This window comes from Acinetobacter sp. YH12249 (assembly GCF_013417475.1).
Lineage (GTDB): Bacteria > Pseudomonadota > Gammaproteobacteria > Pseudomonadales > Moraxellaceae > Acinetobacter.
This window is the reverse complement of record NZ_VPDX01000021.1, coordinates 1-57671: the sequence shown is the minus strand read 5'-3', so window position 1 is coordinate 57671 and position 57671 is coordinate 1. Positions and strand designations below refer to the sequence as shown.

The window sequence follows — 57671 nt, the reverse complement described above, 5'->3', positions numbered from 1 at the left end:
ACGACTTTTCGCCCAGTAATATAATGCTTGCCAAATAAAGTGACTTCATCCGCTTGCCAGGCCAGATGAGCTAAAAAATGCTGTAAATATTGCTGGCTCTGCTGCTCATTTAAAATCTGGCCATAATCCTCTACCACCCCATCAAAGGGTAATAAATTCATTTGAGGTTCTGGCGCAAACAGGTCCAAAGTCATTTTAAAATCAGTCTAAAAATTTCAGTATCTTTCTGAAAAGATTGAGACTTATCCAGAGAAATTACAATCTAATTTCACAAATAAATACAACATTTACTCTTGTGAGTACCTCTATTCCTGCCTAGACTAAATTCAACTTTGACAATAAAAATAATTGCTTATGAATTTATGGCAGCTGTTTTTAAAACTTCGTCCCTTTGTCAGCCCTTATCGGCTCCTGGTGATTGCGACCCTCATTCTGACCCTGATCGGTTCCTTTACTGCTCAGGTCAATGCACTGACCCTGCAATATGCAGTCGATAGCATCAATGCACTGCTGGAACAAGGACAAGGGCTAGATGAAGGCTGGCATATCCTGATCACTATCTCTGCCATTTTACTCGGTAAGGAAGTGGTGAATGCGCTGGTACAGTTTGGGCAGAAGTTTTATGGAGAAAAGCTGCGGATTTTTATTTCCCAAGATCTGGCTCAAGGCATTATTGAAAAGTTTTTAAAATACCGGCTGGCATTTTTTAATCAGGATAATAATCAGGCTGGAAAATTACAGACCCGGATTGACCGCGGAATTGGCTCCCTCACCCGATTGGTCCAGATCTTTTTCATTGATATTTTTCCTCTATTTACCAGTGCAATTGTCGCGCTCGGATTGATGTACTACGCCAATTTTTATGTCGGGCTGGTCGCCACGGCGATTGTACCGATCTACTTCTGGCTCACCTATAAACAGGCACAAAAACTTGGTGGATGGCGCCGTAGTCTGAGAGATGGCCGGGAAAAAAAGAGCCAAGGGATTCTCAGTATCATCAATTCAATTACAGTCATCAAATCCTTTAACCGGGAATCAATTGAATCAGACAAGCAGCTGAGCTTGCAGCGTGAACTGACCGATAACCAGATGAAAACCCGGCAAACCAGCTTCCTGTTTGATGGCTTAAAAACCTTTATTGAACAGATCGGCATAGTGCTGATTATTATTCTGACTTCCTATTTTGTACTGGATGGACAGATGAGTATCGGCATGATCATGTACCATGTGCTGCTCTTTAATAACGTCTCTGCCCCGATTCGGTCGTTGCACCGGATTTATGATGAAGTGAATGATGCCATGATTTATTCAGAAAGCTTCTTTAATATTCTGGAAGCAGATGCTGAAATTGAGCAAAGCGGACAGCAAAAACCGCCAGTTGAAGGCCGATTTGAGCTAAGTGGCGTGAATTTTTATTATCCGAATGGGCATCATGCTTTAAAAGATATCAATATGGAAATCCGCCCCAATACCATTACCGCACTGGTGGGATTATCGGGAGCGGGAAAATCAACCTTGATCAGCCTACTGGATAAATTTTATGAACCACAGGAAGGCCAGATCAAGCTGGATGGGATCGACTTAAAAGATTATGACACTCAATATCTGCGTGATCATATCGGATTGGTACTACAGAAAAACCATATTTTCCAGGGCACGATTTTTGACAATATCCGTTATGGCAAAACCAATGCCAGTATGGATGAGGTGATTGCAGCTGCTCAAAAAGCCTCGATTCATGAACAGATTTTAAAGCTACCGGACAGCTATGATTCCGATGCCCTGCAACTGTCCGGCGGTCAGCAACAGCGGATTGCCATCGCACGGATGTTCCTTAAAAACCCGCCAATTATTTTTCTGGATGAACCAACGGCAAGTCTAGATGCCATTGCGACCGAACAGATTAAACAGAGTCTGGATCAAATCAAGCAAGGCCGTACCGTGATTATTATTTCACATAGCCTGTCTCAAATTATTGATGCAGACTATACCTATGTGATGAAAGAAGGTTGTATTGCCGAACACGGTGAACATGAGGCGCTTTATCATCAGGACGGCGTATATAAGGAAATTTTTGATGCAATGGCGAAGAGCCTGAATATTGAAAAAATTGCCAAGACTTTTGAAGATGATGCAGAGGAAGAAACGCATAGTTAGCTCTTCATCAAACTATCTCTAAAAAAGAAAAGCGGTCTTTAAAGACCGCTTAAAATCAAGATTCATCATCCAGTGCTAAAACCGCATAATCCATTCACCCCTGATATAACGATAATCGTAATTCGGACCATAGAAAGAAGCACTGCGGTTATATCCGGCATTCATCCGCAGAAATTGCGAGCCACGAACAGGACTTTGTACATTAAGCTCAAATAGCCGGGTAGACTGGCTCGGATCCTGATTGATTTTTTCTCGGCCAAAGCCTGCCGTTAAGCCTGCAGACCAGCCAGCAAAGCGCTGACGCCAACCAAGAGCGAACATCGATTCTTGATAATCTTCTGGGTTGAAGTACTCTCTACCCACATTAAAATACTAGGATGTTTAATGAATGCCTCAATCATGCCACGAGCCCAACGCTGACGCTGTTTAACAAACACTTTAAGCGTCGTCGGTGCATTGGTAAACAGGCAGGCATCCTCACAATGGCCAATCCGATAACCTGCATTTAACAAGGCCCAGGTCAGTACAATATCTTCACCTACACATTCAGGCCAGCCGCCGACTTCAATCAGGGCATTACGGTCATAAATAGAGAAAGCACCTTGCGCTACCAGAGTTCCCTGATAAAGAGATTGCAGGCGTTTGGTTGCCGAGATACCCAGAAAATAATCCCATTCCTGGGTTTTGGTCAGCAGATTGGTACGCGAATTACGTACCAGAATTTTACCTGCAACCGCACGTGTATTTGGAGGATCTGCCACATAGCGCTCAACAATATTAATCAGAGCAATACGATGGAGATAAGAATCCGCATCGACGGTAATCACCAGATCATGTTCGGCAAGTTTCAGGCCTTCATTTAAGGCATGCGCCTTCCCTGCATTTTGCTTTAAATCTAGTAAAGTCAGCCAGGGAAATCTTGATTCTGCTTTGCGGACAATCTCTGCGGTTTCATCCTGAGAACCATCATTAATCACAATAACCTGTAATTTTCCCGGATATTTTTGCTGGTTAATACTGACCAAAGTGTCTTCAATTGACGCGGCTTCATTGTAAGCAGCCACCAACATGGTAATCCCTGGATAAACTGCTAATGGCTGGCGTTTAGGGCGTCTGTCCATCATCAGGCTTAATGCCGCAAATGAGTTCATAAATCCTGGAATAATGGCAATACCATAGATCAGGAAAATAGCCCAAAAATAACCGATATAGCTGCTCAAATCATGCAACCAGTCCTGAGCAATCCAGATGGAAAATACGGTCCAAAAACACGCACCCATTAACGCGATCACAAACTTTAACTGCACAGAAAAATAAATTCGGGAAGCTTCTCTTTGACTTTCATCAATGATCATGAATTTTCTCTTAAATATATAATTTCACTGAGTAAATGAATGCAGGGTTAGGTTTAGACCAGAAGTATGTGACTGATAACAAAAGAGCTTCGTTTTTCTTTCTTATCTATAGGTTTGATGAGCACATGAAAAAATCTTTTCACTTTCTGAAAATGATTCCATTTTCATAAATCAACCCGCATTTTGCTAAGTTATATACAACTTTTGTATGTTTTTTGATAAATAGTTCACATTTCTTTTAATTAAATTTATAAAGCTTATTAGTAATTGTTATTTATGTGATTTTTCTCATAGCAATATTAGGGAACACCTATCCTGTCTAGCTTTCACAATATCAAGAACATATTTTTGAAATAAAAAAACCTACATAATGCAGGCTTTTTACTATTATTTAGTTTTAATTAACGTTGAAATTTTTGCTCAATTTCTTCGACACTGCTATGCCGTACATCCAGGCCCTTGACCATATAAATGACCTGTTCCGAAATATTACGTGCATGATCTCCAATGCGTTCCAGCGAACGTAGTACCCAAAGTACATTAATCACCCGACTAATATGCCGTGGATCTTCAATCATATAGGTCATTAAAGTACGGGTAGCGGACTGATATTCCCGGTCAATGTCGGCATCGGCCTGCATCACGCGCAGCGCTTGGTCTACATCCAGACGAGCAAAGGCATCCAATGCATCATGAATCATCACTCGAACTTGGTTACCAATATGTCGGGTTTCCATATAACCGCGTGGTGAACCACCCTCTTCACACAAAGTCTGGGCAATACGGGCAATTTTCGATGCTTCATCTCCAATCCGTTCCAGATCGGTATTGGCCTTGGACATGGCAAGCACCATGCGCAGATCAATAGCAGCAGGATGACGGCGAGCCAAAATCAGGGTGAGTGCCTCATCAATTTCACCTTCCAGGCGGTTCACAATATTGTCCTGAAACTGCACATCGACCGCCATGGCAGCATCTGTATCCAGCAGCGCATGAATGGCATTGGCTACCTGCTGTTCTACCATGCCACCCATGGTCATGAACTTGGTATTTACATCCTGCAATTCTTCATTGAATTGCGAAGAAATATGATGACTGAGCACAGGATTATTGGGACTCAAGGAAATCTACTCCAGAACAGGAAAAGGCAAGAACACATCATGAAATGTCATTAAAGCATGACCATCATGAAAGTTTGATGACAACTCATTAGTCGTCTTTAAGAACGGTCATATTCAATGAGCCAGGCATTCATCTCTGCCAGTTCCTTTTCTGTCAATTGTCCTACTGAAGCCTGTAATTGCAGTACATGCAGCAAATAATCATATTTGGCATTCAGATAGTCAGTCTTGGCAGAGAAGGCATTACGCTGCGCCAGCAATACATCCACCATGGTTTTTAAACCTTCCTGATATTGAGCTCTGGAAGCTTGAGAAACGATATCTGAAGACTGCATCGCTGCTTTACGTGCATTCAGCTTGGCCTCATCCGTTTCTACCTGCAGATAAGACTGTTTGACATCGGTGTTGGCTTTGCGAATGGCAGCATCCAGTTGGGCTTCACTTCGCTGCACATTTACGCCGGCCTGACGAATACTTTTTTGGGTTCGGCCCCCGGTAAACAGGTTCCAGTTGACCTCGACGCCAATCTGGTCAAAATCCCCATTGGTTGATAACACTGTTTCAGGAGTCTGCTTTAAATAGCCATAGGTTCCGACGGCTTCAACCTGAGGATAGAGAGCCGCCTGCTCTACCCGCTTGGCATCTTCCGAATAGCGTTTCTGCAAACGGGCCTGTAGAATTTCCAGATTCTGGTTTTGTGCCAGTTCGGTCCAGGAACCGATATTACTCGGAACAGGTTTCTGGAACTGGAAATCCTCACGCAGAACCGCCAGATTTTCCTGATAAGGTCCAATCAACTGAGCCAACTGTTCCTGAGCTAGAACCAACTGCACCTGTGTAGAAATCCGGTTAGCTTGCGCACTCTGATATTGGGCATTGGCTTCACTGACATCACTTCTCGCCACGAGCCCTTCTCGAAGTTTGGCATTCATCATCCTTAACTGTTCTGATAAAGCCTGCTCTTCCTGTAAATAAGCTGTGGTTAAAGACTGCTGACGTAAAACATTAAAATAGGCTTCTGCCACCTGCAAAATATGCTGCTGCTTTTGCAGACGTAAATTAACTTCACTAAGTTCTACCGAGGTTTTGACCTGCTTATAACCCTGCCAAGCATCCCAGCGAAACAATGGCTGACGTGCAGTAACTGCAATCTGACGCGTGGTCGTACTCGAACCCTGTAATTCCCCAAATTCGGCAGGCAAACCTTCTATCGATGAATTATCAGCAGACTGGTTTTTACGGGTCACATTTCCAGATAAAGTCACAGTCGGCAATAAATTTCCGCTGGCAATGCCCAGATTGAGCTGGTCCGACTGGTATTGCAACAGATTCGCCTGCCAGTTCGGATCATTCTGCTGGGCACGCTGATAAGCTTCAAGCAGATCCAGCGCAAACAGTGTCGGACTGACACCCAATAAACAGGCACTGACGATGAGTTTTAATTTCATTTTATAGTTTTCACCCCTACAGCCATTTCAATCATCAGATTAAGGCGCTTTAAACCCAGCAATACTAAAGATTTCTTTTGATTTTTTACGTATGACTTTTATTAATTTTCTCTTATAGATCCACGATTTTATTCAATATTCCTCCTATTTTCCCCTTCCTGCATCCTAGCTTAACAAAGCCATTCACAATACTACACATAGAACTTGAATTAGATCTATACAATATAGCTCCCAGTAAGGCAGTTATTTCTGATTTCATCTATATAGAGTCCTGAAGCATAGTGTTAACGCGAATTCATTCGATATTCAAAGTTTGTTTTGTTTTCAGCAGTTTGCTGTTCGTAGGCGGATGCCAGCAATCCTCAGAACCGCAAGTTGAAATGGAACAGGCCGAGGTTAAAACCGTTCAATCTCCCGCGAACGATTTCACCCTCATGTGTGAAAATATTGAAAAAAACATGTCCCAGATTAATGAACAGCGCACCACTTTTGCCCTGGAACAGATTAATCAGGACCTTAAAGTGTGTCTGCCGCTCATGGAACTGGCCGAGCAGAAACACCTGATGCAGCGTTCCACAGAAATGTATCAACGCTTCCTGCATGTGGAACGTACCGAATTCCAACAACGTGCTTTCGAGCAATATGCTCTGGATATGGCTCAGCATCCTACTATTCAGCAAAGCCACTTTGAACAGTTGACCACACGCGACCAGTATTTATTGAAGCATAAAGGTCAGGCCTATGTAGAACTCTTAGATCAGGGCAATGGCACGCTACAATATCGTCGTAGTCCGGAATATCTGGTACGTATCTTTGCGCCGTATTTACCAGCTGCCGAAAAGGTATTTATTGAAAATCTGGCTGAGCAGAATATGGAACCGGTCTTGGTCGAAAAACGCTTACAGCTTGAAGCTGCCAATATTGCCGCTCGCGCTTTATTCTGGGAAGATTATCTGCAAACTTATCCGAAAAGTAGCTATCAGCGCGATGCCGAATATCTGCTGAAACAATATACTTATTTCCTGTTCAGAGGCAGCGAGCAATCGCCAATCTCTGAGGATTATCGTGACCGTTATTCAGTAGAAACCAGCCATCTGGAAACTATTATTGGTCTAGCGCGTGGTCAGAAATCCAAGTTATCGACACAGGCGCAATTATTTTTAGAGTTTCTGGACATGAATCCTGAACAGCGTCAGCGTGCCTTAGCTGCGGAATATCGTGACCGTTCCAGCACTGAACAGATTTTATATTATGCTCAAGTCACCCCACCCTCACAGAACTATGGTAAAGACTGCTTTAAAGATGCCATCTGTCTTTAAAACAATCTTTTCTTAAAAATCGATGAGATAGCCGAAAATCAGCAACTCCTCCCAATTTAAAGCTACTTTTTAAATACCAACTAAGCTAAGATTTAGCCTCGCTTGACGGAGCGCGAGTAATAACTCGCTGAGATCACTTAAATCAGCCTTTTCGGCCATTTGATAGTGAGTACCGTTGAACCTGATCAGGTTAATACCTGCGTAGGAATCAAGCCATCTAAAAACGACTACCCTTGTTTTATCTACTCCCAGATAATTCTGTCCACGTTTTTGGTCGTGCTTGATTCGTTGATGTCATTCATAAGGATCATTGCAATGAGCCAGTTAACGAATCTTTCTTCTGAAACTCCCCTTACTCCACACGAACAGGAAGCGCGTGATCTGACCCGCATTCTGCCTGCTTCCCGTAAAGTCTATCTACAAGGCTCACGTCCTGATATTCAGGTGCCGATGCGGGAAATTTCTCTCAGCGAAACCCCGACTGGTCTGGGCGGTGAATATAATGCACCTTTGATGGTCTATGACACTTCAGGGGTTTATACCGATCCAAATGTTGAAATTGATCTGAATAAAGGCCTACCAAATCTGCGTGAAGGCTGGATTGAACAGCGTAATGACACAGAAATGCTGGATGATTTAAGTTCTGAGTTTGGTCGCCAACGTCTGCGCGATATCCGTACTGCCAATATCCGCTTTGCCCATATCCAGAAACCACGCCAGGCTAAACTTGGCCAGAATGTGACCCAGATGCACTATGCCAAACAGGGCATTATTACGCCGGAAATGGAATATATCGCGATTCGGGAAAACTTGTGTCAGCTGGAAGGGACCGATATGCGCCAGCATCCGGGACAGAATTTTGGTGCCAAAAATTTACAGGAAATCACCCCTGAATTTGTCCGTCAGGAAGTCGCTGCAGGCCGTGCCATTATTCCTGCCAATATCAATCACCCTGAACTGGAACCAATGATCATCGGGCGCAATTTCCTGGTGAAAATCAATGCCAATATCGGGAACTCCGCACTAGGTTCAAGTATTGAAGAAGAAGTGTCAAAAATGACCTGGGCGACCCGCTGGGGTGCCGATACGATTATGGATCTGTCGACTGGTCAAAACATCCATGAAACCCGTGAATGGATTATCCGTAACTCTCCAGTGCCAATCGGTACCGTACCAATTTATCAGGCACTAGAAAAAGTCAACGGTGTAGCTGAAGACCTAACCTGGGAAATCTTTAAAGATACCTTGATTGAACAGGCTGAACAGGGCGTGGATTACTTCACGATTCATGCCGGTGTGTTATTGCGTTATGTACCACTGACCGCGAATCGTCTGACTGGTATTGTGTCACGTGGTGGTTCGATCATGGCACAGTGGTGTCTGGCACATCATCAGGAAAACTTCCTCTATACTCATTTCGATGAAATTTGTGAAATCATGAAAGCCTATGATGTGTCTTTCAGTCTCGGGGATGGCTTACGTCCGGGCTGTATTCAGGATGCCAATGACGAAGCACAATTTGCTGAACTGCGCACTTTGGGTGAACTAACGCATCGTGCCTGGGAACATGATGTACAGGTAATGATCGAAGGTCCGGGGCATGTACCGATGCATATGATCAAGGAAAATATGGACCTACAACTGGAAGTCTGTAAGGAAGCCCCTTTCTATACCCTTGGGCCGTTAACCACAGATATCGCACCGGGTTATGACCATATTACCTCGGCCATTGGTGCCGCGATGATTGGCTGGTACGGTACGGCAATGCTTTGCTATGTGACACCGAAAGAACATTTAGGCTTGCCGAACAAGAAAGATGTGAAAGACGGCATCATTACCTACAAGATTGCCGCACATGCTGCCGACTTGGCCAAAGGTCATCCGGGAGCACAAGCGCGTGACAATGCCCTGTCCAAAGCCCGCTTTGAATTCCGTTGGGAAGATCAGTTTAACTTGAGTCTAGATCCGGACACAGCACGCAGCATGCATGATGAAACCATGCCCAAAGCGGCACATAAATCGGCTCACTTCTGCTCAATGTGCGGACCAAAGTTCTGTTCAATGAAAATCACCCAGAATGTGCGGGATTATGCCAGCCAGTTATCTGCTGATGGAACCCCGGCTGTAACGCAGGCAGAGATTGAAGCCGGCCTTAAGCAGATGAAAAACGATTTCCACAGCTCTGGTCAAAAATTGTACCACAAGGTGTAAAACCGTAAAAAAAACAGTTGTTTTCATAAAAATCTCAGATAGGATGAAAAAAATAAGTTATTTCATCCTTTTCTGAGTTATGAATATTATTAAACAAGCCTCTTATAATAAAAAAGATTTTAGGATAGAGGCCCGTGAGTTTTTATATCGGGGATTTATTCAGGTGGAAAAAGTCACGTTAAGTCATCGTGTCTTCCATCAGGAATCTTATACACCTGCATTGCAGCGTGAGCTCATCCATCGTCCTGAAGCCGCTGGGGTACTGCTGTATAACGATCAACAGCAAAAATTCGGCTTGATTGAACAGTTCCGTATTGGCGGACTGGATGATCAGGATACGCCATGGCAACTAGAAGTCATTGCCGGTGTACTGGATGGCGATGAAACGCCTGAGACCTGTATTCGCCGCGAAGCTTTCGAAGAGTCAGGCTGCACTGTTGATTCCTTACAGCATCTTTTCAGTTTCTACCCTTCTGCCGGTGCCTGCTCGGAACTGTTTCATCTTTATGTCGCCCAGACTGAACTGCCTGAAAAAGGCGGTATTTTTGGTATGCCGGATGAAGGGGAAAATATCCAGCTGCACATTCTGGATTATGCCGATATTCCGACCTTGCTGAGTAATGGTCGCCTTAGAAATGCACCTGTGATTATGGCCTTACAATGGCTACAACAGCATCAACAGGCTGTCCCGTCAGGTTTAAGGGGGCAGACATGACATCGGAAAAATTCAATCCTGCATCGACACAAGAATGGACCATTATCCAGATTTCTGACACCCATTTGATGGATCAGCCCAATCTGGAATTCGCGAATATGAATCCCGAGCAGAGCTTCCATGAAGTCATGCAGCATATTCAGCACAATTTTCCAGAAATGGATGCACTCGTACATACCGGTGATCTGGCACAGGTGGCGATCGCAGAAACCTATACACGTTATTTAAAATATATCCAGTCTTGCCAGGTGCCCTATTACCAGATTCCGGGCAATCATGATGACATCAAGGTCTTTCCTTTTTATCAGGATCGAGATCAGGCTCATGCGATTCATTTTGGCAACTGGACCCTGATTTTACTAAATAGTGCAGTCCAGGATCGGATAGATGGTTGGGTAGAGCAGGCTCAACTGGAACAGCTAGACCAATTATTGCTTGAATATCGTAATCAGCATGTGGTTGTGGCTTGCCATCATCATCCTTTTGCGATGAAGTCGCACTGGATTGACCAGCACCGGCTAAAGAATGCCGAAGATCTAAAAGATGTACTGGCCCGGCACCAGAATGTGAAGCTGGTTCTGTTTGGTCATGTGCATCAGGATTCCTGCAATGAATGGCACGGTATCCAGTTTTTATCGACGCCATCGACCAGCGTACAGTTCAAACCCAAGAGTGATGAATTCGCGCTAGACCAGGCGGCACCTGGCTATCGTGTATTACATTTGAAACAAAATGGGGAGTTCGATACACATATCGAACGTGTGACCTTAAGCCAGCAAAATATTAATACCGAAATTTCAGGTTATTAACTTTGCATTTTATTTTTTTTGAATTACTTTATTGCAACCAAAGGAAATGTGATATCTATAATCCAGACATCAAAGACTATCAAAAAGCATAAAAAGTCTATATGATGACGACCCCCGTAGGAGGATAATCTTTCTACAGGGTGGATAAAAATTGCATATCACCATATTTTTTGCGTATTAACATACGCATATGATGAGGAATGCCCTAAATGGCGAATGACAACCAAAATCAAGTCTTAGACGAACAAACTGATGTTGTAGAGGAAAAACCTACAAAACGTGTGCGCAAATCTAAGCCGAAAACGACTGAGGGTGGTTCTACTGCTAGCTTATTTGGTATTGAACCTTATCAACCTAAAAAAAATGAAGAATACATGTCTGAAGGGCAGCTTGAACACTTCCGCCAAATCTTGATGGCATGGAAAGCTGAACTGATGTCAGAAGTTGATCGTACTTTAAATACGATGCAAGACGAAAACACTGCACTCCCTGATGTAAACGACCGTGCGACTCAGGAAGAAGAATTTGCCATCGAACTTCGTACTCGTGACCGTGAACGTAAACTGATCCGCAAAATCGAGCAATCTATCGAAGCGATTAAAAACGATGACTACGGTTTCTGTGAAACTTGTGGTATCGAAATTGGTCTGCGCCGTCTAGAAGCACGTCCAACTGCAACTTTATGTATCGACTGCAAAACTTTGGCAGAGATCAAAGAGAAGCAAAATAACGGTTAAGCATGTCTTTAAGTAATCCCTCCCTGACCCTCCCTTTATCAAAGGGAGGGAAAGCTGAAGAGAATTACGTGGGCCGGTTCGCGCCATCGCCAACCGGCCCTTTGCATTTTGGTTCACTCATTACCGCAGTCGCTAGCTACTGTGATGCCAAAGCCCATCAGGGGCGCTGGCTAGTCCGCATTGAAGATACCGACATCCCGCGAATTTATCCCGGCAGCGAAGAACATATTTTGCGTGCCATGGATGCTTTTGAATTCGAGCCAGATGGAGAAATCATTTACCAGAAAGACCGTCTGGATATTTACGAAAATGTGATCCAACAACTGCGCCAGCAGGGTCTGGTCTATGCCTGTCAATGTACCCGTAAAATGCTGGGTTCCAATCATATTTATCAGGACACCTGTCGTGACTTAGGTTTGCCTTTTGAACATCAGGCAATTCGGGTCAAGGTTGAAGATGTTGAAATCTGTTTTGAAGACCGTCTGCAAGGCCGACACTGCTCACAACTGAAAAAGGACTTGGGCGATTTTGTCTTAAAACGCCGTGATGGCATCATGAATTATCAGTTGGCAGTTGTGGTCGATGACTATCTGCAAGGCATGACCCATGTAGTCCGTGGTGCAGACCTTTTGGACAACACGGAACGTCAGATTTATCTGGGTCAATTGTTGGGTTATCCGCGTTTAAGCTATATACATTTACCACTGGCAATGAATGATCAGGGCCAGAAACTGTCCAAGCAAAATCTGGCGCAAGCACTGGATCTTGATCAAGCTCCCCTGCTCTTGCAACAGGCACTTCAAGCCCTCTGTCAGGCGCCCGTAGAACTGGATCGCCCTGCTCGTATGCTCGAACAAGCCGTCGCACAATGGGATATCTCCCGAATCCCGCATACAACTGAGCTACAAGGTCACTATTTATAAAAACGGGTTTTCACTTAAGCTAAAAGCAATAACACAGGCGAGTGAGGGTCATAAAAATGTTTTTTATTTTTGGTGTAGGACCGAAAACCAAGGTCATTGAGAAAAGTCAGTTTCTTTGTCCAGTCTGCCGAACCCGTTCTGGGTATGAACTCAAACAGCAGCGTAATTATTTTTCTTTATTTTTTATTCCGCTAGTTCCACTTTCTAAGGCAAAAAGTACTTTTGTGCGTTGCCTGAACTGTGGAACTGTCATGCCGAGCACAGTGCTTAACCATGCTCAGCCCGATCCACAGCGTCCGTCTAATCTAGAAGCTTGATTCTTCCCGGCTTGGATTGACCTGCTGAGTCGTCGAATCAATTTTCAAAATCAAACTGATCATCACTGCACAAACAATAAGTGATGAACCGCCATAACTAATAAATGGCAGGGTCAACCCTTTGGTTGGCAATAGCCCCATATTCATCCCAGCGTTTACCAGAATCTGTAACAGGAAAATGATACTGATCCCATAAGCCAGATAACCTGCGCGCAAGTATTGATGCTGTAAGGCACGATGCCCAATCCGGATACAGCAGACCATCACGGTAAAAGACAGAATCAGAATGGTAGAAATACCCAAGAAACCAAATTCTTCCCCTAAGATCGCCAACATAAAGTCAGTATGTGCTTCAGGCAGATATGACATTTTCTGGATACTATGGCCTAGCCCTACTCCGGTCCATTCACCACGACCAAACGCCATCAAGGCATTAGAAAGCTGATAACCGGTACCGAGCGGATCTTCCCAAGGATTCGAGAAAGACAATAAACGTTGTAAACGATAAGGTTCCAGAGCAATCGCAGCAGCAAATGCACCCAATAAAGTAATAAAAGCGACACCGAACTGAATCCAGGGTGCACCAGCCAGGAAGAATACACCGAGCATGGTCAGGGTGATTACCACTGTTGCCCCTAAGTCAGGCTCAAGAATAATCAGGCCAACGGTTGCACCCATGATGGCACTTAATCGTACCAAGCCTTTGATATTATTACGAACCTCTTCAGCACGACGGACTACATAGTCAGCGGTAAAAATCGCCATCATGACCTTAGCGACTTCGGAAGCCTGCAAGGTAAAACCGGCTACCCGAATCCAGCGCTTGGAGCCGTTTACTTCAGTCCCGACAAAGAGTACGGCGACCAGCAAAACAATGGTAATAATCCATAAAAAGAAAGTGTTATTGAACCAGACTTTTAATGGAACTTTATAGGCTAAAAAGGCTGCACCCGCCGCAACCAGAATCGAGATCGCATGTCGGGTCACATAATGGAAAGCATTCTCATGCATCCGTTCCGCATAAGGCATCGAAGCCGATGCCACCATGATCGAACCGATGCACAGCAAAGCCAGCACACAAAAAATCAGCACATTACGCGGATTAACTTCAGCGGGTAACTTAGGTACCCACTGCTGATAAAATTGATTAATTTTATTGATCGCAGTCTGAGCAAACTCAGCCATATCACGAATCCTTGTTATTCTTAATTGAGTTCATTCACATAGGCCACAAACTTGCGACCACGTTCCGGATAACCGGAGAACATGTCAAAACTTGCACATGCAGGAGACAATAACACGACATCATGTGCCTGAGTGCGCTTCTGACAAATTTCTACTGCTTCCTGTAGGCTTTCCGCATGAATCAATTCAGTCGTACCAGCAATCGCTTCTTCAATAATTGGGTGGTCCACACCAATCAATACGGCTACTTTTGCATACTTAGATAATGAGTCACATAAGGCAGTAAAATCCTGACCTTTACCCTGACCGCCAAGAATAATGGCAACTTTACCACCTTGAGCTTCGATTGCCATGCCCAAGCCATCAAGTGCTGCCAGTGTTGCACCAATATTGGTTCCTTTGGAGTCATTATAATAACGTACCCCATTGACTTCTTTAACAAATTCGCAGCGATGTTCCAAACCTTTGAAGGTTTTTAACGTATCCAGCATAACCTCCATTGGCAGGCCAATTGCTTCACCTAAAGCTAAGCAAGCCAAGGCATTCGCCACATTATGGGTACCTTGAATGTACATGTCGGAACTTTTGAGCAGACGTTCACGACCACGTGCCAGCCAGATTGTGCCATCCGTATCTTTGAGAATACCGTACTGGTTGATGTCCGGTGCATTCAAACCAAAGCTCTGCATCGGTGTTGCATCTGGAACCAGTGGACGGGTCAGTGAATCATCACGGTTAAACACCACTTTTTTCACACCTTGGAAAATACGGTGTTTGGCGGTGTGATAACCCATCATGTCGCCATGACGATCCAGATGGTCTTCACTCATATTCAGAACAACAGCCACTTCAGCCTGCAAGTTTGATGTGGTTTCTAACTGGAAGCTCGACAACTCCAAAATATACAGTTCAGGATCATCTTTGGTCAGATCCAGTGCTGGACGACCAAGATTCCCCCCAACCGCCACTTTTTTACCCGCATTCGCTGCCATCAGACCGATTAAAGTAGTTACGGTACTTTTGGCATTGGAACCGGTAATCGCCACAATCGGCTTATCAGTCGCACGACGTAAAATCTGGATTTCACTTACCACAGGAATACCTTGATCTAGTGCTGCCTGGATTTCAGGCAGCTTTGGATCGAGTCCCGGACTGATGATAATTTCTTCGGCAGAGAGCAACAGATTCTGGTCAAACTTGCCAAAACTGGTCTGTACTTCCGCAGGAATTTGGTCATGTCCCGGAGGGGTAGCTCTTGAGTCCGTTACTGCAACGCGGTAGCCCTGGTCATGTAAGAAGTTGACCGCTGCAACACCTGAAATCCCGAGTCCTGCAACGACTTTTAATCCACCACGTTGTATTAACATTTTCGCCCCATTTTCTGGTCTATTTTAAAACTGACGAAATGGTAGCACTTTGCTGTTTTGAATGCTTTTTCTGTTTTGACTTTCTCTGGCATTTTTTGTGTCAGGGCGTAAAAAAATATCGTTAAATCTTCATCTTTAATCGGTTTAATAATTAATAAATTTTTATTGGAGCCATCATGGGAATAAAAGTTAAGACTATGCTATCCATAACTTGAAAGGAAAATCAGATAACGCTTCCATTCATAATATAGAAAAATAGTGGATTATTTTCACCTAGATAAATTAATAAGTTTTTAAAAAATAAAAAATTAGGGAGCTTATTTCTAAGCTCCCTACTCATTTGCATGCTCAGTTTTTATTCTTAAACAGAATGAAAGTTTACTTCCATTTCACTGCCTGAGCTTTAGGTTTTGTACTTGAGCTTTGTTCCGATGCCGGACAGGCACAGTTACCACCACAGCCACTGGCCATAGCCGGTTTTAACCATTTCGCCAGCGTATGCCAGCCTTTGGCTGCACAGGTATCAGACAGCTTCTGGAAGACTGAGCGTGAGGTATTCGGAAATACCTTTTTAAATACCACGAGCGCACTCCAGACAACCAGTACCGCTACAATCAGAATTTCAATCATCTCAATCTCCCATTCACATGATCAGTCAGATCGAGCCAAGGTTTCCCTTCAGCCAGTTTAACCCAAATAATGTGATGCAATTTGATAAGTCAGGAATGACATGAAATATGCCAAACCAAACAGGTAGAAGGTCATAAAGCTGACCGTTTTCCATGAACCGGTTTCACGCTTCACAGTGGCTAAGGTCGCCAGACAATGTGGTGCATAAATAAACCATACCAGTAGAGACAAGCCGGTCGCGATCGACCAGCCCAAATCACCGCCGCCACTAATCAGTGCCGCCAGACCCTCAGACATGGCATCTTCATCGACTGCAGACAAGGCATAAACCGTACCCAGTGCTGCCACGACAACTTCACGCGCTGCCATCGCCGGAATCAGTGCAATACAGATCTGCCAGTTAAAGCCCAATGGTGCAAAAATAGGTTGCATCACATGGCCCAGCATCCCGGCAAAGGAATAATCGATATCCGGTAAAGTTGCACCTTCTGGTGGTTGCGGGAACGTACACAGGAACCAAAGCAGGATGGATAGCGCAAAGATGATGCCACCGACACGCTTCAAGAAGATTTTGCCGCGATCAAGCAAACCAATCCAGACGTTTTTAACATCCGGGAAACGGTAACTTGGCAGCTCCATCAACAGCATATGCTGAGACTTGTCTTTATGGAAAAATTTCAGGATAAAGGACACAATCAACGCACTCAGAATACCAGCCATATACAGACCAAATAACACCAGACCCTGCAGGTTCATGAAGCCCCAAACGGTTTGCTCAGGAATAAACGCTGCAATCAACAAGGCATATACCGGCAGACGTGCTGAACAGGTCATCAGTGGTGCCACAAATATCGTGGTCAGACGATCACGTGGATCACTAATCGTCCGTGAAGCCATAATTCCCGGCACGGCACAGGCAAAGCTGGACAATAGAGGGATGAAAGCACGGCCCGAAAGACCTGCCTTAAACATCAATTTATCCAGCAGGAAGGCAGCACGTGGTAAATAGCCGGACTCTTCTAGTACCAGAATAAAGAAGAACAGAATCAGAATTTGCGGCAGGAAGACCACGACCCCACCCGCGCCGGCAATAATCCCGTCAACCACCAAGCTGTTTAATAAAGGATGAGCGATCAGTCCACCCATGTATTCGCCCAGCCAGCCGAAGAAAGTTTCGATCCCGTCCATGAAGGGCGCAGCCCAGGCAAAGACCGCCTGAAACACCACAAACATCATAATGGCTAAGCTAAGCAGGCCCAATACCGGATGCAGGAATATCTTGTCCAGAAAATCAGTACGTTTATCTTCCTGATCGGCATAATTCACCACATCTTTCAGAATGCTGGTAATCTGATGATGGTGATCGCCACTCAAACCGCTGAGTTCAGTTTGCGGAGCAGAAAACTTGTTTTTATCCAGTGCATTTTTCAGGTTTTCAATGCCTGAAGTACGCACAGCTACCGTTTCAACCACAGGTACACCCAGACGTTCAGACAGTTTCTGGGTATTAATCTGCATCCCGCGACGGCGTGCTTCATCCATCATGTTCAGCACCACCAGCATTGGACGACCCAGCTGAATCATTTCCAGTACCAGTCCCAGATGCAGTTTCAGGTTGGTTGCATCTACAACGCACAGGAAAGTATCCTGCTGGCCTTCTTCTGCAATTTTACCCTGAACCACATTACGGGTAATTTCTTCGTCCGGGCTGGTCGCATCCAGACTATAAGTTCCTGGCAGATCCAGTACGCGTACCGGTTTGCCTGAAGGAAGTGTAAAATTCCCGACTTTACGCTCAACCGTAACCCCGGCATAGTTGCCGACTTTTTGACGAGATCCGGTTAAATGGTTAAATAAAGAAGTTTTACCGCAGTTTGGGTTACCGACAAGGGCAATACGTAAGGTATCACTCATGCCGCGGCTCCCTGTTCAATTTCAATCTTGGCCGCTTCCGATTTTCGTAAAGCAAAACGCGTAAACCCCACCTGAATAAGAATCGGATCCCCACCAAAAATACCTTTGGTAATGACTTGTACCTGAGTCCCTGGTACAAAACCTAAAGTTTCCAAGCGACTGGCCACAACATCGTGGGAAGCGCCTTTACCATCAGTAGTTCGATTAACTTTTCGAATGATGGCAGTTTGTTTTGCTTTCAAATCAGACAAACGCACCGTGAAAATTCCTAAGACTTTTGTACAGTATACAAACAAATGAGAATAATTAACAAATAAGTATTAATTACATTTCTTCTTGGCTGTATAGCACATCGACATGTCACTAAAATTAAACTAGAGTGGAGAATAGCAATCAGGCTTCTCGCTTTTAAAAATTATCTTCATTAAACATCATGCTGAATAAAAAACCTCGCATTCCTAGTCCAGTTCAGATTCCTGAAGCTTTCAGTTACTTACAGGGTTTTCGCGATTATCTGATTGCCCAGACAGTGAGCCCTCATACCCGAAATGCCTATTTGTCTGATCTGATCCAGTGTGCCGAATGTCTGGTTAAACCTTTACCAGAATGGAACCATGACGATATTTCCGATGTACTGATTGAACTGACCAAACAGCAAAAAAGTCCACGTTCAATTGCACGATGTTTGTCCGCCTTACGTTCTTTTTATAAATTCCTGCGGGAACAAAAACTGCGGAGTGACAATCCGGTTGCTGCTCATAAAACACCGAAGCTGGGCCGTGCCCTGCCCAAAGACCTGTCTGAAGCTGATGTCGAAGCACTGATTCATGCACCCGATATTAATACTGCCCTCGGTTTACGTGATCGTGCTATGTTTGAAGTCCTCTATGCTTGTGGTTTACGGGTGACAGAACTGATTAATCTGCGTCTGGATCTGATTAATTTAAAACAGGGCTATTTGCGTATTGTCGGTAAAGGCAATAAAGAACGTCTGGTGCCGATGGGACAGATGGCCTGTGAATGGGTGGAAAAATACCTGCAGGAAGCACGCCCGCAATTGTATAAGACAGCGACTGATTATCTGTTCCTCACCCAGCATGGCGGCATCATGAGCCGACAGAATTTCTGGTATGCCATTAAACGCTATGCACTACAAGCCGGAATTCAGGCTGAACTGTCTCCACATACTTTGCGTCATGCTTTTGCCACGCATTTACTCAATCATGGCGCTGACTTACGGGTAGTACAAATGTTGCTAGGTCACAGTGATTTATCAACCACACAGATCTATACCCATGTGGCACAAGTTAGAATGCAGCAACTGCATGCAACCCATCATCCACGGGCTTAGGAGCTGATTTGAATAGAATAAACTGAGAAGTTTGACGTAGCTCTATCTTTTTTTGCTATGCTAATGCTCTGTTTTTAGTCCAAGAAAAAAAGGGTTATTATGACATTTGCCCGCACCAAAATTTTTATCGCTTGTCTGCTTGCTACCGGTCTGGGACTGAGCGCATGTTCCAATTCAAATAATTCAGATAAAAAGCAAGATACGCTTACAGCAAGTGCACCGGCGACGGGTGAAGCCTCTAACCTTAGCGAACGTAATGCACAGCAACGCCTGATTTCCACGCTAGAAGGTCATTTCAAAAAAGCCGGCATTAACGCAAAAATCACGGGTATTAAAACTACTGAAGTACCCAACATGTCTTGGGTCAGCCTGGAAGGTATGGCACCCGTCTATGTGACAAATGACGGTAAATATCTGATTCAGGGCGATGTCATTCGTCTTGGTGATAAAGAGCTGCACAATGTCAGTGAAACCCTGCAATCTGACGTGAACAAGAAAATCTTTGCAAATCTTAAAGCGGAAGACCTGCTGATTTATCCAGCCAAAGGTAAAACCAAGCACGTGATCTATGTCTTTACCGATGTCAGCTGTCCATATTGTCACAAATTCCATGAACAGATGGATGAAATGAACAGCAAAGGCATCGAGGTGCGTTATATTGCCTGGCCACGTGGCGAGCAGCATATGCCTGCCATGGAAGCCATCTGGTGTAATTCTGACCGTCGCGCAGCCTTCGACCAGGCCATTGCCGGTGGATCTATCACACCAACGACTTGTAAAAATCCTGTGAAAGATCAATATCAAATGGGTCTTAATATTGGTGTCAATGGTACCCCGGGCGTATACAGTTCTGAAGGACTTTACCTCGGTGGCTATATGAGCACATCAGAATTATTGGATCGACTTAAATAACTCATTTTAATTAGTTATTTAACTTTATTTTATAGATGAAGATATTCTGAAATGACCCTAGAGTCAGGCCGCTTTTTTAGCTATGATCTAGGCTCTCGTAAAAAACTGTTTATATTTGGAGTGTGACGTGAAACCAGTTCGTCTGGCAATCCTCGGTCTTGGTACTGTGGGTGGTGGTGCCCTTAAACTATTAAAAGAAAATGCTGCTGAGATTAAACGTCGCACCGGTCGTGAAATTCAAATTACCCATGTTGGTACGCGTCGTCCGCGTCCTGATCTGGATCTACCTGAATCAGTCAAACAAAGTTCAGATCTGCTCGATATCGTACGTCAACCTGATGTAGATGTGGTGGTTGAAGTCATGGGCGGCATTCACCCTGCTTATGAAGTGATTAAAGAAGCCATTCTGCATGGCAAACAGGTCGTAACTGCCAACAAGGCCCTATTGGCTGAACATGGAAATGAACTGTTCAAACTTGCCGATGACAACGCTGTGCAAATTGCTTACGAGGCAGCGGTGGCTGGCGGCATTCCAATTATTAAAGTGATGCGTGAAGGTCTGGCAGCCAACAAGATTGACTGGCTGGCTGGCATCATCAACGGTACAGGCAACTTCATCCTGACTGAAATGCGAGATAAAGGCCGTGCCTTTGCTGATGTACTGAAAGAAGCACAAGAGCTGGGTTATGCAGAAGCAGATCCAACCTTCGACGTAGAAGGCATCGATGCAGCACACAAACTGACATTACTGGCCTCTATTGCTTTTGGTATTCCATTACAGTTTGATAAAGTCTTTACTGAAGGCATTAGCAAAATTACTGCACAAGACGTGAAATATGCTGAAGACTTGGGCTTCCGTATCAAACACCTCGGTATTGCCCGTCGTGCTGAAACTGGTATCGAACTCCGTGTACACCCTACCCTGATTCCTGAAGAGCAATTGATCGCTAATGTGAATGGTGTAAAAAATGCAGTTCTGGTTCAAGCCAATGCGGTTGGTCCTACACTGTATTACGGTGCAGGTGCGGGTGCAGGTCCTACAGCTTCTGCAGTAGTCGCAGATGTCGTGGATATCGTACGTGATATTTCTTATACTGAAGATGGTGCTGGTACAATTCCACAACTGGCTTTTGAAAGCTTAAGTGACCTGCCAATCCTGCCACGTGAAGAAATGACGACTGGATACTACATCCGGATCAATGCTGAAGATCAAACCGGAGTACTGGCTGAAGTAACCTCTATTCTAAGCCGCGAAGGCATCAGTATTGATGCAATTCTGCAGCAGTCACGTCTGAAAGATCTTATTCCTATCGTGATCCTGACTGATCCAGTCAAGGAAGCGAAAATGGATGAAGCGTTAAAACAAATTCAAGCTCTTCCTGTCATTCATGGCGAAATTGTACGAATTCGTTTAGAATCGCTTGATAATTAATCGGGTCGAGGGGACACTCTCCCCTTGCCAAGCTCTACACACAATTGGAACATCATCATGTCGAATGCCAATCGTTATACTGGTTTAGTTGACCGCTATCGCGACCGTTTACCAGTGTCTGCAACTACTAAAGCCGTTTCTCTGGGTGAAGGTAACACGCCACTGATTAAGCTTGCGAATATTCCGCGCATTATTGGCAAAAATGTTGAAATTTATGTGAAGTACGAGGGCTTAAACCCGACTGGTTCATTTAAAGACCGTGGTATGACCATGGCGGTAACAAAAGCGGTTGAAGAAGGCTCTAAAGCGATTATCTGTGCTTCTACAGGTAATACTTCAGCTGCTGCTGCAGCTTATGCAGCGCGTGCAGGTATCAAAGCGTTTGTTTTAATCCCAGAAGGCAAAATTGCGATGGGTAAAATGGCGCAAGCGATGATGTATGGTGCGATCACCATGCAAATCCGCGGTAACTTCGATGACGGTATGCGTCTGGTAAAAGAAATCGCTGATAAAGCACCTGTGACGATTGTTAACTCAATCAACCCATACCGTCTGCAAGGTCAAAAAACCATTGCTTACGAAATCGTGGATGAATTGGGCCGTGCACCAGATTACCACTGCCTGCCTGTAGGTAATGCGGGTAACATTACTGCGCACTGGATGGGTTATACCGAAGCGGTTGCAAATCAGCCTGCTGGCGAGTTTGAGCAAGTGGTTTACGACGCTGCTACTGATGCCTTCACTGGTCCTAAACCTGAAGGTCTGCCAACAATGGTAGGTTACCAGGCTTCTGGTGCTGCACCTTTCCTTCGTGGTGCACCTGTTGAAAATCCTGAGACTGTTGCAACTGCAATCCGTATCGGTAATCCACAAAGCTGGAACCATGCGAAAGCGGTTGTTCGTGATTCTAAAGGCTGGTTCGATGAACTGACTGATGCCGAGATTCTGGAAGCGCAACGTCTTCTTTCTATGTATGAAGGCGTATTCGTAGAACCTGCATCTGCAGCTTCAATCGGTGGCGCAATCCGTGACATTAAAGCAGGTAAAATTGCTGAAGGTTCTGTGATCGTGTGTACTGTAACTGGTAACGGTCTGAAAGATCCGGATACTGCGATCAAACAATGTTCTGATGCCGTAATGCTTTCAATTGACGCAACTTTAGAACAGGTTCGTGAATCAATTCTTTCTAATATGTAATTTAGATTGAAATAAAAGGCCCTGCAATTGCAGGGCTTTTTATATGCGCTTAAAAAAGATTAAACACGTTGTTTAGGCAGGCTAGATACCCAAGTCATCAGACGAGTCGCATCATTGGTACGTGCAGCAGTTGAATCCGCACCTAATACCACGACCACCACAGGACGGTTATTCAAGGTGGTGTGCATGACGACACAACGTCCTGCTTCATTAATATAACCGGTTTTAGACAGATTGATATTCCAACCACCATTACGCACCAGTGAATTGGTGTTGTTGGATTTCAATACACGGTAACCCAGGTTGAAATCATAGCTGGCAGTGGTAGAGAATTGACGGATCAGGCCATACTGTGAAGCGGTATTGACCAGAATCCCCAAATCACGTGCAGAAGACACATTGCCAGGATGCAGGCCAGTAGATTCCATATAGTGGGTTGAATTCATGCCCAGCTCTTTAGCTTTGGCATTCATCTTCGCAATGAAGGCTGCACGACCGCCTGGATAAGTACGCGCCAATGCAGCTGCAGCCGGGTTCTCAGACTTCATCAAAGCAAATAATAAGGCTTCAGCACGATTCATGCTGTCCCCGGCTCTTAAGGTAGAACTTGAGCTCTTACAGCCTGCACAGGAAAAATCAGCCTGTTGCAGGGTAATTTTTTCAGACATATTCAAACGCGCATCTGAAATCACTACTGCAGTCATCAATTTAGTAATCGACGCAATCGGGTAAGCATTATTGGTATTTTTACTGAATAACACTTCACCCGTCTGTGAATCCATCACCAGAGCTGCACGCGCACTTACAGCAGGTTGATTAATAAAATGACTATTATCAATAATCTGCACAGGTTTTGTCGGTACTGGTGCTGGTGCGCCGCCCTGACGAATCGTCGTCGTAACAGTTGCTGAACCTGGTGGTGAAGGTTCTGCAGCAGATACGCTCAAATTATCATTCATGAGCTGATTGACTTCATCAGAAGACCAGCTGATGCTGGATCCGCCCTCTGTTGTGCCAGAATTCATAATGATTTCAGCAAAACTTGTCGTGCTCATGCTGATTAACACGGACAGGCCGAGTAGATGCCTTAAAGACTTGTTTATTTTCTTCACTATTCCTTCACTCAACTAACAGAGGTAAGATTGATTTGCGTATTACCTCTAATATGCCTTACATTTAAACACAATGCCGAACATTTTTTGTTCTTGACACTATGTGATAAGTTTCAGATTTAATCTGCGAATAGGATTGCTAATTTTGTAGTTTCATTGCAAGCTTATTTTGCTTTATGTAACAAAAAAATGATTTTTTAATGAGGGAGAGTCTAGGTGATCACAGTTTTAGTTGTCGACGACCATGAATTAGTTCGTACTGGAATTTGCAGAATGCTGGAAGACCATGCGGATGTTCAGGTGATTGGACAGGCTGAATCTGGTGAAGAAGCAATTACCCTCGTCCGTCAGCATCATCCCAATGTGGTTCTGTTAGATGTCAACATGCCAGGTATCGGTGGTGTAGAAACCACACGCCGTTTGCTACAGACTGCTCCTGAAACCAAAGTTCTTGCGGTCAGTGGCCTGGCTGAAGAACCTTATCCTTCACTATTATTGAAAGCAGGTGCCAAAGGTTATATCACCAAAGGTGCACCTGTATCAGAGATGGTCCGTGCCATCAATAAAGTCATGCAGGGCGGTAAATATTTCAGTGCCGACATTGCTGAACAGCTGGCGAGTTCTTACCTGTCCGATACCCAGCAATCTCCTTTTGACGCACTGTCTGAACGTGAAATGCAGGTAGCCATGATGGTAGTGAACTGTATCAGCGCGCAGGAAATTGCCGACAAGCTGTTTGTAAGTGTTAAAACAGTTAATACTTACCGTTACCGGATCTTCGAAAAACTCAATATCGATAGTGATGTTAAACTGACCCATCTTGCAATGCGCTATGGCCTGATTAAACCTTAATTTAACCCTCTGCTTAATGCGGTTTCTATGGCGCAAACATCCAGTTATTCTGAACTGAATCAATATCATCTGGGCCTATGGTATAGCGCCTACCGCCTGATTATCAGCACGGGTCTGTTGTTGATTTTCCTGCTGACTTATCCTGATATGACTGCGGATTATCAGTATCCTAAACTCTATCACTATACCTTAATGATTGGCGTCGCCGTCAATACTGTGCAGCTGTTTACGCTGAGATGGGTAAAGCGCCTGATTCAGCCGCAGTTCATTCTAATTTTTGCCAGCGATGTCTTTTTTCTCAGTTTATTGACCTTGGCCAGTCAGGGTCCAAATGTCCATCTCGGACTGATTTTTGTTATTACCATTTTTTCAGCTTCATTATTACTGGATGCCAAGAAGGCCCTGATCATCACCCTGATTGCGGTGATTAGTATCATCTATCAGCATTTTATCGGCAGTATTTTTGCCTTTTCCTCGCTTACCAATATCGGGAATAGTGCCCTGCTGGCCTTTTTGTTTTTTGTCGTCTATGGCTCAGGACAAATTGCGGTACGGCGCTTTCAGATTCTGGAAAACCTGAATTTTTCTCAATCGCTGGAACTATATCGCTTACAGAATATTAACCGCTATATTCTGGAACAGATTGAAACCGGCTATCTGGTTTTAGATGAGAATTACCATGTGGTGCTCAGTAATCCGGCTGCCTGTCATCTGCTCGGCATTGAGCCAATGTATGCCCATGAAAGATTTTCGTTATACCAATCTCAAAATGACCTGTTTGAACTGATCCGTTTTGAAAATCTGGAAAATGGCGAGCGGTTTCAATTTGAATCCCAGCAGAGTCGTTATAATATTCACGTGCAGGTACAAAAGCTGATTGTGCCGCACCAGACTCTGACTCTCCTCGTGCTGCAAGATGCCCGCAAACTTAATCAGCAGGTGCAACAGTTAAAGCTTGCTGCTCTAGGCCAGCTTTCCGCCAGTATTGCCCATGAAATTCGCAATCCTCTGGCTGCCATTGTACAGGCCAATGATCTTTATCTCGATTCTGAACCTGAACAGCAACAAGTTCTGCATCAGATGATTAGCCGACAGGCCACCCGGATTGACCGGATTATTCAGGACACCCTGAATATGGTGAAGAATAAAGAAACCCATCCAGTCGTAATTCAGCTGAATGAATTTATACCACTGTTTATTCAGGAAGATTTAGCAGATGTGGCGGACCAGATTCAATTTAATATTGATGTACCACTGGCAATTCAGTTCGATGAAGCCCAGTTACGTCAGATTCTAATTAACCTGATTCGTAATGCCATCCGGCATAATTCACCGGATTCGTCCCATATTCAATTGAATATTCACCCATATGAACATAAGGTATGGATAGATGTCCGGGATTTTGGCTCTGGTGTTGCCACCCATGATCAGGAATTATTATTTAAACCTTTTTTCAGCACGTCTATCCATGGAACGGGACTCGGACTATATTTATCACACAGTTTTTGTGAAGCCAATCAGGCACAACTCAACTACATTTCACAAGAACAGGGCGCATGCTTTCGGATTAGCTGTCAACGTGTGACAGCATAAAAGGAATAAGGGGAAATATTGTGGAACAACAACCACTGGTTTTATTGGTGGATGATGAGGAAGATCTGTGTACCCTCATGCAAATGTCATTGATGCGCATGGGAATCCGTACGCATATTGCCCATCGTCTGGAAGATGCGAAAAAATGTCTGGCAGATCATCAATATGATGCCTGTCTGACAGATCTAAATCTTCCTGATGGCAATGGTCTGCAATTACTGGACTGGATTAACCAGCATTCCCCTCACCTTCCGGTAGCTGTTCTAACGGCTTATGGCAATATGGATATTGCTATTGCTGCACTCAAGGCAGGTGCATTTGACTTTGTTAGCAAACCGATCAATCAAAAGCATCTGGAACAACTGCTGCAAAAAGCACTGAATAAACCAGTAGACTATTATCAGAATAATTCCAATGATTCATTAGAACATAAATTGCTGATTGGACAATCTCTGCCTATTCAGCAATTGCGGGTCACCTTGAAAAAAATTGCCCGTTCTCAAGCTCCGGTATTTATTACTGGTGAATCAGGGACCGGGAAAGAAGTGGTGGCCAATCTGGTCCATCGTCTTAGTAACCGCAATGAAGGACCTTTTATCGCGATTAACTGCGGTGCAATCCCGACTGAATTAATGGAAAGTGAACTGTTTGGCCACAAGAAAGGCAGCTTTACTGGCGCGACTCAGGACAAACAAGGACTAATTCAGTCTGCCCATGGAGGTAGTTTGTTCTTAGATGAAATCGCCGAATTACCGCTATCTATGCAGGTCAAACTGTTACGTGCCGTCCAGGAAAAACGCATTCGTCCCGTCGGTTCCGATACTGAAATTGATGTCGATTTCCGTGTCATTAGTGCCAGCCACCAGGATCTCGATGCGCTGGTACAACAAGGCAAATTCCGTCAGGATTTGTTCTTCCGTATTCACGTGATGGATCTGGTCTTACCACCACTGCGTGAGCGCGGCCAGGATATTCTGCTCCTCGCTGAACATTTTATTCAAAAGATCTGTCAGGAATGGGAGATTCCTGCGAAAAAGCTGACAGAACGGAGTAAAGAATTTTTACTGGAGCAATATTATCCGGGCAATGTGCGTGAACTGCGCAATATCATTGAACGTGCCATTACTTTGAGTGATGAAGATAAGATTGACCTTCAGCATCTGCAAACTGCGCCACTACGTCATATGGCGCCTGTCTCAGAAACTGCCAATCTGGCAGAGCCGACCTCATCTTCGGATCAGATTATTATTCCCAAGAAACTCCCTGAAGAAGGTCTAGAACTATATTTAGAAAAAATTGAAAAAGAAATTCTGCTGAATGCTTTGAATCTGACGCATTGGAACCGCACATTGGCCGCGAAGAAACTGGGGATGTCGTTCCGGTCTTTACGTTACCGTCTGAAAAAATTCGGACTGGATACCGAAGAAGAGGAATAATTATTTCTGCAGGAGCAGCAAGTCTGTGACGTGCTCCAGATAACTCTCCTCACGCGCATCCTGACCGAGAGGATAGGTGAAATGTGGCTGAATCCCCTGTCCTTCGATCATATTGCCGCTCGGGCTAAAGTATTGCGACACCGTCATCTGCAAAGCGGAACCATTGCTCAAAGGAAACAGTTTCTGTACCACCCCTTTGCCATAGCTCTTTTCCCCTACCACCCAGGCACGATTATGTTCTTTCAGAGCAGCAGTAAATACTTCTGCAGCGGAAGCCGAACGGTTATTGATCAGAATCCCGACTTTCAGGTTCTGAAACTCAATTCCTGGAAGTGCCTGAAATTGCTGATTACCTTCCGAGCGACTTTTGGTCGAAACGATAATACCCTGATTCAGGAACAAATCTGCCGATTCAACGGCTGCGGACAATAAACCACCGGGATTATTACGTAGGTCAAACAGCACTGCTTTCAGGCGATTGGTTGAATAACTTTCAATAATCCGTTTGATTTCATTAGCAGTATCTTGCTGGAAAACTTTGACCTGCAGCACCAGAACCTGATTACTGTGTAAAGTCGATTTAATCTCGGTATCCACTTTGGTATTGCGGACCAGTGTAATCGGTACACTTTGCGCAGAAAGCTGGAGCGTTAAAGTAGAGCCAATGGCACCGGTTAATAAATCTCGCACTTGCTCACGTTTCAGCGCACTCAAGACCTGATCATCAATCTTGTAAACTGTGACACCATTGCGAAGGCCTTGTTTGGCAGAATCAGCATCCAGACTTAAGCCTTGTACCATCCATTGTTTTAGCTGTGGATTAAAATGCAGATCAAAATCAATACTGGCCAGATCACCTTCAGTATATTCACGCAGCTGTTTATAGTCTTCAGGAGATAAATAGCGGGAATAGCGGTCCAGGCCACTCACCAAACCTTGAATGGCTTGCTGGAAAAGCACATCGTCATTTTTGTCTTGAATATAATTATCTTTGACGATGCCATAAATCTGAACAAATTCCTGGATGGATGTAACAGGAATTTCATTATAGACCTGTTCATCCATTTCCAGTTCATCGAGTGCCATCTCGGTCGAAACAGCACTCCAGGCGGAATGACTCAAACACATCAGTAAGCAGGATAAGACTACAGACTTGCCATGTGTTTTTATCATTCTTATACCTGTTTTATAAAAGATTAAGCGTGCAGCTCAATAAGATTGCGACCCTGCATTTCAGCTGGTACCGGAATTTGCATCAAGTTCAGCAGGGTTGGTGCGACATCAGCCAATACGCCACCTTCTGCGATTGTTGCAGAGCTTGGACCCACATAGATAAATGGAACCAGTTCAGTGGTATGCTGGGTATGCACCTGACCGCTCTGATAATCCTGCATCTGCTCCACATTACCATGGTCTGCAGTAATAATCATATGGCCTTTTTTCGCCATCACAGCTTCATAAACTCGGCCTAAGCAAGTATCCACAGCTTCAACGGCTTTCACTGCTGCATCAAATACACCAGTATGGCCGACCATATCACCATTGGCATAGTTCACAACCAGTAGGTCAAACTCGCCTGAATTGATCGCTGCCACCAGTTCATCTGTTACTTCATAGGCACTCATTTCCGGTTTCAGGTCATAAGTCGCAACATTTGGAGATGGGATCAGGATACGTTTTTCACCTGGATATTCATCTTCACGGCCACCGCTAAAGAAGAAGGTTACATGCGCATATTTCTCAGTTTCTGCAATACGTAGCTGAGTTTTGCCCAGTTTCGACAGATACTCACCTAAAGAATTTACCAGCGCTTCTGGCATATAGGCTACTGGCGCATCAATGGTCGCCTGATAACGGGTCAACATCACGAATTTCGCCAGATTCGGTACAACCCTACGTTCAAAACCGGCAAAATCTTTTTCAACAAAGGCACGAGTCAATTCACGGGCACGGTCAGCACGGAAGTTCATGAATACAACGCTGTCGCCATCCTGAATCTTGACAGTGTCGCCAATGCGAGTCGCTTTTACGAATTCATCTGATTCCTCTGCAGCATAAGCCTGTTCCAGACCTTCAACTGCAGTAGCTGCAGTACGCATTGCTTCACCTTCAGTCAGCAGACGATACGCTTGCTCTACACGATCCCAACGGTTGTCACGGTCCATGGCAAAATAACGACCGATCATGCTGACAATACGACCCTGGCCCGGATATTGAGCAAATAATGCATCCAGTTTTTCTAAAGAGGGTTGCGCACTTTTTGGTGGTGTATCACGGCCATCGAGAAACGCATGCAGATAAACCTGAGCACCGCGTTTTAAAGCCAGTTCAGCCATCGCCACGATATGATCTTCGTGTGAGTGCACACCGCCTTCAGACAACAGACCCATAATGTGGACTGCGCCATTTGCTGCTTTGGCTTTCTCAACCGCATCTACCAGCACTTCATGTTCGAAGAAAGCCCCAGTACGGATATCTTTGGTAATACGGGTAAAGTCCTGATACAGCACACGGCCAGCACCAAGATTCATATGACCGACTTCAGAGTTCCCCATCTGACCATCAGGCAGGCCGACATCTTCACCTGAACCTGAGATCAAACCATGCGGATGCTTTTCCTGCATAGCAGTTAAATTTGGTCGTTTAGCCGCTAAAAACGCATTGTCTTCGACCGCTTCGCGATGACCCACACCATCCATAATCACCAAAACGTGAGGGATTTTGCCAGCAGTTGCATCCGTCATAATGAAATACTCTTTTCGTCTACGAATTAATCGCTCTAGTTTACCGAATTTTGCAAAAAGAGGCCATGACCAGACGATGCTTTAAGCCTCTTGTTGCGATTGATTTCTTCTATTTTCCTGTAGTTTAGCGGGCCCGATGGAGCAAGTAGCCGCCAATAGCAAACATCAGCAAAATAGGAATAAATACAAACCATGCCGGTGACGGCGCATAGACCAGACTGGCATAACCGAGAAAATCCTGCAGATAGAAGAAGCCTAACCCTGCGAATAACGCAATCACCAAACGGAAGCCCATCGATTGCTGACGCAATGGCCCAAAGATAAATGAACAGGCAATCACTACCAGCGCAATCAGGGCAAATGGCGAACCGACTTTCTGCCAGAAAGCCAGCTGATAGGTTTTAGGTACCTGACTATATTCATGCATATAGCTCATAAAGCTCACCAGCTGGCTTGGCGATAAATCTTCCGGATCAATCGTCACCATATGCACATATTTCGGCTGCAAGGCCAAAGCCAGTGGTTGCTCATCATGCTGTACCAGTGTCGCATTGCCGTTTTGTAAAATATCAAACTGTTCTGTGCTATCTAGTTTCCAAGCCCCATCTTTGACGAATTCACCCTGCTTGGCATCCAGAGTACCCCGCAGTCGGTAATTGTCATCAAAGTCCAGCATCTGTACATTTTTCAGCTGGCCCTTGGCGTTGGCATAATCAATATAGATAAAGCGATTACCCTCACGCGTCCAGTAACCTTTCACTTCACCAATTTTGACTGGCTTGTTATAGCTTTTGACTGCTTTGGCCTGTTCATTGGTATATGGAATCACCCACTCGCTCAGGGCAAACGATAATACGACCAATAGCAATGCTGAACGGATCACCCAGCCGACAATCCGCCACAGACTGACTCCGACTGAACGCATTATGATCAGTTCACTATTGGAAGCCAATGTACCTAAACCGAGTACCGCGCCAATCAGTGCCGAAATTGGCAGGATTTCATAAAGATAATTCGGTGCCCCCCAGAGTACATATTTCAAGGCATCCCAGGCACCATAGCCTTCTTTCAGGGAACCCAATTCACCTAAATACGTAAATAAGACCTGCAGACCTGAAAGAACAGCGGTTGCCCCAAGCATCGCCAGCGCGGTGGTTCCGGTCACATGTTTGGCAACTATACGACGTGCTAACATTGTTAAGACCTCACTCGCTGAATCCGTTTTTTAATTTTTGGCGCCAAATTCTGTTTACGTGAGAACAATGCACCGGCTATGGCATATATGATCAGGACCAATGGATAAGCCCAAATGCCCATTTCCGCCTTGCTGACCCGGGTTTTGATCGCCATCAGGGCGACGATCAGGCTGGCAAAGATCATCAGTGCCGGGAATAATTTGAGATAGCGACCTTGACGTGGGCTCACTTCAGACAGGGCTACAGACAAAATCAGGGCAATTACAATGGCAAATGGTACAAAGACACGCCAACCAAGCTCACTGGCTACCACCGGATCCTGACGGTTTTTCCAAAGCTGTCCGGTCGGCAAGGCCTCGACTTCATCACTGGCCAGTTCTGCTTCTTTATCACTTTCGATCCGTAAACGATAGCTTTCAAATTCAGCCTGGGTATATTGCGGCGTGCCTGGATAAATTTCATAGCGGCGGCCATTGACGAGATCGACCACATTGGCCGCATCATTCGGCATTTCAATTCGGGTCGCTTCCTGCGCCAGAATCATCACATCTGGCTTGCCTTCTTTTTCCGCACGCTGATAGAAGAAGATATCTTTCAGGTTTTTGCGATCTTCGGATAGATCTCCGGCATAAATGGTATAAGGTCCGGAAGAGATAAATTCTTTGGGCCGAACCAGATCAAAGCCGGTTCGTACTGCCTGCTCACTGGTCAAGGCTTCGAACTGTCGAATCCCCCACGGTGAAGCCCACAACATGAGAAAGCCTTGTGCAAGGAGATAGACCAAAGTCATCGGAATCAAAAGACGTGCCAGCTGATGCCGGCTAATTCCGCTACCATTTAAGACCGCCATCTCATGATCAACATAGAGACGACCAAAGACCAGCATTAAGCCAATAAAGAACCCAAGTGGAAGAATCAAGGTCAGGAATTCAGGCAAACGATAACCAATGATGCTGAACAGGATTCCAGCATCCAGACGCCCCTGTGCGGCCACACCAAAATACTTGATCAAACGACCGCCCATCATTATAAGGGTCAGTAAGGCAATCACCACCAAGGAGGTCGATACCACTTGCTTGACCAGATAACGCCGAATAATCAAATTAGTTCTTCCAAAATGAGCTCCATAAAACGAGTGCTAGTTTACCCGAATAGCAAAAATATAAAACCTAGGTGGCTCTGCCCATTGAAAATCTATTCGGATAAATGTTTCAATGCTTGAATGATTTGCAAATCTAAACAGGCGTGAAAACAAGATATGAACCTTACAATTAATACGTCATTCCCAGAGAATGGATCAAGTCAATCTTTGTTGATTTTAGTCGACTCAGAACAGATTCAGAGCGCTGCATCAACATACCAAATCAACAGCCTAGATACATTAATTGAAGCATCTCAATTCAAGGCTGGTCTGGCAGAAAGTTTAAGCCTGATTGGACAGGTCAGCCAGTCTCAGCATGCGGCCCTGATCGGCCTCGGCAAGACTGCCGAATTACAAGCGGGAAAACTGGCGAAAATTGCCCAAGCCATTATTAAAGGCTCTCAAAAAAAATTCAAACAGATTTCTGTTGATCTGACACAACTTCCACAAGAATTGCACTATCTGTTTGCATTGGCTTTAACTCAAGCCAGCTACGGCTATGACGAATACAAGTCAAAAAAGAACGAATTTATTCTGCAGCAGATTGATTTCATCGCTGCCGAAACTCCGCTAACAGCTGAACAGTTGCAATTGATTCAGGCCGTTCAGACTGGTCAGAATCTGGCGCGTGATCTGGGTAATCGTCCTGGCAATATTTGTTTCCCAGAATATCTGGCAGAACAGGCGCAAGCGCTGGCGGCTCAATATCCGGACCTGCTTAAAGTAACTGTACTTAATGAACAGCAAATGGCTGACCTTGGTATGGGTGCCTTCCTTGCAGTTAGCAAAGGTTCAGACCGTCCAGGCCGTATTATTACAATTGAATATCTGGCTCATCGTGAAGAAGCACCAGTTGTATTACTGGGTAAAGGCATTACTTTTGATACCGGCGGTATTTCATTAAAACCAGGCGCTGGCATGGATGAAATGAAATACGATATGTGCGGTGCAGCTTCAGTTCTGGGCACGCTTCGTGCACTATGCGAATCTCGTTTACCAATTCATGTGGTAGGTGCGATTGCTGCAGCGGAAAATATGCCATCGGGCAAAGCCACCCGTCCAGGTGACATCGTAACCACCATGAGTGGTCAAACTGTTGAAATTTTAAATACTGATGCTGAAGGCCGTCTGGTACTCTGTGATGCGCTAACTTATGTGAAACGCTTCAACCCTGCCCTGGTGATTGATATTGCAACTCTAACCGGTGCTTGTGTAGTGGCCTTAGGTTCAGTCTTGACCGGTATGTTTACGCCAGACAATGAGCTGGCTGCAGAGCTTGAAACCGCCGGCCAAAATGCATTTGACCGTGTATGGCGCATGCCAGTACTGGACGACTATCAGGAACAACTGGATTCACCATTTGCTGATATTGCCAATATTGGTGGCCCTAAAGCCGGTTCTGTAACAGCTGCATGCTTCCTGCAACGTTTTACGCGTGAATATCGCTGGGCTCACTTGGATATTGCAGGTACTGCATGGAATTCAGGTCCAAATAAAGGCGCAACTGGCCGTCCAGTACCTCTATTAATGCAATTCCTGGCTAATCGCGTTCAAAAGCATGGCTAAGGTCAGCTTTTATTTATTTGAAAAAAGCCCTGAACGACAAGTGGACAGCACTTGTCGTTTATGCCGTAAAATTTTGCGTCAGCCAGAGCGTATCTGGCTGCTGTGTGCCGATCCTGCCTTACAGCAGGAACTGGATGAAAAGCTATGGAACTTTGATCCTGCCAGCTTTATTCCGCATGGAATCGATCAGCCAGATGCGACCGTTTGTATATCGGCTCAATTACCAGAGCAGCCTGGCTGGATTATTTTTAATTTTAATCCGGAAGCACTTGAACCTGATGCGAAATTTAGTCACATTATTGAGATTATTGAAAACAATGAACCAGCCAAACAGCTGGGACGTGAAAAATATAAACAATATCGTGGCTTTGGCATTCAGCCAAATACCTTTAAGCTCTAAGTAATCACGTGAACAAGGAGATGCAAGTGGCATTAAATGTAGGTCCAGATTTTAAACAGCGCTGGTTAAACACGCCTGAGGCTGTACGTCAGACCTTTATCGATGACCTCTCGCGCATCTGTGAAGTACTTAAGCCTGAAACCGCTGTAGAAGAATGGCTCGTTCGCGACCAGCAGTTACAGAAAGAGTCTGAGCGTAAAATTGAAGCAGCGTATGCACAGCGCAAGGCCGAACTGATTGAAGAAGCACGTATTCGCAGACAACGGGCACTCGAAAAAGCCTTAGCCGAAAAACGTGCTGAAGAGCAAGCCTATGCCGAACAGCTACGCCGTGATGAAGAGCGAAAATTTGCCGAGCAGACCCGGAAGCTGGCTGAAATGCGTCATATGCTAGATACTGAGGTTCAGGATTATGCCGCACGTTATCAGAAAAATCCGGATCAGGTGCTCGACTTTGCCAAAGGTCGCCTAAATATCGACGATACCCAGATTTTATCTGAGCTGGAAAGCTTACGGTTACGTCTGGAACTCGAAGCAGAAACTGTGATTGAACAAACCGTCAATGCACTGCGTGAGAAATTACGCGCTGCAGCCAAAGAAGAAATTGACTATATTCTGAAAAATTCTGATCTGGCTGAGTAAAGTTGATAGTCAGTTGGCTGAAAAGATTCTTTTTATTTTTCAGCCTAATCCATGCCCTGTCTTGGTTAGTTTATTCCATCAAACTATAAAATCTGCTTTAAAATTAAAACAAGTCAGCCAGTAAAAATGCGGTATTGCCAAGCAGATAGCCAGCCCCTAGCAGAGTGCTAATCCAGAGAATTCCCCCAGTCACATTATAAAAACTGAAAGTTGCAAAGCTCATATGGCCAGAACCTGCCGCAAAAGGACCGAAGGAACGTACAAAGGGAATAAAACGCGCAATTAAGATCGTCTTGCCGCCATGTTTCATAAAATAATGATTGGTTTTGACCATATATTCGGGTTTGAAAAACCGTGAATGCTCATTGAAATATTTTAATCCGAGCACCCTGCCTGAATAATAATTCACGGTATAACCCAGAATCGAAGCAATCAGCAGCAATAAACCCATGGAGTGTAAGGTAATCAGATCGGAGCTGGAACACAGCGCACCGACGGCAATCAACAGACTGTCACCGGGCAAAAAGAAAAAAAATGGCGAACCTGTTTCCGCAAAAATCACCAGGAACAAAATTGCATAGATCCACACCCCATACTGCTCCAGCAATAGAGGTAAAGACTGTTCAAGATGAAGTAAAAAATCGAGCATTCGACCTGTCCACTGGGGCTAAAATCGCGAGTTGAGCTACGTATTATCCCGAAAAATAAAAAAACAGTCTAATTTTTCAATTAGACTGTCTGGTAATTGCTCAGCGGATTTATTTCAAAAAGCCATTTTCGGCTAAGAATTCCATGCTGATTTTAGACTGTTCTATAGTTTCTGCGGCCTTGTCACCAAGCAATAAACGCTCGATATAACGCGCCAGTACATCCACTTCTAGATTGACTTTAGTGCCTAACTTCCAGGTACTAATATTGGTACGTTCGGCTGTATGTGGAATCAGATTCAGACTAAGGATGTTACCACGCAAGTGGTTAATGGTCAGGCTGATACCATCTACTGTTATAGAGCCCTTCTCTGCCAAATATTTGGCAATTTCTTTTGGTGCAGTCACTTCAAAATAAATGGAACGGGCATCGGAACGTACTACTGTAATTTCACCAACCGCATCGACATGACCAGAGACAATATGTCCGCCAAAGCGTGTAGTTGGCAGCATTGCCTTTTCGACATTTACAGGTTGGCCGACTTTCCAGTTAGCCAGTGTAGTCCGGTCCAGGCTTTCACGTGATACGTCTGCAGCATACCAGTTCTCACCCCAGTCAATTACGGTCAGACAGATGCCATTGGTGGCAATCGAGTCACCCAGATGTACATCGGACATATCCAGATCCGTCTGGATGCGTAAGCGTACATCACCGCCAACGCTTTGCAAGCTCTCGACCTTGCCCAGACTTTCAATAATACCTGTAAACATCTTTATTTCCTTTTTCTCTGCGCTTACCACAAGGCCAATTGGGTACTCACACCGGTCGTATCCACACCGCCCAGCTCGGCATAATGATGCAACTGGCTCAGTAACTGACGAATTGGTGGACCTGACTTGGCATGCGTGTCGGTAATTACAATAAATTCCAATACGCGTGCACGTTCAGACTGGCGCTGCTTACTGACACGATAACGTGGCACATCCTGAGTGAGCAAGGTTACACGGCCACGTTTCAGGTTGGCCTGCAGCAAATCTGTGGCACTGATATTACCATCGGTTGAATAACTGGTCAGGATAAAACGCGCATTAATGGTCGCCAACAAAGTTTCATAGGCTTCTTTGGCATGCTTGGATGAGTTGTACTGACTTGGACGTTCTTTACGCCATGCACGGTCAATCCCGCTCTTGAAGCCTTTAGTGTCTGGAGTCGGTAAATCCACCTGATCCCACAGCGTTAAAGCATTGAGTACATGATAGTTACTACTATAGGCATGCTGGTTATACGGTGGATCCAGATAAGCCACATCGACTTCAAAACCACTCATCTGATTGGCTAAGTGTTGGGCATCCACACACCACATTTCTGCGGCAGGTCCTTGATGCTTAGCATCTTCACAGAAACGGCTTGGCGTTAACCAAAGTAGTGATTCAATGCGTTCTAGTGCAGTCTGGGTTTTACCGCCCCAACCATGATGGAAACTTTTAAATACACCTGAGGTATTGCTGACAAAACTGGCTGAATAGAGCAGCGGTGCCAGCAAAGCACTCATTTCCACGTCATCAATCGCACCTTGAGCCTGCCAGGTGGCAATCTGCTGACGGATGGCATCGATACGCATGCCGTTACGGCGTTTGAAGAACAAACGGTCTCGGGTCGGATCATAAATCTCATCATTACGCGGACACAGGTTATGTGTCACCCAGCCTTTAACTTCAGGCAAACGGTTCAGATAATCAATCGCTTTCTGATAGCCACCGAGCTCTTTAAAGGCAGGTGCTTCAGTACAAGCTAAAACTGCATGATTGAGTGCATGACTATAGGGTTCCCAGTCATTGGCAATCACCCGATAGCCATTCTGACGGGCCAGACGTGAAACCACCCCGGAACCTGCAAAAAAATCGGCAAAAATCGGCGCACGGCCATCTTCACGTTTTAGGGTTCCCGTGCTCTCAAGTGCTTCCAGAATTAAGTGTAGTAAACGGCGTTTGTTCCCCAGATAAGGAACCAGCTGATGGAAAAGATATTCATCTGTGGTACGTGCCGCATGGCGACGTTTGTGGTAAACCGTAGACTCTGAATTCATAGTGTCTCTTGAGAGGGAATTAACCTGAAGCGCAAGTCATCACCCAAACGGGTCACGTCCTGCAACTTGAATCGAAGTTGTTCTGCCATTCGGCTGAATTCTGCATTGAACATACTACGCGCAGTTTGCCCCAATAAAGTCGGTGCAACATAACTGATGAGTTCATCCACCAGCCCTGCCTGTAAAAATGCAGTAGATAAAGTCGCACCTGCTTCAACCAGCACATCATATATCTGATGCTGCTGAACCAGTTGCTGTAATAATTCTTTTAAAGGCTGAATTTCGAATTGGATCACACCCAGATCAGCCAGCTCCTGACGATAAGGCCCCATCACCATCACCGTTTCTGGAGTCTCCAAAATCTTGGTAGTGAGGGGTAAACGCCCCTGGCGATCCAGAATAATCCGTTTGGGCTGAACTACCGTGCTGATGTCATTCATACCTTTCAGGCTACGGACATTGAGCTGACAGTCATCAGCCAATACAGTTTCAATCCCGGTAATCACTGCGCCAGAAATGGCACGCCAGTGCTGGACATCCTGACGGGCTTCAGGACCGGTAATCCATTTCGATTCACCGGATGCCATAGCCGTACGGCCATCCAGACTCGATGCAATTTTCAAACGCACATAAGGCATCCCAGTCGCCATGGCTTTCAGAAAGCCATCATTCAGCGGATGCGCTTCATCCTCACAAACACTGACTTCAACCTTTATGCCAGCATCTTTCAGGATCTGCACGCCTTTTCCAGCGACCAGTGGATTTGGATCAGGACAGGCAACAATCACTTTAGCTACGCCTGCTTCAACCAATCCTTTAGCACATGGTGGTGTACGGCCATAATGGGCACAAGGTTCCAAAGTCACATATGCTGTTGCTCCACGTGCCTGTTCGCCTGCCTGACGCATGGCAAAGACTTCCGCATGAGGCTGACCGGCTTTAGGATGGAAACCTTCACCCACGACTACGCCATCTTTGACAATGATACAGCCGACATTCGGATTCGGTTTAGTAGAGTACTGTCCCTGACGTGCCAGCTCAATGGCACGACGCATCCAGATTTGATCTTGAGTGAGTTCAGTCATGCTTATTCTTGAAACTCACCGCGTTGCTGCATCTGTTCAATCTGACGACGAAAGGCTTCGACATCCTGGAAATCCTGATAGACCGAAGCAAAACGGACATAAGCGACATGATCAAGTGCAAATAGAGATTGCATGACAATTTCACCAATAGTACGTGATTTCACATCTCGCTCACCCAGACGGCGAATCTGCAACTGGATATCACTCAGCACCGTTTCAATCTGTTCTTGAGTCACAGGACGTTTCTGCAAGGCATGCATCAGTGAGCGACGTAATTTGGCTTCATCAAAGGGTTCATTCTTGCCATCGGATTTGATGACACGCGGCATCACCACTTCATAACTTTCAAAGGTAGTAAAACGTTCATTACAACTGACGCATTCACGACGGCGGCGAATCTGGCAACCTTCAGCGGCCAGGCGTGAATCAATCACTTTACTGTCTGGTGTATTGCAAAATGGGCAATGCATAGCGGTTTAATTGAACAAATCCTGATGATTTCCGAGTGTAGCAAAAATTCTAAACTTTGTAGAGTTTTACGCAATATATAGAAAAAAAACAGCCCAGATGGGCTGTTTTACACAATATATTGATTATTGTTTTAGCAGATTATTCTACGCGTTCGCCATGTTGACTCAAGTCCAGACCCATGCGTTCATCATCAGAAGAAACACGGATACCGATGATCAGATCAATCACTTTAAGAATCACGAAAGTTAATACTGCAGAGTAAGCGATGGTTGCAAGTACACCTTCAACTTGAACCCAAAGTTGGCTCATTACATTTGCTGGAGCAGCATCACCCATGATGAATTCGCTTGCGAAGAATGCTGTCAGAATCGCACCAACGATACCACCCACACCGTGCAGGCCAAAGGCATCCAGAGAATCATCAGCTTTCAGTGTACGTTTCAGAGCAGTAATACCCCAGAAACATACCACACCACCGATCAGACCCATTGCCAGCGCACCACCGACAGTGACAAAACCAGCTGCTGGAGTAATTACCACCAGACCTGCTACCGCACCAGAAGCCCCACCTAATACAGAGGCTTTACCACGTACTACTTTTTCAGTAATTAACCAAGAGATCGCTGCTGCCGCTGCTGCAACTTGAGTTACGATCAGCGCATAACCTGCAGAACCATTTGCACCCAATGCTGAACCACCATTGAAGCCGAACCAGCCTACCCAAAGTAAGCTTGCACCGACTACAGTTAAAGTCAGATTATGTGGCGCCATTGATTCACGGCCAAGACCCATACGTTTACCAAGCATGTAGGCTGCAACCAGACCCGCTACACCTGAGTTGATGTGAACGACTGTACCACCAGCAAAGTCAAGCGCACCGTCGTTGCCTAACCAGCCGCCGCCCCAGACCCAGTGAGTAATTGGCGCATAAACCAGAATCACCCAAAGTGCAATGAATGCCACAAAAGCACCAAACTTCATACGTTCTGCAATCGAACCGCTGATGATGGCAACCGTAATGATGGCAAACGTCATTTGGAAGATCACGAACAGGATTTCAGGAATTGTGCCGGATAGCGCATCGGTAGTTATTCCAGCCAGCATGAGCTTGTCCAGACTGCCGATAAAGGCATTTCCTTCACCAAAGGCCAAGGTATAGCCAATCACGACCCAGGCAATACTGACTACGGCTGCGGCAACAAAGCTGTGTGCCATTGTTGCCAGCACATTTTTCTTACGGACCATACCGCCATAGAACAGGGCTAAACCTGGAATGGTCATCAGTAATACAAGGGCTGTTGAAGTGAGAATCCAGGCTGTATCGCCAGTATCGAGAGTAGCTTCTTCTTCTGCAGGCGCTGCTGGTTCCGCTGGCGCCACTTCAGCAATCTCTGCTGTAGTTGTGTCTGTTGTTGTAAGTGAAGTATCGCCAGTCTCTGCAACGAGTGCGACTTCTTCAGTAGGTGTTGGTGCTGTTACGGCCTCTTCAGCCCACGCAACAGAACCACCTAAAAGAGCGCTGGACAAGCCGAACGCCATTAGCATTTTTTTCATTCGTATCCCCCAACCATGTTTTTTTGTGAGTTATTAGGTACTCAGCAAACTTCGTGCCAAATTAAACAGCGTCTGCACCTGTTTCACCGGTACGAATACGGATGACTTGTTCTAAGTTAGTTACGAAAATTTTTCCGTCACCGATTTTGCCAGTGCTTGCAACACGAGTAATTGATTCAATTACCGAATCAACCATTTCGTCGCTGATTGCGATTTCAATTTTGACTTTCGGTAGGAAATCTACAACGTATTCAGCACCACGATAAAGTTCAGTATGGCCTTTTTGACGACCAAAGCCTTTGACTTCAGTCACAGTGATGCCTTGAACACCAATTTCAGATAATGCTTCACGCACATCATCCAATTTGAAAGGTTTTACAATTGCAGTTACGAGCTTCATGTTTGTTTTCCTTCGGCTTATTTCACCAGTAAGGTTTTATGTTCAAATTTCATGCCAAGATTCCTAAGGTCGGGGGAAATTAGAAAGCCCGGCACGATGTTTCTTGCTCTTTTATTTTATACTTATAACGTATTGGAATCTGCACAAATTGGATATTTTTTATGTGGATTTTTACAATATTACTAATCGAAGCAGCCTATATTTCATCTGAAATACTGTAAGTCACTCTTGCAGCAATGCTACACTGTCCGCGCATTTATATAGCGATGGATCGGATTATGATTGAAACCCTGTTACAAGCAATTTTGCAGCAAGTTGAACAGCCTAAAAAGGACCTCGAGCACAACCTGCGTGCCCTGCTCAACGAAGCCGTCAGTAAAATGGATTTAGTGTCTAAAGAAGAGCTCGAACGTCAACGCACTGCCCTAAATAATGCCAATCAGCGTTTAAATGAGTTACTAAAACAAGTCGAAGAACTAGAAGAAAAAATCTCGATTAAAAAATAAGCACAACTACAGTGCACAAAAGACACGAGAACAATAAAAATAATGCACTATATTGGAACAACAATATGTCTTTTGCCAAAATTTATACGCGAGGCCTGTTAGGCCTGCACGCACCTTTAATTGAAGTCGAAGTTCATGTCAGTTCTGGCATGCCTTCCCTCACCATTGTGGGGCTTCCTGAAGCCGCAGTCAGAGAAAGTAAGGATCGGGTTCGCTCAGCCATTCTAAATAGTGGCTTTCAGTTTCCGACCAAACGCCTGACCATTAATCTGGCACCTGCCGATCTACCTAAAGACGGCTCACGTTTGGACTTGCCGATTGCGCTAGGAATTTTAGTAGCCTCAGGACAGCTTCCAGAAAATTGTACTAATAATCTTGAGTTTATTGGTGAACTGGCCTTAGATGGTCAATTGCGGCCTGTAACAGGCATCCTGAGCATTGCAATCGCCTGCCAGCAGGCACAGCATCAGCTGATCTTGCCTAGTCCGAATGCTCAGGAAGCCTCTCAGCTCCCGGATTTTCAGGTATTTGCCGCCAATCATTTACAGGAAGTCTGTGCACATCTGGCTCAAGCAGAAACCTTGACCCCGTTTAAGACCAGTCCAGTAGATCAGCACTCTTTTTATAAATTTGATCTTGCGGATGTGAAAGGACAATTGCGACCACGACGTGCCTTGGAAATTGCAGCTGCAGGTGGCCATTCCCTGCTGTTCCGCGGCCCACCTGGTACAGGTAAAACCTTATTAGCATCGCGCCTCGCCAGTATTTTACCGCCCTTAAATACTCAGGAAAATCTGGAAGTTGCCAGTATTTACTCGATTGCGAATACCAATCATCCTTTTGGCCAACGGCCATTTCGGGCACCGCATCATACTGCCTCTGCGATTGCACTGGTCGGCAGTGGCTCACATCCTAAACCTGGAGAGATCACACTGGCGCATTTGGGGGTGTTATTTCTAGACGAATTGCCTGAGTTTGACCGCAAGGTTTTAGAAGTATTACGTCAGCCGCTTGAGTCCAAGGAAATTGTAATCTCACGTGCTTCCCGGCAAATTACCTTTCCAGCCAACTTCCAGTTGGTGGCAGCCATGAATCCTTGTCCATGCGGTTATGCATTTAATCAGGACAGCCGCTGTCAATGTTCACCTGAAAGCATCAAGCGTTATCAGAACCGGATTTCTGGTCCATTACTGGATCGGATTGACCTGCATATTGACGTACCACCTTTACAGGCACAGGAGTTACAGGACAATAAGCCCGTCGAAAACTCTGAAACGGTCAGACAGCGCGTGATTACCGCCTATAACATTCAGATCGAACGGCAAAATGCCTTGAACATGAGCCTTAGTCCAAAACAACTGGAGCAATATGCCCCTCTCGATCCACCAGCTCAGAAAATGATTGAACTGGCTCAGCAGAAACTGAATTTATCAGCACGAGGCTATCATCGCATTTTGCGTGTTGCCAGAACCATTGCCGATCTTAACCAAAGTCCAGATATTCAGACTGGGCATTTATCGGAAGCCTTGTCTTATCGCGGGCAGCACATTTAAACAATAAAAAAGGCGACCTAAAGTCGCCTTTTTTATTTAGAAAAAATTAGAAGCTATAACCTAATCCGAATACTACTTTGTTCTTTTGTTTCACATCCATACGATCATAACCACCGATGATGTAATTGATGCTTGCAGTAACACCAGTATCTGCAAGAGGTTTGCTTAAACCGATATCAAAATGACGGAAACCAAAGCTTTCACTTGTCTCTTCTACATAGTCACCTGACTTTTCATAAGCATATAAACCTAAAGCGGTGTCTAAGCTAAAGTCATTAGGCAGTGCATAGCTATAAGTACCTTTGATATAAGTATCCCCTGCATTCCCCCAAGTCGTATCTTCAAGAAGAGTTTGTGCTGTAATACCTAAATCTTTATAGCTCAGGCCTAATAACAGTTCAAATCCATTCGTTTCTTCATCAGATTCATAATAATAGTAGTAAGTCGTACCGATCGTTAAACCCAAATCATCGTTTACCGAATGGCTGTAGCCTGCATAGAAATTATTTTCAAAAGCATCACGGCCTTCTTCAACCAAAGAATAATCTAAGGTAGAACCCCACCAACCAGCATAGAAGCCAGAGGCATGATTATAGTCAAGTCCACCTTGTAAAGTAGCTCCGCTATTTTCAGGTGTGTTGGTAATCCCACGCAGGTTATAGCTTGAAAGTACACTGATATTTCCAGAAACTGAATGTTCAGCAGCTGGTTCATCCGCTAAAGTGAAAGAAGATGCAGCACCTAGTAAAGCAAAAGATAATACTTTTAATGTTGATTTCATTGTATGACTCCCCCAGATCGTCTGAGACGTTTTTATGATATTGATTAAACTCAAGTTCGAAATTTGCAAGAGCTATGCCAATCTGGAATAAAACAACGGAAATCTGATGAATTTAAATAAAATAAATCACTAGGTATTTGTTTTTAAATTATATTTAAATTTTTTAAAAAAGCACTTTGATAGATTTTTTTTAACATTAGCCCTTTTTCAAAGATTTATTTTCTTTTTTCGGCCTTATACATAATCATTTACAAGTTGCGCCATTTTGAAACCTTTTTTGTTTTGATTAAATTTTGTGCTAAAAAAAGGTGCAGAAATAAAACGTAAAGAAGCAGATTGCTCTATTCGAGTTTTTGATTCTTGCTCAAACTCAGAACTTTCTGGATTAAAAAGTTCAAAATAGTGCTAAGCAACAAAAAATGACGCTCATAGAATGACTTTTTATTATTCGGAATATTATGCGCATTTTTGGATTTACAAATATTTAAATTAAGTATTTATATATTAAAATTCAATAATTTATAATAAATTTCTACTTTTAAGAAATTATTAATGAAGAGTCTGATACAGAAAATGAAGATTTTGAACACTCAACTTTTTCATTCTAAGAATTTTAATTTTAAATATTATTGATGCACTCATGAGTCATACCCTTCAGAGAATTTAGATTTAAAAAATATCTTTGTTTTTATTTGTTTTTTTACTATATGGTCAGGATTTAGACTGTTAGATCTCTTACCATTGTTCACTTTAGATTAAAAAAAATCCATCGACTTTAGTGGAATATCGCAAATAAAAATGACATTTATTCAGCGAATCTTATACAATTCCTAAAAATTTCCATCAATTTGTATAAGGCTCTCTCCCAATGCAAAACACAAAAAAATTAACATTGGCAGTTTTGATTCAGGCTGCATTGATCTCAACCGCTTTTGCTAGCGAGCAGAGTGAGTCTAAAGGTTTTGTAGAAGACGCAGAAGGATCTGTACTTTTCCGTACTGGTTATTTATCTCGTGATAAGAAAAATGGCGTAGCAGATACAAGTTCAGCTGCACAGACTGCAATTGTGAAACTGGATTCTGGCTTTACTCAAGGTGTAGTCGGCTTTGGTGCCGGGATCATCGGTGATGCTTCTTTCAAACTAGGAAACAACAAAAATGCCGGTAATGGCATGATTCCTCGTGAAAACGGTTTCAATGCTAAAGGTGAGTACGTTAAAGGTGCTGGCGATACTTATGATCATTGGGCTCGTGGCGGCGCTTATGTGAAAGCTCGTGTATCTAATACCACTGCTGTATATGGTACCCAAGTTTTAGATCTTCCTGTATTGGCATCAAATACTGCACGTCTCGTTCCTGAATACTTTGAAGGCGTATTAGTGACGAGTAATGAAATTGATAACCTGTCATTAACAGCTGGTAAATTTACTAAAAACCAATATTCAGACCAAATCGACTCTGATGGTAACGAGCTTGATCGTGCTGTTGTTTGGGGCGTGAAATATAAATTTAGTGATGCTCTAAACGCTTCTTACTACGGTACAGATATTAAAGACCGTTTAGACCGTCATTATGTGAATGCGAACTATAGCTATGCAGTAGCCAATGGCGGCACTTTAACTCACGATTTCAGTGGCTATCATACTGAGTGGGATAAAAAAGCTGACGGTGGTGCATATACTTATTCTCATACCACAAATGACTTAAGTAACTTAAGCAACAATATTTGGGCTATTTCTACCACTTACAATACTGGTCCGCACAATATCATGGTGGCTTACCAACAAAATACTGGTAACACAGGCTATGACTATGGTTTGGGTCGCGGTGTAGGTGATGGTCATCAAACGATTTATCTACCAAACTCATACCTGTCTGACTTCATTGGCAATAATGAAAAATCAGCACAACTTCAATATACCTTTGACTTTGGTGCTGTAAATGTTCCTGGTCTATCTTGGACTTCCGCATTTGTATATGGTTGGGATATTGATGTAGCAGGTAGTCCAGATCGTTCTCAGTTAGTAACTAGCGATGCACAAGAACGTGAATTCTTTAACCAGGTGAAATATACTGTTCAATCTGGTTTTGCTAAAGATGCGAGCTTGCGTTTACGTCACTCTTACTACCGTGCAAGCGATGATTATCAAGCTGATCGATACATTGGTGACACCAACGAATGGCGTATCTGGTTAGATATTCCTGTGAAATTATTCTAATTCACCCGAATTTCAAGCCATAATAAAAAACCTGCACATTGTGCAGGTTTTTTTGTTTAAGTTTTAAAAAGTTAAAGACTTAAACTGAAAAGCAAATGAATTATTTATTTGCTTCTGCATAAGCTGCAATTGAGCTGAGTACTTCCTTTTTAGCAACATCAGCACCTTCCCAACCACTTAACTTAACCCATTTACCTGGTTCCAAGTCTTTGTAGTGCTGGAAGAAGTGTTCGATTTGGCTGATCAGCAACGGAGGAAGATCAGTATATTCTTGAACATCTTTGTAGATCGGAGTCAGTTTGTCGTGTGGAACTGCAACCAGTTTCGCATCAACACCACCATCATCTTCCATGTTCAGTTTACCTACAGGACGGCAACGAATGACTGAACCTGGCTCTACTGGATGTGGAGTTACGACCAATACGTCTAGAGGATCGCCATCTAGAGAAAGTGTATTTGGTACATAACCATAGTTTGCTGGGTAGAACATTGCTGTACCCATGAAACGGTCTACAAATAATGCATCAGAATCTTTATCGATTTCATATTTGATTGGTGCTGCATTTGCAGGAATTTCGATAATGACATAGATGTCGTTTGGCGCATCTTTACCCGCTGGGATATTGCTGTAGCTCATAGCATCACTCTTTAACAAGTTATATCTTTTAAAAACCGCGACAATTATAACGGTTTTTACAGATTTTTTTTGATTTTAAAATATCGAACTGTAAATATCTCGACCTGCTTTATTTTAAGCTTAAGAGATTTTGATAATTAACAGCAGTAAGGTTATTGGACATAATAAAGATAACAGCCAGACAATTGAACGTAAGGTCGACCAGTTCGCCAGATAACAGATCCCATAGATGACCCGAAAAACCAGATAGGCAATCCCAAAGGTCATCACCAGACTTTGCGGCACGACCATATATTCTGCCATCAGAATCGAGGCGATAAAGAGCGGTAAGCTTTCAAAGCTATTTTGCTGAGCGGCATTGGCGCGACTGGCCAGGCCTGTAGACTTTTCTAAAAATGCCCGCGGATTCTGATTGTCTTTTGCACGAAACCCTGCCGATTTTTTCGCAATCAAGGTAAAAACATAAGGTAAAAGACAAGCTGCCAAAATGAGATAGATAACCCCACTAATGCTATGCATCTGATTTTTCTCTTGAGAATTTTTATGTCTATCATAGCATGGCGTTTCGTGAATAAATTTTGTTAAATAGAGTGTTTTTATAAATGATTAAGGATTCACTATGGTCAGCCCTGATCAAAATGAAATGTTCGATGTCCTCGAGAAACAGCGCCAGCATCAACGTCAAGTGGATCGCGTATTAAAAATCGTATTGCCGATTGTTGCATTTCTGATGGCGGTCATTTGTGCCAATATGAATATCTGGTCTCCCCTCTTTACCTTTGCCATCTTATGGCTTGCCTTCTATGCCGTGGGCATCAAACGCATGCCGATCTGGCACTGGGTGGTCGCAATCATCATTTATTGCCTGATAGATAATATTCTCAGTTATGGCAGTTTTAATTTGAGAGGATTTAACCGTCAGTTTGGTACCATGTTTATTTTTTTGGGTGTGATCGGTGTAGGACGTCCTTACTTCGACCGCTGGCTAATGAAAAAAGAGAATTAAAAAAAGCGCCCTTAGGCGCTTTTTTATTGCAGGATTTATGCAGTCTTACGTAGGTCTTTACGCAGGATTTTGCCTACGTTAGATTTTGGTAATTCATCCATAAATTCAACATAACGTGGGCGTTTATAACCGGTCAGATTTTCTTTTGCAAATGCCAGAACTTCTTCAGTCGTCAATGAAGGGTCTTTCTTCACCACAAACAGTTTTGGCACTTCACCTGATTTTTCATCTGGTACACCAATTGCAGCCACTTCCAGTACTTTTGGATGTTTCGCAACGACTTCTTCAATTTCAGAAGGATAAACGTTGAAGCCAGAGACCAGAATCATGTCTTTCTTACGGTCAACGATTTTGATGTAACCACGTGAATCCATAACACCGATATCACCGGTACGGAAGAAGCCATTTACCATCACTTTATCGGTTTCATCCGGACGGTTCCAATAGCCTTTCATCACCTGTGGACCACGGATTGAGATTTCACCCTGCTCACCGAGTGCAACTTCATTACCGTCATCATCCAGAATTGCAACTTCAGTCGAAGGTAACGGAATACCAATCGTACCGCTAAATGCTTCAGATGCCGGTGGGTTCGCAGTTGCTACTGGAGAAGTTTCAGACAGGCCATAACCTTCAATGATGTTAGTGCCAGTAATTTTCTTCCAAGCTTCTGCAGTAGAAGGCAGAACAGCCATACCACCGCCCATCGCCATTTTTAAACGGCTATGATCCAGTTGCTTGAACTCTTCGTTGTTTACAAGCGCATTAAACAGCGTGTTCACAGCAGGGAAGAATGTTGGCTGGTATTTACGTAATTCTTTCATCACCGCAGGCAGGTCACGCGGGTTAGGAATCAAAACGTTCGCCTGACCTTTGTACATGCCGTAAAGTGCACAGACCATGAAAGCAAAGATGTGATAAAGTGGTAAAGCACAGAAAATACGGTCATCTGGCTGACCATCTTGCGCACCGAATTTGCTCTGGAAGATACCATCACACTGCAACAGGTTAGCAACCAAGTTACGATGGGTCAGTTCAGCACCTTTAGAAACACCAGTAGTACCACCTGTGTACTGAAGTACAGCAGTATCACTTAAAGTCAATTCAGGGCGTTTATAGTTGCTTGGATTTACCTTGTTCAGTGCAGCATTGAACTTGATGTGACCAGGAATATCCCATGCCGGAATCTGCTTACGTACTGAACGCAATACGAAGTTCACCAAAGTACCTTTTAAAGCACCCAGCATGTCACCCACAGAAGCAACCACGACGTGCTTCACAGGTGTTTTGCCAATAATTGACTGATAAACGCTTGCAAAATTCTCAATAATGACCAGAACTTCAGCGCCAGAATCTTTTAACTGATGCTCAAGCTCACGTGATGTATACAGTGGATTTACATTCACCAGTACTAAACCAGCGCGGAACACCCCCAATGCTACGACCGGATACTGAAGAACGTTTGGCATCATTACGGCAACACGTGTGCCTTTTGCCAGACCCAAACTTTGTAAATATGCTGCGAATTTACGACTAGCTTCTTCCAACTCATTGAACGTTAAAGTCTTATCCATAAAGATAAAGGCATCACGTGAGCCAAATTTTTGGAAATTGCGTTCAAAAATATCAACCAGAGACGTATTTTCTGCTGGTAATTCTACAGTTTCTGGAATCCCTGTTTTTTGGTATTCAGCGAACCAAATTTTTTCCATAATGCCAATCTCTCCAATCATAATCCTTAGTAGTTCAACTGTTTTTTTCAATGCTGCACGTCATTTTTTAGACTTGTATATGTGCAACATTGCATCCATTTGTCGAATCGTTACTCATATATAACGTATTTCGATTCATGGATGCTAGTATTATCTTTGAATCAACAGTTTATTTGCTTTTTGATATCCACGTGGTAACAGGGTTCCTTTAGAGCCTCGTTTCCCAATATATTTTTGCAGGTCATCCCCTTTGAGTTTTAATTGTTGCTGTCCTGCAAGCACTTGAATTATTTCATCAAGTTTCAATATTGTCATGGATAAAATTTGATCTTTATCTTCAAGTTGTATCAATTTATTACCTTTACCTTTATTAAGTACAGGTAATTCCGACAGATCAACAACCAGCAGACGGCCAGCTGAACTGAGTAGTGCAACATGAGTTGCGTCTTCCAGCGGCTGCAGGTTCATGACCTGTGCGCCTTCAGATAGATTTAGGAAAGACTTACCAGCTTTGGCATTGGTATCCAGCTGCTTGGCCTGGGTTTTAAATCCATAGCCTTTACTGCTGACTGCCAGGATTTCCGCATCATCTTCAGCGACCAACACCTGCTTGAAGCCTACCCCACTTGCCGGAGACAGTTTTGAACTCAATGGTTCACCAAGTCCTCGTGCCGATGGCAGGCTATTGATTGGTAAGCCATAGCTACGGCCACTATCATCTAATACATAGACGCGTTGATTAGACTTACCTTGGGCATGACTGAGATACTGATCGCCCGCACGGAAATTCAGATTTTCAGCATCCACTTCATGCCCTTTAGCACAGCGAATCCAGCCCGCTTCAGACAATACTACCGTTACAGGATCCGCTGGCAGCATTTCAGTTTCATCAATAGCAGCGGCTTCGGCACGTTGCACGATTGGAGAACGGCGATCATCCCCAAATTTCTTGGCATCTTCTTTTAGTTCATTGATGATCAAGGTTTTTAAAGACTCAGGATTAGCCAGCTGCTCACGAATCACGGCAGCCTTAGCTTCCAGCTCTTCCTGTTCGCGGCGCAGTTCCATTTCTTCGAGCTTGGCCAGATGACGTAGCTTGAGTTCTAAAATGGCTTCGGCCTGAATCTCATCAATACCAAAACGTTCCATCAACACTGGTTTAGGCTGATCTTCCTCACGAATAATCCGAATCACTTCATCAATATTCAGGTAGGCAATGATCAAACCGCCGAGAATATGCAGGCGTTTTTCGATCTTGTTCAGATGGTATTGCAAACGGCGAGTGACGGTGGTTTTTCGGATTTCGATCCATTCCAGCAGAATACGACGAATCGATTTCACCTGTGGACGGCCATCCGCACCAATCATGTTCATATTGACACGATAGCTAGACTCAAGATCTGTAGTCGCAAACAGATGGCTCATTACCGCTTCCGCATCAATACGGTTCGAACGCAATACCACCACTAAACGTGTTGGATTTTCATGGTCAGATTCATCACGAACATCAGTGACCAATGGCAGCTTTTTCGCCTGCATCTGGTCCGCGATCTGACTGATAATTTTTGAACCGGATACCTGATATGGCAATTCGGTAATCACAATTTCATTTTTATCAATGGTATATACCGCACGCATGCGGTAACTGCCACGACCCGTGGTCTGGATTTTAAGCAGTTCGGAGGGTGGCGTAATGATTTCCGCTTTGGTCGGTAAATCCGGTCCCGGAATGTATTCTGCCATTTTGGCATCGGTCAAGTTCGGATTGCGAATCAGAGCGATAGTACCTTTCACTACTTCGCGTAAGTTGTGCGGCGGAATATCAGTCGCCATCCCCACAGCAATCCCGGTGGTACCATTTAACAGAATATTAGGAACACGTGCCGGCAAGTTAATCGGTTCTTTCATCGAACCATCAAAGTTATCCTGCCAGTCACAGGTACCCTGTCCTAGTTCGGATAAAAGCAGTTCGCTATATTGCGACAGTTTAGCTTCGGTATAACGCATTGCCGCGAAAGACTTCGGATCATCCGGTGAACCCCAGTTGCCCTGTCCTTCAATAAACGGATAGCGATAACTGAATGGCTGCGCCATCAGGACCATGGCTTCATAACAGGCCGAGTCACCATGCGGATGATATTTACCCAGTACATCCCCGACAGTACGTGCCGATTTTTTCGGTTTGCTGGTCCATTTTAGGCCCAGTTCACTCATGGCATAGACAATACGGCGCTGTACCGGTTTCAAACCGTCACTGATATGTGGCAATGCACGATCCATAATCACGTACATGGCATAATTTAAATAAGCTTGTTCGGTAAATTCGGCTACGGAACGGTTTTCTGTCGCATGATGCGCAAGGCTTGTCATAACAACCTATAATCCTAAAATTCGTTTTTGTATCAATGTTTCTTATGCTAAGTCGCGGCTGTGTGCTGCACAAGGGCAGTAAACTACACAGCGCGACAAATCGTGTCTTATGGGCTAAAAATATCCACTTTATAGCAGCTGAGCAACTAAAAAATCACCAACCTTATAAACCCATAGATTCTAGTGTCTTGCCCTTGGTCTCTTCTCCCAAGACTAAAATGACCACAGCTACTGCAATCAGCACCACAGTAAACATGGTAAAGACGTAACTGAAACCATTTGGCATCCCCATCAAATGGGTTACGGCAAAGGGTGCAGCAATCCCGCCAATACGGCCAATTGCACCGGCCCAGCCTGAACCAAAAGCACGGATATTGGTTGGATATTGTTCTGGGGTATAAGTATAGAGAACGCCCCATGCTCCCAGATTAAAGAAGGACATCAGACAGCCCCAGATCACAATTTCAGTGACACTACCGGACTGGCCAAAGAAATAGGCTGAAATCGCACACATGCCGATAAAGCCAGCTAAAGTTGCCTTACGACCGAGTTTTTCGACTAGCCATGCTGCCGCAATATAACCCGGCAATTGCGCCAGAATCATGACCAGGACATATTCAAAAGACTGCACGATGGTATAGCCTTCCTTGACCAGAAGGCTGGGTAACCAGGTAAAAATACCATAGTAGGAGAAAACGATCCCAAACCAGATTAGCCAGAGCATCAAGGTGCGGCGGGCAAAAATACCACTCCAGAGCTGGATAAACGAGATATTCTGCTTGGCAGCCACGGGTTTAACTTCAAAGATTTCCATGACTTCGACGCCGCATTTGCGCTCAATCTTTTTGACCAGAGCTTGCGCTTCATCTACCCGGCCACGATTGATCAGATACGGCACCGACTCAGGCACCAGTTTCCAGATTACGATGGCATACAGTGCCGGTATCCCGCCAATCATGAATGCAGCTTGCCAACCAAAATCAGGAATCACAAAACGCGAAACCAGCGCAGCCACCAGCCAGCCCAAGCCCCAGAAACTTTCCAGCAGCACAATGAAACGACCACGTACCCGTGCCGGGATATATTCACTGACCAGTGTCACCGCAACCGGCAACTGACCACCCAATCCCAGACCGACAATAAAACGGAATACCAGTAACCAGGTCAGATTAGGTGCAAAGGCACAGGCAGCAGTCGCCAGACTATAAATCACCAGCGTACTGGCAAATACCGTTTTACGTCCCCAGCGATCTGCCAGTCCACCTGAAAAAATCGCCCCGATCGCCATACCGATAAAACCGATCGAAACCACCCAGCTTTTCTGGTCAGCGGTCATCTGCCAGTCTTCAGCCATTTTCGCCAGAATAAAGGAAATCAATCCCGTATCCATGGCATCAAACATCCAGCCAAGACCAATCACCCATAAAAGAGTGTAGTGGAACTTGCCGATCGGCAAGCGCTGTATCCGAGAAACTAAATCCATAACAAAAATCTCTGATCAGGTGAAACGGGAGGTGCTGCTGTCCCAACAGGAGGTTTGATTTTTTATTTTTTTATACTACGAATGCGTACACCTGCGGGAAGTTTTCCCTCCCGCAGTTACCATAATTCATATCAAGATTCGTCTTTGGATGAAGCGGACTGTTCGTCATCATCCTTATAGATAAACTTCGGCATTTCCAGACCGAAATAGATTGCAATCAGACGCAAGCTAAAGCCAAAAATTAAGGTAGAAATAATGGTCACTTCGAGTGACAGACCGAAATTGCTGCAGAGCCAGTAGAAGATGACTGCAACAAAGGAAATACTGGCATACAGTTCACGGCGGAAGACTAAAGGCACATCATTACATAAAATGTCACGTAAAATACCGCCCGATACTCCGGTCAGAACCCCGGCGACCGCACTGACTACAAAACCATGCCCCATTTCCAGCGCAATCTGGCAGCCAATGATGGTAAAGCCAATCAGGCCCAAGGCATCCAGTACCAGGAAGATATTGCGTAAATGGCGCATCCATTTGGCAATCAGGATGGTGACAAAGGCGGCACAGCAAGTCAGCACCAGATATTCCGGGTGTTTGACCCAAGTCAAGGGATAATGGCCAAGCAGTACATCACGCACCGAACCACCACCGAGCGCCGTAACACAGGCAATGATCGTAACCCCAAACCAGTCCATACTACGCCGACCGGCAGACAAGGCTCCGGTCATGGCTTCAGCGGTAATTGCAATAATATAGATGACGGTCAGTAACATCGCCCTGCTTCCACCTGAGGCTTTGAGATGGCGGCTATTCTAAGCTAAATCTATGTGAAAATTATAAAAAATGCGCACAACATTGCTTAAATTTTTTCCCGGAGCCACAGATGCACGGCTGTTTCATTGTAAGCTGTTGATCTGTCGTTGGATCCAGAAAGTACCAGCGATTCTCGAACTTCACAAAATGTGAAATTTCATGATGAATCTGGGCCTGCTTGCCATCGTGATAATGTGCTTTGAACTCGACCAGCGCATGGGTCTTGTCCAGTTTTTCATTGGCCTGCACGATTTCCAGCTTCAGCCATTGATTGCTTCGGCTCCATTCAGCAATGGCTGGCATGTCCAAAGCCTGCTGCTGTCCGCGGGCGGTAGTCTGCTGGATATAATCAATTTCATGCTTGGCAAAGGCACTATACCGCGAGCGCATTAATTGCTCGGCGCTTTGGGCAAATTGCTGGCCCTGATGTAGTGGCTGGCAACAGCTTGCATATTCACCTCGTCCACATGGACATGCTTCTGACATTTCAATTCCATAAAAAATAGCCCGACAATGCGGGCTATTTTAGCAAACTTTTAGCTGGACTCTTCGGGCGTTGAACTAGTCTTTCCGGTTCGCAGGCGCGATGATATGCACCTTATCAATCTTGTGGCCGTCCATAGTGACCACCTCAAAGATATAATCATCTGCTTCGAGCTTTTCGCCATTTTCCGGCAAGCGTCCCAGATGGAACAGGATATAACCCGACAAAGTTGAATATTCTTCCGTTTCATTGACCAGATCACGATCCAGAAGCAGTGACACATGGCGAATATCGGTTGAACCATCCAAAATCAGGCTGCCATCTTCCAGGCTCTCTACGGCTGCTTCTAGCTGATCTTCATCCGGGAATTCACCGGCAATCGCTTCCAGCACATCAATCGGTGTCGCCACCCCTTCAATGGAACCATATTCATTCAATACCAGTGCCATTTGTAGCGGTGCCTGACGCAACTGATCCATCACCATTAAGACCTGAGCATTTTCATGCACAATCACTGGTTCACGCAGATGTTTTTCGAAGTCCAAAATACCTGTTTCGATGTATTCATTCAGGACTTTATGGGTCAATACCACACCGGCAATATTGTCCAGCTCACCACGCGCCACAATCAGGCGTGAATGGCTCATATGCAATAACTGCTCTTTGATACTGGCATGATCATTTTCCAGATCAATCCATTCCAGTTCAGGGCGTGGTGTCATCACCGACTTCACTGGACGTTCTGACAAGCCAAGTACGCCCTGCACCATGACGCTGTGGTAGACCCCACTTTCGTCATCATCAAAGACTTCATCAGCAAAGGCGCGGGTCGCCAGTACATCTTCCGGCTCAGAAGAATCATTGTCCTGAGCCGGTTTACCGCCCAGCATACGCATCACAGCAGACGCAGTACGGTAACGCATATCAGTAGTGGTGACCATTTTTTCCTGATTGCGTTTCATGGTCTGGTTAATGAATTCCACAATCACAGAGAAACCAATCGCGGCATATAGATAGCCTTTTGGAATATGGAAACCAAAGCCTTCAACCACCAGCGAGAAACCAATCATCATCAGGAAGCCCAGACAGAGAATCACTACTGTCGGGTGCTTGTTGACGAAATCCATGAGGGCTTTAGAGGCCCACAACATGATACCGACCGCAATAACCACCGCGATCATCATCACAGACAGGTCTTTGACCATACCGACTGCAGTAATCACACTATCGAGCGAGAATACGGCGTCCAGTACCACGATCTGCACAATCACCATCCAGAACACCGCCTGAACCGGATTTTCTTCCTTGGTCACAGGTTTGGCTTCCAGACGCTCATGCAGCTCCATGGTGCCCTTAAACAGCAGGAATACACCACCGAATAATAAGATCAGGTCGCGTCCTGAAAATGGATGCTCAAAGATATGGAATAGCGGTTCAGTAAGCGTTACGACCCAGGCAATCGATGCCAGCAACACCAGTCGCATTAACAGCGCCAAGCCCAGACCGGTAATACGCGCTGCATTACGCTGTTCGGGTGGAAGCTTTTCCGCCAGAATTGCAATAAAGACCAGGTTATCGATCCCGAGTACAATTTCAAGAACAATCAGTGTGAGTAAGCCAATCCAGGCAGAGGGATCTGACATCCATTCAAAAATCATTGCATCTGCTCCTCTAACCGAGGAGAAAAGCAAGTATTTGCATGATGAGATACAGGTTGATACCCGACTTGAATTAAAGACTTGATAATGTGACGTTTTACTGAATTAAAGCGCCAACTTCGACTACCCATGTGAGTTCTATTGTAGTAAGACAGACTTTCAGTATATCAAGAACAGCATGAAATTCACCTGTTTTCATCCGGGATTATGGATGAATTTGAATGAAAGATTTTGTCCTAAAATGAGGTCTGCTCATGGAATTGTCATATTTGTTAACTAAGTTATAGTAAGTAGACTCTGTACACGACAAATTTCACAGAACCCTTATCCTATCAGGATTCTGCTTTCTTAAAATTGCCAAAATTTCCTTAAACTCTTCTTTTTTCCCAAAACCAATTAAACGCTGAATCGCCATTTGAACA

The 57671-nt window shown here is 44.6% G+C and carries 53 protein-coding genes and 1 riboswitch (1 of these 54 running past the window's edge); of the genes, 22 read left to right on the top strand and 31 right to left on the bottom strand.

Annotated features, from left to right (window positions below; genetic code table 11):
* On the bottom strand, positions 1-194 hold the 5' end (the start) of the coding sequence (locus FTV25_RS11785; RefSeq protein WP_180003825.1) for an alpha-ketoglutarate-dependent dioxygenase AlkB. The gene continues 427 nt to the left of window position 1, outside the view; only the first 194 of its 621 coding nucleotides appear in the window; it begins with the start codon at positions 192-194; the stop codon falls past the left edge of the window.
* Positions 195-354: 160 nt separating this feature from the next.
* On the opposite strand from FTV25_RS11785, the gene FTV25_RS11780 reads away from it, so the two are divergent.
* Entirely contained in the window at positions 355-2157 is a 1803-nt protein-coding gene (locus tag FTV25_RS11780; RefSeq protein WP_180003823.1) for an ABC transporter ATP-binding protein, read from the top strand.
* A 75-nt stretch (positions 2158-2232) separates the two neighbouring features.
* Here the strand turns inward: FTV25_RS11780 and FTV25_RS11775 are convergent, their stop codons facing one another.
* From FTV25_RS11775 to FTV25_RS11760, 4 genes are all read right to left on the bottom strand, one after another.
* Positions 2233-2478, bottom strand: a complete 246-nt coding sequence (locus FTV25_RS11775) for a hypothetical protein (protein WP_257218970.1) — start codon at positions 2476-2478, stop codon at positions 2233-2235.
* The gene (locus FTV25_RS11770) at positions 2427-3512 is read right to left on the bottom strand and encodes a glycosyltransferase family 2 protein (protein WP_257218969.1); all 1086 of its coding nucleotides are present in this window, start codon (positions 3510-3512) and stop codon (positions 2427-2429) included. Before FTV25_RS11770 ends, FTV25_RS11775 begins: the two co-directional genes overlap by 52 nt.
* Positions 3513-3913: 401 nt before the next feature.
* Positions 3914-4633, bottom strand: coding sequence for a phosphate signaling complex protein PhoU (gene phoU / locus FTV25_RS11765; protein WP_034705351.1), 720 nt, complete (start codon positions 4631-4633; stop codon positions 3914-3916).
* A 98-nt stretch (positions 4634-4731) separates the two neighbouring features.
* Positions 4732-6081 carry a TolC family outer membrane protein gene (locus FTV25_RS11760; RefSeq protein ID WP_034705354.1) on the bottom strand — a complete coding sequence of 450 codons (1350 nt, stop codon included), beginning with the start codon at positions 6079-6081 and terminating at the stop codon, positions 4732-4734.
* A 281-nt stretch (positions 6082-6362) separates the two neighbouring features.
* On the opposite strand from FTV25_RS11760, the gene FTV25_RS11755 reads away from it, so the two are divergent.
* The 7 genes from FTV25_RS11755 to FTV25_RS11725 all read left to right on the top strand — a co-directional run bounded on the left by FTV25_RS11755 (position 6363) and on the right by FTV25_RS11725 (position 13112).
* Positions 6363-7400, top strand: a complete 1038-nt coding sequence (locus FTV25_RS11755; RefSeq protein WP_179992200.1) for a hypothetical protein — start codon at positions 6363-6365, stop codon at positions 7398-7400.
* Positions 7401-7496: 96 nt separating this feature from the next.
* Positions 7497-7625, top strand: a riboswitch (TPP riboswitch).
* Between the two features lie 90 nt (positions 7626-7715).
* A complete protein-coding gene (thiC, locus tag FTV25_RS11750) occupies positions 7716-9611 on the top strand; it encodes a phosphomethylpyrimidine synthase ThiC (RefSeq protein ID WP_180003819.1) in 1896 nt (631 codons plus the stop codon).
* 79 nt (positions 9612-9690) lie between these two features.
* Positions 9691-10326, top strand: coding sequence for an NUDIX domain-containing protein (locus FTV25_RS11745; protein ID WP_179992202.1), 636 nt, complete (start codon positions 9691-9693; stop codon positions 10324-10326).
* The gene (cpdA, locus tag FTV25_RS11740; protein ID WP_180003817.1) at positions 10323-11135 is read left to right on the top strand and encodes a 3',5'-cyclic-AMP phosphodiesterase; all 813 of its coding nucleotides are present in this window, start codon (positions 10323-10325) and stop codon (positions 11133-11135) included. Before FTV25_RS11745 ends, cpdA begins: the two co-directional genes overlap by 4 nt.
* A gap of 209 nt (positions 11136-11344) precedes the next feature.
* Entirely contained in the window at positions 11345-11872 is a 528-nt protein-coding gene (gene dksA / locus FTV25_RS11735; protein ID WP_004787252.1) for an RNA polymerase-binding protein DksA, read from the top strand.
* 2 nt (positions 11873-11874) lie between these two features.
* Positions 11875-12795 (top strand): tRNA glutamyl-Q(34) synthetase GluQRS, encoded by a 921-nt coding sequence (gene gluQRS / locus FTV25_RS11730; RefSeq protein WP_257218967.1) that lies wholly within the window; start codon positions 11875-11877, stop codon positions 12793-12795.
* A 56-nt stretch (positions 12796-12851) separates the two neighbouring features.
* On the top strand, positions 12852-13112 hold the full coding sequence (locus FTV25_RS11725; protein ID WP_034705366.1) for a zinc ribbon domain-containing protein: 261 nt from the start codon (positions 12852-12854) through the stop codon (positions 13110-13112).
* Here the strand turns inward: FTV25_RS11725 and ftsW are convergent.
* From ftsW to FTV25_RS11700, 5 genes are all read right to left on the bottom strand, one after another.
* Entirely contained in the window at positions 13101-14297 is a 1197-nt protein-coding gene (gene ftsW / locus FTV25_RS11720; RefSeq protein ID WP_004787257.1) for a putative lipid II flippase FtsW, read from the bottom strand. The genes FTV25_RS11725 and ftsW overlap by 12 nt on opposite strands.
* Before the next feature lie 20 nt (positions 14298-14317).
* Positions 14318-15664 carry a UDP-N-acetylmuramoyl-L-alanine--D-glutamate ligase gene (gene murD / locus FTV25_RS11715; RefSeq protein WP_180003815.1) on the bottom strand — a complete coding sequence of 449 codons (1347 nt, stop codon included), beginning with the start codon at positions 15662-15664 and terminating at the stop codon, positions 14318-14320.
* 378 nt (positions 15665-16042) lie between these two features.
* Positions 16043-16294, bottom strand: a complete 252-nt coding sequence (locus tag FTV25_RS11710) for a DUF6587 family protein (RefSeq protein WP_034703404.1) — start codon at positions 16292-16294, stop codon at positions 16043-16045.
* A gap of 57 nt (positions 16295-16351) precedes the next feature.
* Positions 16352-18208: a ferrous iron transporter B gene (locus FTV25_RS11705; RefSeq protein ID WP_180003813.1), complete on the bottom strand. Its 1857-nt coding sequence runs from the start codon at positions 18206-18208 to the stop codon at positions 16352-16354.
* Positions 18205-18465 carry a FeoA family protein gene (locus tag FTV25_RS11700; protein WP_004787267.1) on the bottom strand — a complete coding sequence of 87 codons (261 nt, stop codon included), beginning with the start codon at positions 18463-18465 and terminating at the stop codon, positions 18205-18207. The genes FTV25_RS11705 and FTV25_RS11700 overlap by 4 nt, the downstream gene beginning before the upstream one ends.
* A gap of 176 nt (positions 18466-18641) precedes the next feature.
* Here FTV25_RS11700 and xerD point away from each other — a divergent pair, with 176 nt between their 5' ends.
* The 4 genes from xerD to thrC all read left to right on the top strand — a co-directional run bounded on the left by xerD (position 18642) and on the right by thrC (position 23100).
* Complete coding sequence (xerD, locus tag FTV25_RS11695; RefSeq protein WP_159124366.1) at positions 18642-19559, top strand: site-specific tyrosine recombinase XerD; 918 nt, start codon at positions 18642-18644, stop codon at positions 19557-19559.
* Positions 19560-19658: 99 nt separating this feature from the next.
* Complete coding sequence (locus FTV25_RS11690; RefSeq protein ID WP_034703409.1) at positions 19659-20471, top strand: DsbC family protein; 813 nt, start codon at positions 19659-19661, stop codon at positions 20469-20471.
* Positions 20472-20598: 127 nt separating this feature from the next.
* A complete protein-coding gene (locus tag FTV25_RS11685) occupies positions 20599-21903 on the top strand; it encodes a homoserine dehydrogenase (protein WP_180003811.1) in 1305 nt (434 codons plus the stop codon).
* 57 nt (positions 21904-21960) lie between these two features.
* Positions 21961-23100 (top strand): threonine synthase, encoded by a 1140-nt coding sequence (thrC, locus tag FTV25_RS11680; RefSeq protein ID WP_104426956.1) that lies wholly within the window; start codon positions 21961-21963, stop codon positions 23098-23100.
* A 59-nt stretch (positions 23101-23159) separates the two neighbouring features.
* Here thrC and FTV25_RS11675 read toward each other — a convergent pair whose 3' ends face one another.
* Positions 23160-24212, bottom strand: coding sequence for a serine hydrolase (locus FTV25_RS11675; protein WP_034703413.1), 1053 nt, complete (start codon positions 24210-24212; stop codon positions 23160-23162).
* A 216-nt stretch (positions 24213-24428) separates the two neighbouring features.
* Between FTV25_RS11675 and FTV25_RS11670 the strand changes: the two genes are divergently transcribed.
* Genes FTV25_RS11670 through FTV25_RS11660 form a run of 3 tightly spaced genes read left to right on the top strand, consistent with a single transcriptional unit; the run spans position 24429 to position 28093 of the window.
* Positions 24429-25064, top strand: a complete 636-nt coding sequence (locus FTV25_RS11670) for a response regulator (RefSeq protein WP_005233474.1) — start codon at positions 24429-24431, stop codon at positions 25062-25064.
* 27 nt (positions 25065-25091) lie between these two features.
* The gene (locus FTV25_RS11665; RefSeq protein WP_180003809.1) at positions 25092-26657 is read left to right on the top strand and encodes a PAS domain-containing sensor histidine kinase; all 1566 of its coding nucleotides are present in this window, start codon (positions 25092-25094) and stop codon (positions 26655-26657) included.
* A gap of 17 nt (positions 26658-26674) precedes the next feature.
* The gene (locus FTV25_RS11660; protein WP_373683630.1) at positions 26675-28093 is read left to right on the top strand and encodes a sigma-54-dependent transcriptional regulator; all 1419 of its coding nucleotides are present in this window, start codon (positions 26675-26677) and stop codon (positions 28091-28093) included.
* Here the strand turns inward: FTV25_RS11660 and FTV25_RS11655 are convergent, their stop codons facing one another.
* From FTV25_RS11655 to lptF, 4 genes are all read right to left on the bottom strand, one after another.
* Entirely contained in the window at positions 28094-29266 is a 1173-nt protein-coding gene (locus FTV25_RS11655) for a S41 family peptidase (protein WP_180003805.1), read from the bottom strand.
* A 23-nt stretch (positions 29267-29289) separates the two neighbouring features.
* On the bottom strand, positions 29290-30837 hold the full coding sequence (gene gpmI, locus FTV25_RS11650; RefSeq protein WP_180003803.1) for a 2,3-bisphosphoglycerate-independent phosphoglycerate mutase: 1548 nt from the start codon (positions 30835-30837) through the stop codon (positions 29290-29292).
* A 124-nt stretch (positions 30838-30961) separates the two neighbouring features.
* On the bottom strand, positions 30962-32032 hold the full coding sequence (gene lptG, locus FTV25_RS11645) for an LPS export ABC transporter permease LptG (protein ID WP_180003801.1): 1071 nt from the start codon (positions 32030-32032) through the stop codon (positions 30962-30964).
* A gap of 2 nt (positions 32033-32034) precedes the next feature.
* Positions 32035-33135, bottom strand: a complete 1101-nt coding sequence (gene lptF, locus FTV25_RS11640) for an LPS export ABC transporter permease LptF (RefSeq protein WP_034703425.1) — start codon at positions 33133-33135, stop codon at positions 32035-32037.
* Between the two features lie 156 nt (positions 33136-33291).
* Here lptF and FTV25_RS11635 point away from each other — a divergent pair, with 156 nt between their 5' ends.
* The 3 genes from FTV25_RS11635 to FTV25_RS11625 are packed head-to-tail and all read left to right on the top strand — an operon-like array spanning position 33292 to position 35781.
* Positions 33292-34740: a leucyl aminopeptidase gene (locus FTV25_RS11635; RefSeq protein WP_180003799.1), complete on the top strand. Its 1449-nt coding sequence runs from the start codon at positions 33292-33294 to the stop codon at positions 34738-34740.
* Complete coding sequence (locus tag FTV25_RS11630) at positions 34733-35140, top strand: DNA polymerase III subunit chi (RefSeq protein WP_034703428.1); 408 nt, start codon at positions 34733-34735, stop codon at positions 35138-35140. Before FTV25_RS11635 ends, FTV25_RS11630 begins: the two co-directional genes overlap by 8 nt.
* 26 nt (positions 35141-35166) lie before the next feature.
* A complete protein-coding gene (locus FTV25_RS11625; protein ID WP_159123955.1) occupies positions 35167-35781 on the top strand; it encodes a hypothetical protein in 615 nt (204 codons plus the stop codon).
* 103 nt (positions 35782-35884) lie between these two features.
* Here the strand turns inward: FTV25_RS11625 and FTV25_RS11620 are convergent, their stop codons facing one another.
* The 7 genes from FTV25_RS11620 to glnK form a co-directional block, all read right to left on the bottom strand.
* Positions 35885-36430 carry a VTT domain-containing protein gene (locus tag FTV25_RS11620; protein ID WP_004787301.1) on the bottom strand — a complete coding sequence of 182 codons (546 nt, stop codon included), beginning with the start codon at positions 36428-36430 and terminating at the stop codon, positions 35885-35887.
* A gap of 109 nt (positions 36431-36539) precedes the next feature.
* The gene (locus FTV25_RS11615) at positions 36540-37199 is read right to left on the bottom strand and encodes a riboflavin synthase (protein ID WP_180003796.1); all 660 of its coding nucleotides are present in this window, start codon (positions 37197-37199) and stop codon (positions 36540-36542) included.
* A 23-nt stretch (positions 37200-37222) separates the two neighbouring features.
* Complete coding sequence (locus tag FTV25_RS11610) at positions 37223-38515, bottom strand: DNA adenine methylase (RefSeq protein WP_034703433.1); 1293 nt, start codon at positions 38513-38515, stop codon at positions 37223-37225.
* Positions 38512-39600, bottom strand: coding sequence for a bifunctional diaminohydroxyphosphoribosylaminopyrimidine deaminase/5-amino-6-(5-phosphoribosylamino)uracil reductase RibD (gene ribD, locus FTV25_RS11605; RefSeq protein ID WP_180003794.1), 1089 nt, complete (start codon positions 39598-39600; stop codon positions 38512-38514). Before ribD ends, FTV25_RS11610 begins: the two co-directional genes overlap by 4 nt.
* A gap of 2 nt (positions 39601-39602) precedes the next feature.
* A complete protein-coding gene (nrdR, locus tag FTV25_RS11600) occupies positions 39603-40070 on the bottom strand; it encodes a transcriptional regulator NrdR (RefSeq protein WP_004787309.1) in 468 nt (155 codons plus the stop codon).
* Positions 40071-40209: 139 nt separating this feature from the next.
* Positions 40210-41625, bottom strand: coding sequence for an ammonium transporter (locus tag FTV25_RS11595; RefSeq protein ID WP_159123952.1), 1416 nt, complete (start codon positions 41623-41625; stop codon positions 40210-40212).
* Between the two features lie 61 nt (positions 41626-41686).
* Positions 41687-42025 carry a P-II family nitrogen regulator gene (gene glnK / locus FTV25_RS11590; RefSeq protein WP_004650081.1) on the bottom strand — a complete coding sequence of 113 codons (339 nt, stop codon included), beginning with the start codon at positions 42023-42025 and terminating at the stop codon, positions 41687-41689.
* A gap of 278 nt (positions 42026-42303) precedes the next feature.
* Between glnK and FTV25_RS11585 the strand changes: the two genes are divergently transcribed.
* Together FTV25_RS11585 and FTV25_RS11580 are read left to right on the top strand one after the other, a co-directional pair.
* Positions 42304-42531: an accessory factor UbiK family protein gene (locus tag FTV25_RS11585; protein WP_004787313.1), complete on the top strand. Its 228-nt coding sequence runs from the start codon at positions 42304-42306 to the stop codon at positions 42529-42531.
* Between the two features lie 65 nt (positions 42532-42596).
* Positions 42597-44084, top strand: a complete 1488-nt coding sequence (locus FTV25_RS11580) for a YifB family Mg chelatase-like AAA ATPase (protein WP_180003792.1) — start codon at positions 42597-42599, stop codon at positions 44082-44084.
* A gap of 46 nt (positions 44085-44130) precedes the next feature.
* Here the strand turns inward: FTV25_RS11580 and FTV25_RS11575 are convergent, their stop codons facing one another.
* Positions 44131-44865, bottom strand: coding sequence for a TorF family putative porin (locus tag FTV25_RS11575; protein WP_159123949.1), 735 nt, complete (start codon positions 44863-44865; stop codon positions 44131-44133).
* An 868-nt stretch (positions 44866-45733) separates the two neighbouring features.
* Between FTV25_RS11575 and FTV25_RS11570 the strand changes: the two genes are divergently transcribed.
* Positions 45734-47083, top strand: coding sequence for an OprD family outer membrane porin (locus FTV25_RS11570; RefSeq protein ID WP_180003790.1), 1350 nt, complete (start codon positions 45734-45736; stop codon positions 47081-47083).
* Positions 47084-47183: 100 nt separating this feature from the next.
* Here FTV25_RS11570 and ppa read toward each other — a convergent pair whose 3' ends face one another.
* Positions 47184-47720, bottom strand: a complete 537-nt coding sequence (gene ppa, locus FTV25_RS11565; RefSeq protein ID WP_034703878.1) for an inorganic diphosphatase — start codon at positions 47718-47720, stop codon at positions 47184-47186.
* Positions 47721-47840: 120 nt separating this feature from the next.
* The gene (locus FTV25_RS11560) at positions 47841-48239 is read right to left on the bottom strand and encodes an MAPEG family protein (protein ID WP_166136510.1); all 399 of its coding nucleotides are present in this window, start codon (positions 48237-48239) and stop codon (positions 47841-47843) included.
* 100 nt (positions 48240-48339) lie between these two features.
* On the opposite strand from FTV25_RS11560, the gene FTV25_RS11555 reads away from it, so the two are divergent.
* Entirely contained in the window at positions 48340-48726 is a 387-nt protein-coding gene (locus FTV25_RS11555) for a hypothetical protein (protein ID WP_180003779.1), read from the top strand.
* 35 nt (positions 48727-48761) lie between these two features.
* Here the strand turns inward: FTV25_RS11555 and FTV25_RS11550 are convergent, their stop codons facing one another.
* From FTV25_RS11550 to FTV25_RS11525, 6 genes are all read right to left on the bottom strand, one after another.
* Entirely contained in the window at positions 48762-50438 is a 1677-nt protein-coding gene (locus tag FTV25_RS11550) for an AMP-binding protein (protein WP_180003777.1), read from the bottom strand.
* 150 nt (positions 50439-50588) lie between these two features.
* Entirely contained in the window at positions 50589-52808 is a 2220-nt protein-coding gene (parC, locus tag FTV25_RS11545) for a DNA topoisomerase IV subunit A (RefSeq protein WP_180003775.1), read from the bottom strand.
* Positions 52809-52971: 163 nt separating this feature from the next.
* Positions 52972-54291 (bottom strand): MFS transporter, encoded by a 1320-nt coding sequence (locus tag FTV25_RS11540; RefSeq protein ID WP_180003773.1) that lies wholly within the window; start codon positions 54289-54291, stop codon positions 52972-52974.
* Between the two features lie 131 nt (positions 54292-54422).
* Positions 54423-55067 carry a trimeric intracellular cation channel family protein gene (locus FTV25_RS11535; protein ID WP_004787374.1) on the bottom strand — a complete coding sequence of 215 codons (645 nt, stop codon included), beginning with the start codon at positions 55065-55067 and terminating at the stop codon, positions 54423-54425.
* Positions 55068-55128: 61 nt separating this feature from the next.
* Positions 55129-55593: a YchJ family protein gene (locus FTV25_RS11530; RefSeq protein ID WP_180003771.1), complete on the bottom strand. Its 465-nt coding sequence runs from the start codon at positions 55591-55593 to the stop codon at positions 55129-55131.
* Between the two features lie 75 nt (positions 55594-55668).
* A complete protein-coding gene (locus tag FTV25_RS11525; RefSeq protein WP_034703866.1) occupies positions 55669-57249 on the bottom strand; it encodes a TerC family protein in 1581 nt (526 codons plus the stop codon).
* Positions 57250-57671: the final 422 nt, after the last annotated feature.

Excerpts from the sequence above, each read along its gene's own strand:
- FTV25_RS11690 (WP_034703409.1), top strand. The coding sequence starts at position 19,659 with ATGACATTTGCCCGCACCAAAATTTTTATCGCTTGTCTGCTTGCTACC.
- FTV25_RS11540 (WP_180003773.1), bottom strand. The coding sequence starts at position 54,291 with ATGGATTTAGTTTCTCGGATACAGCGCTTGCCGATCGGCAAGTTCCAC.
- parC (WP_180003775.1), bottom strand. The coding sequence starts at position 52,808 with ATGACAAGCCTTGCGCATCATGCGACAGAAAACCGTTCCGTAGCCGAA.
- lptG (WP_180003801.1), bottom strand. The coding sequence starts at position 32,032 with ATGTTAGCACGTCGTATAGTTGCCAAACATGTGACCGGAACCACCGCG.
- FTV25_RS11770 (WP_257218969.1), bottom strand. The coding sequence starts at position 3,512 with ATGATCATTGATGAAAGTCAAAGAGAAGCTTCCCGAATTTATTTTTCT.
- FTV25_RS11555 (WP_180003779.1), top strand. The coding sequence starts at position 48,340 with ATGGTCAGCCCTGATCAAAATGAAATGTTCGATGTCCTCGAGAAACAG.
- FTV25_RS11525 (WP_034703866.1), bottom strand. The coding sequence starts at position 57,249 with ATGATTTTTGAATGGATGTCAGATCCCTCTGCCTGGATTGGCTTACTC.
- thrC (WP_104426956.1), top strand. The coding sequence starts at position 21,961 with ATGTCGAATGCCAATCGTTATACTGGTTTAGTTGACCGCTATCGCGAC.
- gpmI (WP_180003803.1), bottom strand. The coding sequence starts at position 30,837 with ATGACGGATGCAACTGCTGGCAAAATCCCTCACGTTTTGGTGATTATG.
- FTV25_RS11655 (WP_180003805.1), bottom strand. The coding sequence starts at position 29,266 with ATGATAAAAACACATGGCAAGTCTGTAGTCTTATCCTGCTTACTGATG.
- FTV25_RS11535 (WP_004787374.1), bottom strand. The coding sequence starts at position 55,067 with ATGTTACTGACCGTCATCTATATTATTGCAATTACCGCTGAAGCCATG.
- FTV25_RS11570 (WP_180003790.1), top strand. The coding sequence starts at position 45,734 with ATGCAAAACACAAAAAAATTAACATTGGCAGTTTTGATTCAGGCTGCA.
- FTV25_RS11710 (WP_034703404.1), bottom strand. The coding sequence starts at position 16,294 with ATGATTGAAATTCTGATTGTAGCGGTACTGGTTGTCTGGAGTGCGCTC.
- FTV25_RS11560 (WP_166136510.1), bottom strand. The coding sequence starts at position 48,239 with ATGCATAGCATTAGTGGGGTTATCTATCTCATTTTGGCAGCTTGTCTT.
- FTV25_RS11635 (WP_180003799.1), top strand. The coding sequence starts at position 33,292 with ATGAACCTTACAATTAATACGTCATTCCCAGAGAATGGATCAAGTCAA.
- xerD (WP_159124366.1), top strand. The coding sequence starts at position 18,642 with ATGCTGAATAAAAAACCTCGCATTCCTAGTCCAGTTCAGATTCCTGAA.
- thiC (WP_180003819.1), top strand. The coding sequence starts at position 7,716 with ATGAGCCAGTTAACGAATCTTTCTTCTGAAACTCCCCTTACTCCACAC.
- FTV25_RS11775 (WP_257218970.1), bottom strand. The coding sequence starts at position 2,478 with ATGTTCGCTCTTGGTTGGCGTCAGCGCTTTGCTGGCTGGTCTGCAGGC.
- cpdA (WP_180003817.1), top strand. The coding sequence starts at position 10,323 with ATGACATCGGAAAAATTCAATCCTGCATCGACACAAGAATGGACCATT.
- gluQRS (WP_257218967.1), top strand. The coding sequence starts at position 11,875 with ATGTCTTTAAGTAATCCCTCCCTGACCCTCCCTTTATCAAAGGGAGGG.
- FTV25_RS11550 (WP_180003777.1), bottom strand. The coding sequence starts at position 50,438 with ATGGAAAAAATTTGGTTCGCTGAATACCAAAAAACAGGGATTCCAGAA.
- FTV25_RS11705 (WP_180003813.1), bottom strand. The coding sequence starts at position 18,208 with ATGAGTGATACCTTACGTATTGCCCTTGTCGGTAACCCAAACTGCGGT.
- ribD (WP_180003794.1), bottom strand. The coding sequence starts at position 39,600 with ATGACTGAACTCACTCAAGATCAAATCTGGATGCGTCGTGCCATTGAG.
- FTV25_RS11725 (WP_034705366.1), top strand. The coding sequence starts at position 12,852 with ATGTTTTTTATTTTTGGTGTAGGACCGAAAACCAAGGTCATTGAGAAA.
- ftsW (WP_004787257.1), bottom strand. The coding sequence starts at position 14,297 with ATGGCTGAGTTTGCTCAGACTGCGATCAATAAAATTAATCAATTTTAT.
- FTV25_RS11575 (WP_159123949.1), bottom strand. The coding sequence starts at position 44,865 with ATGAAATCAACATTAAAAGTATTATCTTTTGCTTTACTAGGTGCTGCA.
- nrdR (WP_004787309.1), bottom strand. The coding sequence starts at position 40,070 with ATGCATTGCCCATTTTGCAATACACCAGACAGTAAAGTGATTGATTCA.
- ppa (WP_034703878.1), bottom strand. The coding sequence starts at position 47,720 with ATGAGCTACAGCAATATCCCAGCGGGTAAAGATGCGCCAAACGACATC.
- FTV25_RS11630 (WP_034703428.1), top strand. The coding sequence starts at position 34,733 with ATGGCTAAGGTCAGCTTTTATTTATTTGAAAAAAGCCCTGAACGACAA.
- FTV25_RS11580 (WP_180003792.1), top strand. The coding sequence starts at position 42,597 with ATGTCTTTTGCCAAAATTTATACGCGAGGCCTGTTAGGCCTGCACGCA.
- FTV25_RS11615 (WP_180003796.1), bottom strand. The coding sequence starts at position 37,199 with ATGTTTACAGGTATTATTGAAAGTCTGGGCAAGGTCGAGAGCTTGCAA.
- FTV25_RS11610 (WP_034703433.1), bottom strand. The coding sequence starts at position 38,515 with ATGAATTCAGAGTCTACGGTTTACCACAAACGTCGCCATGCGGCACGT.
- murD (WP_180003815.1), bottom strand. The coding sequence starts at position 15,664 with ATGTTAATACAACGTGGTGGATTAAAAGTCGTTGCAGGACTCGGGATT.
- FTV25_RS11780 (WP_180003823.1), top strand. The coding sequence starts at position 355 with ATGAATTTATGGCAGCTGTTTTTAAAACTTCGTCCCTTTGTCAGCCCT.
- FTV25_RS11745 (WP_179992202.1), top strand. The coding sequence starts at position 9,691 with ATGAATATTATTAAACAAGCCTCTTATAATAAAAAAGATTTTAGGATA.
- FTV25_RS11595 (WP_159123952.1), bottom strand. The coding sequence starts at position 41,625 with ATGAAAAAAATGCTAATGGCGTTCGGCTTGTCCAGCGCTCTTTTAGGT.
- FTV25_RS11665 (WP_180003809.1), top strand. The coding sequence starts at position 25,092 with ATGGCGCAAACATCCAGTTATTCTGAACTGAATCAATATCATCTGGGC.
- FTV25_RS11760 (WP_034705354.1), bottom strand. The coding sequence starts at position 6,081 with ATGAAATTAAAACTCATCGTCAGTGCCTGTTTATTGGGTGTCAGTCCG.
- dksA (WP_004787252.1), top strand. The coding sequence starts at position 11,345 with ATGGCGAATGACAACCAAAATCAAGTCTTAGACGAACAAACTGATGTT.
- glnK (WP_004650081.1), bottom strand. The coding sequence starts at position 42,025 with ATGAAGCTCGTAACTGCAATTGTAAAACCTTTCAAATTGGATGATGTG.
- FTV25_RS11620 (WP_004787301.1), bottom strand. The coding sequence starts at position 36,430 with ATGCTCGATTTTTTACTTCATCTTGAACAGTCTTTACCTCTATTGCTG.
- FTV25_RS11530 (WP_180003771.1), bottom strand. The coding sequence starts at position 55,593 with ATGTCAGAAGCATGTCCATGTGGACGAGGTGAATATGCAAGCTGTTGC.
- FTV25_RS11585 (WP_004787313.1), top strand. The coding sequence starts at position 42,304 with ATGATTGAAACCCTGTTACAAGCAATTTTGCAGCAAGTTGAACAGCCT.